The sequence below is a fragment of the Kitasatospora sp. NPDC093102 genome, from assembly GCF_040683915.1.
Lineage (GTDB): Bacteria > Actinomycetota > Actinomycetes > Streptomycetales > Streptomycetaceae > Kitasatospora.
This window is the reverse complement of record NZ_JBFBFA010000050.1, coordinates 1-46304: the sequence shown is the minus strand read 5'-3', so window position 1 is coordinate 46304 and position 46304 is coordinate 1. Positions and strand designations below refer to the sequence as shown.

The window sequence follows — 46304 nt, the reverse complement described above, 5'->3', positions numbered from 1 at the left end:
GCATGGACTCCCTCCTCCGCCTTGCGATGCACGCACCCCAACGCCGCCCCGCCCGCCCTCCGGGCGGACGACGGGGGTTTGAAGACGGACCCTAGGCCGTGGCACCGGGCCCGCTCAGCCGAAGCCGACCTCGGTGAAGCGGCAGCCGCCGCGCTCGGCGTCGGACAGGACCGGGGCCGACGTCAGCCGCGGGGCGTCGCGGACGTACTGGCGGAAGCCCGAGGCGCGGAACTTCAGGTCGAAGGAGTGGCCCTGGATGTGCCAGTGCGGCGAATCCCGATGGTCGTCGTCCGGTGCCAGCCGGAGCACGTCGTCGATCTCCAGCTCCGGGGCCATGCCCTTGAAGCCGAGGTCGCCCTCGACGTCCCAGACCTCTTCGAAGACGAGCGTCGCCGGGGCGACCCAGAAGGAGAAGCTCTTCGCGGGCCGGACCGGGGCGACCCAGGCGACGATGTAGTCGAGGTCGAGGAGCAGCCTCGGCAGGATGTCGCCGGTCTGCTGCACGTACAGGCCGTGGACGGTGGCGTCGTGCCAGCCCATCTCCTCGAAGTCGGCGTCGCTCCAGACGCTTTTCGAGAGACCCGACTCCTGGTGGCTTCCACTGTTCATCTCCGTATCCAACCAGGCCGCGCCACGCCGGCCCGCCTCCTCTGCGGGGGGTGTGCGAGGACCTGGCGCAAGTCGGTGGTGGTCGGCACGGGGATCGGGGAGACTCGCGCGCATGGTCTCGGTGTTGCAGAACGTGGCGATCGACTGTGCGGATGCCTATGAGCTGGCCCGGTTCTGGAGCGGGGTGACCGGCCGTCCGCTGGATCCCGACTGCCGGCCGGGCGACCGGGAGACCCAGGTGCTGCCGGCGGAGGGCCCGGTGCTGTACTTCAACCAGGTGCCCGAGGCCAAGGCGGTCAAGAACCGGGTTCACCTGTGTCTGCGGCCCGAGACCTCGCGCGACCAGGAGGTCGAGCGGCTGCTCGGCCTCGGTGCCACCTTCGTCGGCGACCACCGGAACCCCGACGGTTCGGGCTGGGCCGTCCTCGCCGATCCCGAGGGCAACGAGTTCTGCGTGCTGCGCAGTGACTCCGACCGGGCCGCCGCGAACTCCTGACGTCCGCGTAGCGGCGGCGCGCCGCCCCGGCCGGTTTCCCTTCGAGCCGTGGCCCGACCCCGTCGAGGATGCCGGGTACGGCGATGTGGAGTAGGCCGTCACCCGCGAGGACCGGGCCCGGCGGCGCGGGCACCGGGGGTCCGCCGGTGTTCCGGGTGCAGGTGTGGCCAGGCCCCGACGCCCAGGGCCGTCCCGATCCCGAGGAAGGCGCCGACTCCGGCCGGCGCGATCCACCCGGTGATCGGTGTTCCCGCGCTGCCGTCGTCCCCGGTGAGGGCGAGCAGCGCGGTCAGGAGGCCGTAGGGGATCAGCAGGGTTCCTGCGCAGGCCAGGACGAGCAGCGGCCGCCGGGGGAGCTTCCGCCCCCACGGCCGGACGAGTGCGCAGGCCAGGGCCAGTCCCGTCAGCGCGAGGACGGCGGTGAAGTCGACGCCGTGCCGTTCGAGCCACACCAGTGCGTCGGGCGCACCGTTGCGGGTGAACTCGCCCGCGATGTCGAACCCGTCGGCGAGGCCGGCCCTGCCGCCCGCTGCCCAGTAGGTCTTGACGGCGATGTACGGGACGGCGGCAGCGATGCCCAGTGCCACGGTCCTTCGTGCTGCCGCCGGTGTCGGTGCGTACACCTTGTCCCCTCCTGTGTCCTCGCCCGGCAGCGGGTGCTGCCGAGTGGTTCCACAGTGCTCGGCCCGGAGAGCCGGGTCGTCCTTCCCGGGGCGCGGTTCCAGGGCGACCCGTCCCTCGCACGGGGGAGCGGGAAGTCGGACCGGCCGACTTCCCACTCCCCGTGGTCCAGGGCCCGGACGGCCGGCGGCACCCGGACGCCCGCGGCCGGTGACCCGAGGACCGGAGGCCGCTCAGTTCGACGGCGTCGGACGCCTTCGCTGCAGCCACAGACCGGCCAGGGCCACCGCCGCGGTGAGCGCCAGCGCCAGCACGGCATCGGTTCGCGATTCCTGGAGGGCGATCATCACCGCGTACAGCGCGAGGAGCGCGATCAGCGTCGCCCAGGTGAGCACCGGGAACAGCCAGACGCCGGTGCCGGGGACGGGGAGGCGCCCTTCGGCGCGGTCGCGACGGCCGAGCACCAGGTGGGCCGCGGCGATGCCGATCCAGGTGACGTAGACGGTGTCACCGGTGACGTCGACGAGTCGGCTGAAAGCGGTCGTGGGGTGGAAGACCTGGAGGAGCAGGCAGAGCGCCGCGATCGAGGCGGTGAACAGGATGGCCGCGTGCGGCGCCCCGTGCCGGGAGACGCGGGCGAAGACGGACGGGGCGTCGCGGTCCCGGGCCAGCGCGAACAGCATCCGGGAGCTGGCGTAGACCTGGGAGTTCATCGTGGAGAGCATCGCCGCGAACAGCACGATGTTCAGCACGGTGGACGCCTCGTGCAGACCGAGGTGGCTGAGGGTGGCGGCGAACGGGCTCTCGCCCACGGCGGCGCTGTCCCAGGGCAGGAGCAGGACGACCACGGCCAGCGAGCCGAGGTAGAAGACGGTGACCCGCCACAGGATGGTCCGGGTGCTCTTGCGGATCGCGGTGGCGGCGTCCTGGGCCTCGCCGGCGGCGATGGTCACGATCTCGGTGCCGGAGAAGGAGAACATCGCACCCGAGGTGGCGATGACGACGCCGCTGAATCCCATGGGGAGGAAGCCTCCGTGGTCCAGCAGGTTCCCGGTGCCGGGCGCGGGCGTACCCGGCAGCAGGCCGGCGACCGCGACGATGCCGACGGCGATGAACAGCGCGATCACCGCGACCTTGACCCACACGACCCAGAATTCCATCTCGCCGTAGGCGCGCACGGAGCCGAGGTTGACCGCGGTCACCACGCCGACCAGCACCAGGGCGACCAGCCAGACCGGGAGCGCCGGCAGCCAGCCGTTCACGATCCGCGCGGCCGCGATGGCGTCGATGCACAGTCCCAGGGGCCAGCCGACCCAGTAGATCCAGCCGCTGGTGAACCCCGCCCAGCGGCCGAAGGCCAGCCGGCCGTACACGGCGAAGGCGCCGGTGTCGGGGCGGGTCACGGACATCTCGGCGAGCATCCGCATGATGAGCACGACGATGGCGGCCGTGAGGGCGTAGGCGATCAGGACGCCCGGGCCCGCCTGCTGGATGCTCACCCCGGAGCCGACGAAGAGCCCGGCGCCCACCGCGCCACCGATGCTGATCATGGTCATGTGGCGGCTGAGGAGGCCCTGGGTCAGCTGGGCCCCGCCACCCGTGGCGGTCGGGTCGTCCGCCGTTCGGCCCCCGGCCACCGCCGTTCGGCCGCCCCTGTCGCTGTCGTGCGGCACGCTGGTCCCCACTCTTCCGTCTGCGTCGTTCACGACTGCGGCTCCGCTCTCCGCTGGGCGTGCACCTGGGTCAGCAGCGCGCGGAACAGCGGCAGCCGCAGCTCGGGGTCGGGCACGAAGGCCTCGGGGTGCCACTGGACGCCGACGGTCCAGGCCGTCGGGGCGGGGGCCTGGGGGTCGGCGAACGCCTCGACGGCTTCCACGCATCCGTCCTCGGCGCGGGCCGAGACCCGCAGTCCGTCGCCCACCCGGTCAACCGCCTGGTGGTGACCGGACGCCACCGGCATCCGGTCGCGTCGGAACACCTCGGCCAGCGCGCTGTCGGCCGACAGTGCGACCTCGTGGACGGCCCACTCGTCCCCGGGCGCCGCGTCGTGCGCGACGGAGGTCTCCGGCAGGTCGAGGTGGAGGGTCCCCCCGCGGATGATGTTGAGCAGTTGCATGCCGCGGCAGATGCCGAGCAGCGGCCGCCGGTGCTCCAGGGCGTACCGGATGACGGCGGCGTCGAGCCGGTCCTGTGCGGGGTTGACGTCGTACAGCGCCGGGTGGGCCGGATCGGCTCCGTACAGCGCCGGATCGACGTCCCCTCCGCCGGGCACCACGAAGCCGCGGCAGTGGGCGAGTTGCGCGTCCAGCGCGTTCTCGTCGGAGTGCGGCCGGACCAGGACGGGCTCGGCGCCGGCTGCCCGGACCAGTGCGACGACGTCGTCGAAGATGCGGTTCGCCTCGCCGATGCGATGGTCGGCGCCCGGCGCGCCGGCATCGCTGAGGCGTACGGGTATCCCGATGAGGGGTGCCGGGTGCTCGGTGAGGCTCATGGTTCTCCTGCGATCACAGCTTGCGGATGAGATGCGAAATCTAGAAGATAGATTTCATGGATGACAAGGGGTGGACGCAACACATCTCGCCGGTACGGTCGGCCGGGGCCGCGGAGGCCATCGCGCGCCGGCTCGGCGAGCTGATCGGCGCGCGGATCCTCGTCGGCGGCGACCGCCTGCTCCCCGAGAAGGGCCTTGCCGAGCTGTTCGGGGTCGCCGTGATGACCATCCGCCACTCGATGGCGGTGCTGCGGGAGGACGGCCTGATCGAGACTCGGCGCGGCCACGGGGCCGGCACCTACGTCGTCCCCGACGTCCTCTCCCGGATCGGAGAGCTGACAGCCCTCCACCCGTACACCCTGGCCGGCATCGAGGAGTTGACGGCCTGGCGGATCGCGGTGTCGGGGGAGGCCTCCGCCCGGGCTGCCCGCAGGGCCTCGGAAGCGGGACTGGCCAGGCTGCGCGAACTCGAGTCCGCTGCCGACGCGGCGGTCGCCGACCCGGAGGCGTACCGCACGGCGGACGCCGGACTCCACCTTCACATTGCCGAACTCTCCGGCTCCAGAAGGCTGCTGGAAGCCGAACAGGGCATCCAGCACGAACTGACCCGACTGCTGGCCGGCCACCCCGGCGGCCCGGAGGCCCGGAGCATGCCCGACCAGCGGCACCGCGCCCTCGCCGCGGCGATCGAGGCCCGCGACCCGGCGCGGGCCCGCGAGCAGTTCACGGTCCACGCCGAGGCCACAGCCGACCTGTGCCTCCCCTTCGTCCAGCAGCCGTCCGGGCCCGCCCTGCCCGTCATGCCTCCGGAGCGGACCCGCTCGACGACCGCTCGCCGCTGACCATCCCGCATACGCCTCTCGGCTCGACGCTCGATCCCGCCCCCGTCATCCGACCTGCCGAGACGTCCTGATCCGGGGAGTCGTCCTGCGGTCGGCGAGCGGGAGGACCGGACGGACCTCCCCTCAACGGCCCACCGCCTCGACGGCGGCGGGCCGTCGGCGTGTCGTCAACCCGCCGAGGACAAGAGCAAGACCACTCCCGCGACCGCCGCCGCCCCCGTGACGACGAGGGCCGCGACCGCACAGCCGAGATTCCCCTGCCCGGACCGGCGTTCGGCCGCGAGGTCCGGCGTGAAGTCGGCCGGGTCGGTGGGCGAGTAGTGGACCGTGACGTCCTGGCCGTACAGGACGGCGTTGTCGGGCAGGCCCGAGGGGTAGTAGGCGGTGACGGCCGCGCCTTCGTGAGTGGTGAAGGCGACGACGGGCGTCCGGCTGCTCCGGAGGTCGCCGTCCTCGTCGGTCTCGACGGTCTTGAGGACGGCGATGACGCGCCCCGGGACGGGTGTCGCGGCGGCCAGCGTGTCCAGACGGCCTCTGGTGCGTTGCCTTTCCCCGGGCAGGTGGAAGGCGGTGAGGACGGCGAGCGGCCCGCAGACCGCGACCAGGGCCCACGGCCAGCCCCAGTCGATCGCGGCGACGACCACCAGCCCGACGTAGATCAGGAACACCGCGGAGTTCGGCCAGCCGAGCCCGCGGCGGCCCGCCTGGAGGTCGTTGGCGAACCGGAAGGCGTGCGGTCTCCCGGGCGGGTAGCGGACTCCGACCTCCCGGCCCACCCAGGCCGTGGTGATCCGGTCGCCGGTCTCGCCGTCGTTCGTGACGACGAACTCCTCGCCGGTGGAAGGGTCCCGGAAGCGGACGACCACCGCTATCCCATCCCTCTGGGAGCTCCCGTTCCGGGGCTCCCGCACCCGTTCGATCCGCCCCGTCACCCGGACCGTCCGCTGCGCCTTGGTCACGCCGGCCAGCGACCGCCCGTACCCGACCAGCGCCACGGCGCCGAACACCCCGCACCACAGCGCCAGAATTCCGTGCCAGCTCATGTGCGCCCGCTCCTGTCCGTGGTTCAGCGTGCCGAGGTGCGTCGCAGCACCCGGCCCTGTCCGTCCGCCTCCAGCACGACGGTGCTCTCGGGCCCGGTCACGCTGACCGTGATGGTGACGGAGCCGTTGGTGCGGAGGGCGGTGATGCTCCAGGTCTGCGGGGCGTGGACACCGAGGGTGGTTCCGGCCTCCTCGACCAGGGTGGGGAACCGCTCGTAGGGCAGCGACATCGGATCGAACTCCAGGGCCTTCGCGTCGGCTGAGGAGAACGTCACCACCAGCAGGCTGTCCGTCACGTGCAGGGTGGTCACCGGGCCGGATTCGCCGTTGCGCGTCAGTGAGCTGACGGACCGGCTCAACTCCCCGTCGCCGAGGAAGGACTGTCCGGGGCCGAGCACGATGGTGCCGGACCCGGCCGTCACCACCTTGGTCGACCACGACGAGGAGGCCGAGGCGGAGACCGAGTGCTTCGCGGACGGGGTCGGCGGGTCGGCAGCTTCCCGCTCGAACAGGTCCACGCGGAACAGGAGGACGACGGCCGCCGCGCCGAGCAGGAAGCCGAGGAGTCCGACGAAACCGACGCCACGGGCCTCGGGAGGTGCGCTCACCCTGACCGGCCCGGGCGCCGAGTCGAGCCGCGCCCCGGCCGCCCGCTCCTCCCACTGCGGAGTCGGTCGCTTCACGATCCTCACCAGCCACGGCCGGTCCGGCGGGTACCGGACCACCAGGACACCGCGCGGCCGGTAGTCGGGGAGGTCGGCGACGTTGATGTCCTGCGTGAACTCCACCCGGAACGCGGGCCCGTCGTCCGGCACGACGGTGAGGTCGAACCGCACCGACCGGTCGGTCACCTCACCCTCGGGGACGTTCAGGCTCTCGACCGTCGCGAGCGCCGTACGCGGAACGACGGCCGCCTCCCTCGCCCGCCGCGGCCAGCCGGCGAGGAGGAGCAGCAGGCCGTAGACGATGGGAATGCCCAGGCCGGCGATGAGCATCGGCACCTTCTCGATGACGACGCCGACGACCATCGTGGCGAGCGATCCTCCGATCACGCCACCCGTCAGGAAACTACGGGCGAGCGCGATCGGCGTGTTGCGCCGGGGCGGCGCACCGGTGGTGATCGTCATACCGGTGATTGTGCCGGGCGGGGCCGACGGCCGACAGACTGCGGAGCCAACACGTTTGCGCCGTCCCGGTGAACCGCCGGGCGCCGTCGCGCCGACCCGTGTGCTGCCCGTCCAACCACCTTGCCCTGCGCCCGACTTCGCGGCGGATCGAGATCCCTGGGTCCTCGCGTTCCCGGCCGGCCCGCCGCGCCGCGCGACGGGCCGGCGACGGGCTTTCCAACTCGTCCGCACCAGGCTGCCATCGGCTCGGAAGCGGCAGCCGCGCGCGGTTACGCTTCTCGGCACGAACCGCGCGGGAAGTGTCCGGTTCAGCCGAATCCAGGCAGGTGAACCATGCCCCCAGTCATGCCGTCCAGCAGCGCGCAAGCGGCCCGGAAGGAAGTCGCCGACCGACTCCGGGAACTGTGCCGCGATGCCGGGATCAACGGGCGCGAACTGGCCCACCAGGCCGGCTGGCACCCCTCCAAGTCCTCCCGGATCATCAACGCGTTGACCTCGCCCTCCGACGAGGACATCCGTACCTGGTGCCGGCTCTGCGGGGCGGAGGAGCAGTCGGCGGACCTCATCGCCGCGACGCGGTCCGCCGAGTCGATGTACGTGGAGTGGCGGCGGCTCCAGCGCACCGGGCTCACACGGTTGCAGAACTCCTACGTGCCGCTGTTCGAGCGCACCGAGGTGTTCCGGGTCTACAGCTCCTCCCTCGTTCCCGGCTTCCTGCAGAGCCGGGACTACGCAACGGCGTTGCTGTCCGCCGTCACCCGCTTCCACGGAACCCCCGACGACGTCGCCGACGCGGTCGAGGCCCGGCTCGCCCGCTCGCGCACCGTCCGGGAGGGCAAGCGGCGGTTCGCCCTGCTGGTGGAGGAGCCGGTCCTCCGCCACCGCATCGGCGACATCGGCACGATGCGCGGGCAGCTCGGCGACCTGCTGGCCGCGACCTCCCTGCCCGCCGTCTCCCTGGGGATCATCCCGGCCGGCGCGGCGCGGGAGGTGTGGCCGCTGGAGACCTTCAGCGTCTACGACAGCGAGCAGGTGGAGGTGGAGACCCTCACGGCGAGCCTGACCGTCACCCGGCCGCGCGAGATCGCCCACTACCTCGACGCCTTCGAGAAGCTGTCCGCGACGGCCGTGTACGGCGACCGCGCCCGGGCGCTGATCGCCTCGGCGGTCGATGCGCTCGGGCGCCGCGGTGACTGCCACGGATCGGCGGTCGGCAGGGGATGATGCCCGTGAACCACCTATCCGAGCGAATCTGACGACCCATCAGTTAAGGTCCGGTCACTCCGGACCATGATGCGGTCAGTATCCGTCACGGAAAGGGTGGTTCGCATGACCAGCTTCAATGGAGAGCCGATCCCGGCGATCACCGAGACCACGCTGGCCGACATCGCCGACAACGGCCTCTGGGGCCCCGGCGCCACCGTCAACCAGGCCGTCATCGACCTCGGCAACGGCCTGCTGGCGGCCGCCCAGGGCATCAAGACCGTCCAGCTCCCGCCGGAGCTGGCCGAGTTGGTGGCCAAGGTGCGGCAGATCGCCGACATCGACGCCACCACGATCACGGTGGAGGACGGCACCCGACTGTCGGCGTTCGCCATCAAGCTGGCCGGCGACGAGCCGCGCCCGGTCGTGATCGTGCCCGCCGGCTGGAGCCCGGTCGGCTGGCTGCCCTTCGTCTACGCCTACTTCAAGCTGGCGCTGCGCGGCTACCACGTGCTGGCCTACACCCCCCGCGGCCTCGGCTACCCGAACTGGATCTCCACCTCCGAGGGGTACGTCGACGTCGCCGGGCCCAAGGACTGGTCCGACGGGTCGGACGTGATCACCTACGCGGAGGGGCGCTTCAGCCCGAGCCGGGTCGGCTTCCTCGGCGAGTCCTACGGCTCCGGGATCAGCCAGCTGGTCGCCGCGCACGACCGCAGGAACCGGGTCGCCGCCGTGGTCGCGCTGAGCACCTGGGGCAACCTGGCCACCAGCCTCTACGCCAACGGCACCCGGCACGTGAAGGCCGTCGAGCTGCTGGTCGGCTTCACCGGCGGCTCGAAGGAGGAGAAGTTCGACGAGGAAACCCGGGACGTCCTCGACAAGTTCGACGAGAACCGCGACCTCGACGACGTGATCGCCTGGGGCAACAAGCGCTCCCCGGAGAGCTGCCTGAAGGAGACCAACGCGCGCGGCATCCCGACCTTCGTCTCCAACACCTGGCACGAGACGCTCTTCCCGGCCGCCTCGGTGGTCGACGTGTTCAACCGGCTCGACGTGCCGAAGCACCTGAACCTGTGGATCGGCGACCACGGCGCGCCCGAGGGCGCGGGCCTGTCCGGCCTGCTGACCCACCTGCCGTTCCCCGGCCTGCGGGAGCCGGTCCAGGAGGCCTACGACTTCCTGGACCACCACCTGCTCGGCGTCGACAACGACGTGCCGAGCCGGAAGCAGGTGAAGAGCCAGGTCATGTTCACCTACCGGACCAAGCCGGCGCTGGGCGGCGGCAACCGGATCACCGAGGCCGCCCGCCGGGAGGAGTGCGACGCGTGGGCGGACGTCACCACCAGCCGCGAGAACTGGTACCTGACGGGGACCAACGGCGACGGTGACGGCGCGCTGGCCGACAAGGCGGCGGCCGACTGGACGCGGAGCTTCACCGTCGGCGAGCTGACCAAGGCCACTGCGGTGGACGAGGTCATGGGGACGGGCCAGAAGGAGTGGACGGGCAACCCCCGGAGGTACGTCCTGGCCGAGTTCGAGCGGGACAACCTGCTGGTCTGGTCGACGGACCCGCTGACCGGGCAGGGCGAGGTGGCCCGCCGCATCCGCGGTGCCGCGGAGGTCCGGCTGACGGTGCGCAGCAGCGGGGAGGCTGCCACCCTGGTGGCCTACCTGTTCGACGTCGCTGAGGACGGCACGGCGCGGATCATCGCGCACGAGCCGTACACCGCGCTCGACCTGACCCCGGGCGTGGACGCCACCGTCAGTTGGAAGCTCCAGCCGGCCGCCTACGACGTGCCGGTCGGTCACCGGCTGACGCTGGTCGTCAACAGCCGTGACGAGCTGTACTCCTTCGCCGCGGTGAACGGCATCGCCACCATCGGCTCGCCGAGCGGGAGCGAGTCCCGGCTGGTGCTGCCGCTCGGCTGATCCGGCAGGTCGACCGCGGCAACAGCCGCGCGGCCGCGCTGCGCCGCGGGGACTCCGACCGGCGCTTCCCGGGGCCGCTCGATCCGGGCCGCGCGAGCTCCCGAGCGCGTGGTGGCGGCAGGCGCAAGCCCCAAGCGGAGGTCAAGGAACCTTGACCTCCGCTTGGGGACCGCCCCTGCCGGCGGCATGTCAGACTGTGCGCCCCGCAGGCCGATGAGGAGAACCCGGTGGATCTGGCGCGCCCCCTGATCGAGGACTTCCCCGCCCACCCGGACGGCGATCCCGCCGAAGCCCTGGCCCGCGCCGTCCGCGCCCGACGTGCCGCCCTCGGCCTCACCCTCCCCGCTCTCGCCGCCCGCGCCGGGCTCCCGGAGACCGACGTCCGGGCCGTCGAGGCGGGGCACGCGGTGCCCACGCTGGCGCTGCTCGCGGTGCTGTCGCGCGCGCTGCGGAAGGAGTGACGAGCGGCCGATCAGGCGGGCTCGTAGGAGGTGCCGCCCACCAGGGCGCGGGCCGTGGGGGAGTCCATGGGGTGGGCGAAGAGGTAGCCCTGGCCGAGCGGGCAGCCCATGCCGGCGAGCAGGTCGCGCTGTTCGGGGTGCTCGATGCCCTCGGCGATGACCTGGACGCCGAGGGTGTCGGCGATCCGGGCGATGCCCTCGACGAGGGCGTACTGCTGGGGCGAGTGGCCGAGGCCGTCGATGAAGGACTTGTCGATCTTGAGCAGGGAGATCGGGAACTCGCGCAGGTAGGACAGCGAGGAGTATCCGGTCCCGAAGTCGTCGATGGCGATGCCGACGCCGAGGCCGGACAGGGTGGCCATGTCGGCGTGGATGCGGTCGTCGCGGCGCAGCAGCACCGACTCGGTGAGCTCCAGGACGAGGGTGTGCGGGTCGATGCCGGAGCCGGCCAGGGCCCGGCGGACCACGTCCACGAAGCCGGCGTCGCGGAACTGGCGGGCGGAGACGTTGACGTTGACCCGCAGCGGCGGCCGGCCGGCGGCCGTACGGACCGCCGAGCTCGCGGCGTGCCAGGCCGCGGCCTCCTGGGCGGCGCGCTCCAGGACCCAGGCGCCGAGCGGGACGATCTGGCCGCTCTCCTCGGCGAGGGCGATGAACTCGTCGGGCAGCACCATTCCGCGCCGGTCCTGCGGCCAGCGGACCAGTGCCTCGAAGGCGACCAGATCACCCGATCGCAGGTCGACGATCGGCTGGTAGTACAGCTGGAAGGCCGACTCCGCGATCGCCGAGTCGAGGTGCTCGTTCAGCTCGTGCCGCTCCACCATCCCGGTCTGGAGGGCCGGCCGGTAGTGGCACCACTGGCGGCGGCCGGCCGCCTTCGCGGAGTAGAGCGCGAGGTCGGCGTGGGTCAGCAGCTCGGCCGCGTCCACGCTGTCCTCGGTGGTCGCCACGCCGATGCTGGCGCTCACCCGGACCGCGCCGGCCTTCAGCTTGAACGGCTCGGCGAACACCGCCAGCACCCCGGCCGCGATGGTGTCCACGTCGGCGGGCCACCTCGCGTCCTCCACCAGGACGGCGAACTCGTCGCCGCCGAGCCGGGCGGCGGTGTCCGAGGCACGCAGCGCGGTGGAGATCCGCAGCGAGACGGCGACCAGCAGCTCGTCGCCGACCGCGTGGCCCTGGGTGTCGTTGACCACCTTGAAATCGTCCAGGTCGATGAAGAGCACCCCGGTGACGGTCCCGCTGCGCTCGCCCCGGGAGAGTGCGTGCCCGACCCGGTCCTGGAACAGCACCCGGTTGGCCAGGCCGGTCAGCGAGTCGTGGAAGGCCCGGTGGGTGAGCTCACGCTCCATCTGCCGCTGCTCGGTCACGTCGCGCAGGGTGAGCACCAGGGCGCCGACGGTCGGGTCCGCGCGCAGGTCGTTGAAGCGGACCTCGGCCTCGATCGGGGTGCGGTCCTGGCACAGCAGCCGCCAGTGCTCGCGCGGCTGCTCGCCCCGGGACTGCTCGGGCGCCTCGCGCATCCGTGCCAGCGCCTTGCCGACCTCCCGGCTGTCCTCGGGCGGGACCAGGTCGGTCAGCAGGGTGCCGGCCAGGTCCGGGCGGCCGAGCACCGTCTCGGCGGACGGCGAGGCGTAGCGCACGCCGTCGTCGGCGTCGATGATCAGGATGACGTCGCTGGCGTTCTGCACCAGGGTGCGGAAGTACAGCTCGCTGTTGCGGCGGGTGACCTCCCGGCTCAGCACCACCCGCTCGACGGCGAGGGCCGCCTGGGCGGCGAGGATCTCCAGCGAGCTCCAGAGGCTGGTCAGCTCCTGCTCGGCGCCGATGACGACGAGCGCGCCGATCAGCGGGTCGCCGGAGGGCCGCTCGGCGAGCGTGAGCGGGCAGACCAGGGCGTACGGCATGCCACCGGGACGGCGGCGGTCGCCCTCGGACCGTGCGGCACCGGGCGGGTCGGCGGCCGTCAGGCCCAGGGACGCCACGGGCAGCAGCAGGGTCTCCCGGGCGGCGGCGAGTTCGAGCACCTGGTCCGACGGTGCAGCGTCCCCCGGCCGTGGTCGGGCGGTGCCGCTCCCGGCGTGCCGGACGTGCGGCACGCCGTCCCCGGTCACCGCGAGCAGGGCGACGTGCCCGGGCTCGGCCGGCATCAGGGCGGAGGAGGCGGCCTGGACGGCGTCCTCGACCTCCTCCACCGTCACGGCCGCGGTCAGCCGGGCGCCCGCCTCGCGCAGCGCCCGTTCGCGGGCGACGGCCTGTCTGCGGGCGGAGACGACCACCGCCAGCCGGGCCAGCACCAGCAGGTAGAGCAGTGCGGAGAAGGCGCCGATCACGCCCGCGTTGCTGGTGTTGCCGGCCAGCGACTCGATGATCAGGATCGCCGGGGCGATCAGCGAGGCGAGGGTGAGCAGCACCAGCCGGGCGGTGCTCAGGTCCGGCTGCTGGGTGGGCACCGGCCGGGTCAGCCCGACCATCGACGGGTGCAGCGCCGCCGCGCCCCAGGCGGTGTAGAACGCGGCCCAGCCGAGTTCGACGGGCGTGCCGATGTGCCAGGTGCCGTGCAGTTGGACCAGCCCGTACAGCACGTCGGAGACCAGGATGCCGAGCGAGCCCACGGCGAGCAGCCGCAGCGGGCGGGACTTGCCGCCGCGTGGGGTCAGCAGGCGCAGCAGCAGGGCGAGCACGACCACGTCGCCGAGCGGGTAGGCGATCGAGACGGCCTTCTGGAACCAGCCGAGGTCCGGGTCCCGGGCGTACGGCAGGATCAGGTAGATCCAGGCGAGCAGGGCCAGACCGATGGTGAGGATGAGTGCGTCGAGCAGCCCGGCGCGGTCCTGACGGGCCGTGCGCCAGCGGATGAAGCCCAGCACGCCCACCGCGTACAGCACGTACTCGGCGAGGTAGAAGGCGTCCGCGACGGACGGGAAGGGGTTGGGCAGGTGCAGGATGTCCAGCTGGACGGCCTGCACCACCTCGCCCACGGTGAAGCTGAGGTTGGCGAGCGCCAGCACGTACCAGAACCGCGCGTGCGCGGGCCGGTTGAGACGGACGCCGACCACGATGGCGGCGACGCCGCCGAGGCCGATGCCCGTCCACCAGATGATCCGCTGGCTCGGATTCGCGTAGTAGATGCCGGTGAACAGCACCATCCAGAGCAGGTAACAGACCATCAGGCGTCGGCGCCGGCGAGTCAACGAGGCTACCTCCTCCGCGACATCACCCCGCCCGTCGGGCAGGGGAGTTCGGGCGGGGGCTGGGCGGGCGAGCCCGTACGGGGCCGACCCGGACGGGGCGGACGAGCGCTTGCGCGCAGCAGTGGGGCGTCCGGCGGGACCGGACGTCCCCGACGAGGCATGAGTGCGTATAGTCGGAAATATCGCACTCCCAAGCATTCTGCCGCCACAGCACGAGGTCAAGCCGGTGGACGACGCAGCAGACAGCGCACGGGGCGTACGAACGGATGCGAGCTCCGGACGTCACGCCGTGGTTCGCAACGACGACGGTCAGTACGCGATCTGGCCCGGGGACTTACCCGTCCCGGCCGGCTGGTGGCAGGTCCACGGGCCGGCCGGGCGGGCCGACTGCCGGGACTGGGTGGAACGCGAGTGGCACCCGGCCGGGCTCGGCTTCCCCGGCGCAACCCCCGTACGGCGGGCGGCGGCCGGAATCGCGGACACGGTGCACGGACTGTTCCGCGCGCGGGCGGCGCACGACCCGCAGGCGATCGCCGTCGTCGCCGACGGCGCCACGCTGAGCTACCGCGAACTCGACCTGCGCAGCAACCGGTTGGCCGCCGCACTGCGGGCGTGCGGGACCGGCCCGGAGCAGGTGGTGCCGGTCTGCCTGGAGCGCGGGACGGGGCTGGTGACTGCCTGGCTGGCCGTGCTCAAAGCGGGCGGGGCCTTCCTGCCACTGGACCCGGCACACCCGCCGCGGCGGCTGGCCCGGCTGGTCGAGGACTGCGGGGCACGGATGGTGGTCGCGGACGGTGACGGGTTCCCCGGGGCCTCCCGGGTGTCCGTGCTCGGGCCGGAGGGCGGCGGGAGCGGGGAGTTCCCGGGCGACGGCAGGGCCGGGGAGTTCCCGGGCGACGACGGCGCCGCCCCGGACGACCTCGCCTACCTGATCTACACCTCCGGCACGACCGGCCGCCCCAAGGGCGTACCGGTCACCCACCGTGCGCTGCGGTTCACCCTCGACCGGATCGTCCGTGCCTACCGGCTGCGCCCGGGCGAGCGCGTCCTGCAACTGGCCGCGCTGGGCACCGACACCGCGCTGGAACAGGTGCTCGGCGCGCTGCTCGCGGGCGCGACGGTGGTGCTGGGCGGCGGGGGCGCGGGCGGCACCTGGGCGCCCACCGAGCTGGCCGGCCGGCTGCCCGGGCTCGGCCTGGCCGTCGCCGACCTCACCCCCGACTACTGGCACCACCTGCTCGACCTGCTCCCGCCCGGCGGACCCGGCCCGCAGGGACTGCGGCTGGTGCTGGTCGGCGGGGACGCCGGGCACGCCGACGACTTCCGCCACTGCCTGGAACGGCTGCCCGGCGCGCGGCTGCTCAACGCGTACGGGGTCACCGAGGCGGCCGTCACCTCGACGCTCTGCGAGGTCACGGCGGAACTGCTCGGCGGGGGAGCGGGCACCTTCACCGCGCCCGTGCCGATCGGACGGCCGCTGCCCGGGGTCCGGGCGTACGTGCTCGACGCCCGGCTGCGTCCCGTCCGGCCCGGGGAGAAGGGGCAGATCCACCTCGGCGGGCCCGGCCTCGCCCGGGGCTACTGGCGGCAGGCCGGGCTCACTGCCGAGTCCTTCCTGCCCGACCCGTACGCGCCGCTGCCCGGCGAGCGGATGTACCGCACCGGCGACGCCGGGCGGTGGCGGGCGGACGGGCAGCTGGAGATCCTCGGGCGGGTCGACGACCAGGTGAAGGTGCGCGGGCACCGGGTGGACCCGGCCGAGACCGAAGCCGTCCTGGCGGCCCACCCGGACGTCCGGCAGGCCCGGGTCGCGGCCGACGGCGAGGCGGCGGACGGCAGCCGAACGCTCACCGCGTACTACACGCTCGCCTCCGGGGCGGCCGGCGGGGCACGGGGGATCCGGGCGTTCCTGGCCGAGCGGCTGCCGGAGTACCTGGTGCCGGCCGAGTTCGTGCCGCTGGAGGAGATGCCGCTCACGGCGGCGGGGAAGATCGACCGGCAGCGGCTGCCGCACGCTCCGGTGCGCCCCCCGGCACCGGCGTCGCCCGCGCCCGAGACCTCCGGTGCGGGAACGGTGGAGGAGGCCGTCGGGCAGCTGTGGGCGGAGCTGCTCGGCGTCGAACACATCGGCCCGGACGGCGACTTCTTCGCGCTCGGCGGCACCTCGCTGCTCGCGATGGAGATACTGGCGCGGGCGCGGATCGTGTTCGGCATCGACGTCGGGCAGGTGCGGACGCTCACCCGGGCGCTGCTGCGCGAGCCCGTCCTGCTCGCCTTCGCGGGGGCGTTGCGGGCGGCGCGGACGGAGGGCCCCGCGGGCGCCGTACGGGATGCCGCCGTCGACTGGTCCGCGGAGGCCCGGCTCACCGAGGACCTCCGGCAGTCCTGGAGCCCGGCGCCCTCCCGTGCCGACCCCGCCGAGATCCTGCTCACCGGCGCCACCGGCTTCTGCGGCGCCCACCTGCTGCACGCGCTGCTCGCCACCACCCGGGCGCGCATCCACTGCCTGGTCCGCGCGCCCGACGAGGAGCACGCGCTGGAACGGCTGCGGGCGGCGCGGCAGCGCTTCCTGCGGCGCGACCTCGGCGACCGGCGGGTGGTGCCGCTGGTCGGCGACCTCACCCGGCCGCGGCTCGGCCTGACGGACCGCCGGTTCGACTGGCTGGCCGGGCACCTGGACGCGATCCACCACCTGGCCGGGCAGGTCAACTTCCTCTACCCGTACCACCAGCTGCGGCAGGTCAACGTCGGCGGCACCCGGGAGGTCGTCCGGCTCGCCGGACACAGCCGGGGCATCCCCGTGCACTACCTCTCCACCCTCGCCGTGCTGGCCGGCTTCGGTGCGGCCGGTGTCGTGCAGGTCGCCGAGCGGACCCCGCTCGCCCACCCGGAACGGCTCGGCGTCGGCTACGTCGAGAGCAAGTGGGTCGCCGAGCAGCTGCTGCACAACGCGGCCGCCGCCGGACTGCCCGTCACCGTGCTGCGCACCAACGACGTCACCGGGGACCTGGCGGACGGGGTGATGAACACGCGCACCGAACTGTGCGCGCTGATCGCCTACCTGGTCGACAGCGGAACCTGTCCGGACGTGCAGTTGCTGCTCGACTTCGTCCCCGCCGACCGCTTCGCCCGCGCCATCGCCCACATCGCCGCCCGCGCGCCCGCCGCCGGCGAGGTCTACCACCTCACCTCCCCGTGGCCGGGCGTCCTCGCCGACCTGGCCGAGCGGCTGCGGGTTCGCGGCCACCGGATCGCCCGACTGCCCTACGGGGAATGGGTGCAGCGGCTGGTCCGGTTCGCGTCCGGGAACCCGGCGCACCCGATCGCGCCGTTCGTCCCGCTGTTCGTGGACCGCGCGCCGGGGACGGCGCTGTCGATCAGCGAGATGTACTTCCGGCCGACGTTCCCGCTGTTCGATCGGGCGAACGCGGAGGCGGCACTGGCCGGGAGCGGGATCGAACTGCCGCCGGTGGATGCGGGGTTGATCGACCACTACCTGGCGGGGCTGGAACGGGAGGGCTTCCTGCGGGCGGCACCGCCGTGAGCTCCTTCGCCGCCGCCCTGGGCGCGCTGGACGTACGACGCGGCCACGGTGACGGCCCGGTGGCCTTCGGCGGCACGCTCGGAGCCGAGGAGTTGCTGGCGGCGTACCGGCGCGGACTGTTCCCGCTGCCGGCCGCGGACGTGTACGCGAGCGCGTACAACGAGGCGCTGTACGGCGAGGCCGTCGAGGCGGGCGAGGTGGCGCTGCTGCCCGGCGGGGCGGACCCGTACGCGCTGGCCTGGTGGTCGCCGGACCCGCGGCCGGTGATCGCGCCCGACGGCGTGCGGCTCGGGAGCCGGCTGGCGCGGCGGCTGCGCAATCGGTCCTCCTGGTGGACGAGCGCCGACCGGGCCTTCGGGCGGGTGCTGGAGGCGTGCACCGAGGGGCGGCAACCCGTCTGGCTCACCGAGGAGTTGGCGGCGGCGCTGATGCGGCTGCACGAGCAGGGGGCGGCGCACAGCGGGGAGGTGTGGGAGGGGGAGGAGCTGATCGGCGGGGTGTTCGGGGTCGCGGTCGGTCCGGTGCTGAGCCTGGACTCGATGTTCCACCGCCGCCCGGACGCCGCCCGGGTCGCCGTCGCCGACCTCGGGGCGCGGTTCGGTGCGGCGGGCGGGCGGCTGCTCGATGCCCAGTGGGACGGGCCGCACGTGCGGAGCCTGGGGGCCGAGCCGATGGCGCGCTCGCGGTACCTCGCGGAGCTGTCCGGCGAGGGCGGGGGCGGGGGTGGGGTCGGAGTGCCGGATGGGGCGCCGCTGCCGGCGGCGCGGCTGGGCCGACCGGGCTGACCTGCGGTGAAACCTGCCCGGGCAGGCGGGTTTGCCCGCCTTCGACAAACTTATTCCTCGTCAGTAACATGACGTGGCGTGTTCAAAAACTCCATAGGCAGGGCCGCCGGCCCCGCCGTCCTCACCCTCGTCCTCGCCGGGGCCGCCGCGTGCGGGCCGACCGGCTCCGGCAGCTCCCAGGCCGGTGCCGCACCGGCCGCCGCCACCGTCGCCGACCCGGCCGCGACCGCCGCCGGAGGCAGCCCGGCCGCCGCCCCGCCCGCCGGGAGCGCCCCGCGCGCCAAGGCGGGCAGCCCCGCCGCCGGCCGTCCGACCCCGGGCAAGGCACCCGTCACCGCCGCGCCCGCCGGGGACCGGCAGGCCGCGATCGGCAGTCCGGGCAAGGACGGTGGCGCCGTCACGGCGGCGACCAAGAACCTCCAGCTGACGGCCTACGACCCGGCGGGCGGAACGGCGGTGCTGTCCGCGGTGGGGCCGGCCTCCACGGCTTCGGCCTCGCCCAGCGCCGTTCCCACGGCCACTGCCGCCGTCCAGCCCGGGCAGCTGATCGCCAGCCCGCCCACCGCCGCAGCACCGCAGGGCGCGCTGGTCGCCGTCACCGGCGTCCGCCCCGGCGCGGGCAACACGCTCGCCCTGACCACCCGTCCGGCCACCCTGGCCGAACTCCTCGGCGGTACCGAGGCCGACGGCAACGTCCCCGTCGACCCGCACGGCATCACGGTGACCCCGCTGGTCAAGGACCTCAAGGCGAGCGCCGGCCTGACCGGCGACGGCGTGCAGGCCGACGCCTCCGGCACCCTGGAGGTGAACCTCAAGGCCCCCGTCCCGCTGCCCGACGGCGCGAGCCTCGACGCTTCCGGCTCGCTCCGGCTCCACCCCGCCGTCCACTTCGCCTACCACGGTGCGGCGGCCGGCAGCCCGCGCACCGCCTCGATCGGCTTCGACCTCGGCGCCCACGCCCAGTGGAAGGTCACCGGCGACGCCGCCCGCAGCACCGGCGCGGCGCCCGTCCGGGTGCCCTTCGCCAAGCTGCAGGCCAGCCCGGTGCTGACCGTCGCCGGCCTGCCCGTGGTCGTCAACCTCGGTCTCACCTGCTACCTGGAGGTCAGCGCCGACGGCCAGGTCCACCTGGAGGCGGAGCAGGACGCCACCGGTACCTGGGCGGTGCGCGCCGACTACACCGGCGGCAAGGGCTGGACCCCGGTCACCAGCGCCGAGACCAAGGTCACCCCGGTGCACGTGCGGCTCAACGGCAAGGCGGGCGTGCGGGCCGCGCTCGGCGCCGAGATCAGCCTCGGCCTGTACGACACCGTCGGCGTGGAGACCACCGTCGCCCCCTACCTGCGCGCCCAGGCCGAGGGCTCGCTGACCGTCGACTCCTCCGGCAACCCTCCGCAGGTGCAGGGCAGTTGGTCGCTGGTCGGCGGCGTCGACCTGAGCGGCTCGCTGCTCGCCCACCTGAAGGTCTTCGGCACCCCGATCATCGAGGGCAAGCTGCCGTTGCCGCCGTTCCACCGGGAGTGGCCGCTGCTCGCGGGCTCGGCGGCGCTGCCGTCACCGCGGCACAGCTGATTCCTCGCCATCCTGTGGGCCCCTCGCCGGAGTTGTCCGGCCGAGGGGCCCTCGTCGTGGCGAGGCCCGGACCGGCGGAAGGGGGGAGCGGGGGCGGGAAACAGGCGTCGGGTGCTCGGCGGCGCACACCCTGGACCGGCCGGACGTCGCTGGTCCAGGCGTTGCCGTCCCACCAGTGCTCGTGGCCGGGGGCGCTGCCGGGGCCGGACTGAGCGCTGCGGTCGTGGCGGCACCGGTGACGGCGCCCTCGGGGACGGCGACGGGCGGTGGATCGTGTACGGGACCGGCTGGATACCATCGCCCGGTGATCACTTCCAGCGCCCGCACCACGGTCTTCGACATCGACGGCACGCTCTGCTTCGACGGGCGGACGATCGACCGCCGGATCCTCGCCGCCCTCGACGCCTGCGAGCGCGCCGGCCACCAGCTGGTCTTCGCCTCCGCCCGGCCGGTCCGCGACCTCCTGCCCGTCCTCGACGGGGCCTTCCCCACCGCCATGCTGATCGGCGGGAACGGCAGCCTGGTCTCCGTCGACGGCCAGGTGCAGGCGCGGGCCGCGTTCGAGGCCGGCGAACTCGGCCGGCTGCTGGCCGAGGCCGAGCGGTTCCGGGCGGGCTACCTCGCCGACGGGCCGTGGGACTACGCCTACACCGGACCGGCCGACCACCCGATCCGCGGCCGGGTCGACCAGGGCGGCCTCGCCCGCCGGGTGGAACTCGCCGAGCTCCCCGCTGTCGTCAAGTTCCTGGTGGTCGACGCGACCGACCTGACGGCCCTCGCCGAGGCCGGCCGCGGGCTCGGGATGACCGTCAACCACCACCTCGACGAGGCGATCATCGACTTCGCCCCGGGCACCACGAACAAGTGGGAGGCGCTGACCTCGCTGGGGATCGACGCGTACAACGCCTTCGGCAACGACATCAACGACCTCGACCTGCTGCGCAACGCGCGGCACTCGGTCCGGGTCGGCACCCACCCGGGCCTGGACGGCGTCGCCCGCGTCACCGTCGCCGCCGAACCGGAGGCCGTCGCCGCCGAGATCTCCAGGCTGGCCGAGGCGCCCGGCCGGTAGCCGCCGGGCGCCGAGAGCGTTCGCGTCAGGCCGAGGCGGCAGCCGAGGTGGTGGCCGGCTCGGCCGACGGGCGGCCGAGGTGGCGGGCGAGGAAGCGGACCGCGCTGTCGGCCTCGAAGCGGGGCAGATCCTTGTGCCGGCCCGCGTTGGCGTGCAGCGTCTTCTCCGTCGAGGCGAAGGCATCGAACGGGGCCAGGCCGGCCTCGCGCGGGATGTGCTCGTCGTCCCACTGGAGGTCGAACTCGACCGGGACGGTGATCCGCGTCGCGTGCTCGACCAGGACGTCCGGCCAGTGCCGGCCGAACACCGCGGCCGTGATCCGGGGCTCGGCCGCCACCAGCGGCACGCCGATCGCGGTGGCCATCTCCTCGGGCGGTGTCACGGGCGACCGAAAGCCAGCAGCCCGGTCACCGCCCCGCCAAGCGGTCTTCCGGCGCCTGGTCAGAGCATGGGACAGTCAGGGGGACGACTGCCGTCCGGCCTTGGGGGGAACATGTCCGCGCCCACCGATCCGGTGCCGAGCCACCGGGCGATCGAGAACCTGATCGCGCGCTACGCCGAACTCGTGGACGACGGCGACTTCGCGGGGCTCGGCGCGCTGTTCGCCGACGCCACCTTCGTCGGCAGCGGCGCACCGGTGCACGGGGGCGAGGCGGTCGAGGCGATGTTCCGGGAAACGTTGATCGTGTACGCCGACGGGACGCCGCGGACCCAGCACGTGACCAGCAACGTGGCCGTCGAGGTCGACGAGCGGGCGGGGACGGCGGTCGCACGCTCGTACGTCACCGTGCTGCAGGCGCTGCCCGAGCTGCCGCTGCAGGCCGTGGCCGCCGGCCGGTACCACGACCGCTTCGCGCGCGGGGAGGACGGGCGGTGGCGGTTCGTGGAACGGCGGGTGCGGATCACCCTGGTCGGCGACGTGAGCCGCCACCTGCGGCGGTAGGGTGCGCCGACCGGGACGGGGAGACGGCCGGGACGGGGAAGGGCGGGGCAGCGGTGCGGGAGCGGTTGGCGGGTGCGGCGCGGGCCGCGCTGGGCGGCGGGCGGCGGCTGGAAACGGCCCAGCGGCTGGCGGGCGGCAGCAAGAAGGGCGTGTACCGGCTGCTGATGGACGACGGGACGACGGCGATCGCCTACCGCTGGGACCGGTCCGAGAACTACTGGCCGGCGGCCGAGGGGGACGAGGACCTCGCCGACCCGTTCTCGCCCGGCCTCGGGCTCGACCTGTTCGAGGCCGCGCACGCACGGCTGGACGCGCTCGGCGTCCGGGTCCCGGCGATCCGGTTCGTCGAGCGCGCCGGGAACCGTGACGGCGGCAGTGCCCCGGGCGCGGCCGACCTCGTGATCGTCGAGGACGTGCCCGGCGAGAACCTGGAGAAGCTGCTCGCCCGCGACCCGCGCGCCGCCGCCCCGGTGCTGGCCCGGCTCGGCGAGGCACTGGGGGCCATGCGAGGCCACCGCGCGTCCGGTTACGGGAAGGTGGCGGTGGTCGACGGGGGAGGAGCGTCGCACGGGCCGTCGTGCGAGGGCGTCGTACTGGACCGCGCGCTGCGCGACCTCGCGGAGGCGGCAGCGCGCGATCCCCGGATCGCGGGAGCCCGGGACCGGTTCGCCGAACGGCTGCGGGGCCTGGCGGCGGCGGTGCGGCCGCGCGCGGAGTACGCGCTGGTGCACGGCGAACTGGGGCCCGACCACGTGCTGGTGGACGCGGACGGTCGCCCGGTGCTGATCGACATCGAGGGCGCGATGTACTTCGACGTCGAGTGGGAGCACGTCTTCCTGCGGATCCGCCTGCACGAGGCCGACTACCGGTCGCTGGCGGCCGACGCACTGGACGAGGACCGGCTCGCCCTCTACGCGCTGGCGCAACGCCTCTCGCTGACGGCAGGCCCGCTCCGACTGCTCGACGGGGACTTCCCGGCACGGGAGGCGATGGCCGGCATCGCCGAGTACAACCTGCGGCAGGCGCTGCAACTGCTCGGCGACCGGTAGCCGTTGGAGCCGGGCCGGCCGTCCGCGCGCCGGTCGCGGGTCAACCGGTGAGCTGGGCCCGGAAGACGGCGCTGTTGAAGTACGCCCTGGCCTCCCGGATGAGACCGGTGTCGTCCAGCTCGTAGACGTTGATGCCGGACCAGTTGACCGGCTTGCCGTCCAGGGCGACGGCGGCGCCCCGCCAGGAGACCGCGACGTGGCTGCCGACGGTGTGTGCCTCCAGGGGCGTCAGCCCGAGGAACGGACGGAAGCCGGGCAGGACGGAGGCGATGAAGTCGTGGATCGCGGCGCGCCCGGTGATCGGCGGCGTGCCGACGGGGTCGTGGAAGACGCCGTCCTCGGCGAAGGCCTTCGCCCAGGTGTCGGCGTCGCCTTCCTGGGAGGCGCGGAAGAACTGGAGGACGGCGGGCGGCATGGCCGGGAACGTCATGGCAGATCCTTCGTGTCGTGGTGACGTGCTGTCGTGGTGACGTGGCGACTTGATGAAGTGGTGACTTGGTGGCGTGGCGACTTGGCGACTTCGTGACCCGGGAACCCGGGAACACGGGTGGTCGGGGACTCAGCGGTCGGCCCGGGCCCGCAGAGCGGTCAGGGCGGCGACCGCGGCGAGCGCGATGAGGCCGCACACCCCCGGCCAGCCGAGCTGGGCGTGGAGGCGGATGCCGAGCCAGGAGCCGGCGCTGCCGCCGAGGAACGAGCAGGTCATGTAGGCGGTGTTCAGCCGGCTGCGGGCCTCCGGGCGCAGCGCGAAGATGCGGGCCTGGTTGGCGACCTGGCTGCACTGCACCGCCACGTCCAGCAGCAGGAGGCCCGCGGCCAGTGCGACCAGGCCCGGTGCGCCGCCCGCGCTGCCCGCGGTGAGCACCGCGGCCGCGGCGAGGGTGGCGCCGGTGCACCAGCGGTTCACCCGGTCCGGGCCGTGCCGGTCGACCCGGCGTCCGGCGGCCGTGGCGCAGAACATGCTCGCCGCCCCGATCAGCGCCAACAGGCCCACCGCCTGGGCGCCGAGCCGGTAGTGCGGGCCGGTGAGCAACAGGGCGAGCGCGGTCCAGGCGGCGCTGAAACCGCCGAAGAGGGCGGCCTGGCAGAGCGCGGAGCGGCGCAGGCCCGGCTCGGTGCGCAGCATCCGGACGGTGTCGGCGAGCAGGGCCGGGTACCGGTCGCGGACGGCCGGTGCGGTGCTGGGCAGCGCCAGGCCGAGGACGAGCGCGAGCAGCCCGGTGAGTGCGGCGGCGGCCAGGTACGGGGCGCGCCAGCCGAGTTGCTCACCCAGGACGCCGCCGAAGGTGCGGGCCAGCAGGATGCCGCCGATCAGGCCGCCCTGGAGGGTGCCGATCACGGCGCCGCGCCGGTCGGGCGCGACCAGGCCTGCGGCCAGCGGGAGGAGCAGCTGGGGGACCACCGTGGCCAGGCCGACCACCGCGCCGGCCGCGACCAGCGGACCGGCGGCCGGGGCGAGCCCGGCGGCCAGCAGCGCGCAGCCCGTCACGGCCAGCAGCACGGTGATCAGCGGGCGGCGGGGGAGCCGGTCGCCGAGCGGGACCAGCAGGAAGATCCCTGTGGCGTAGCCGAGTTGGGTGACCGTGGCGACGCTCGCCGCCGTGCCCGGTGCGATGCCGAAGCCGTCGGCGACGAGCGGGGTGAGGGCCTGCGGGAAGTAGACGTTCGCCACGCTGACGCCGCAGGCCAGGGCCATCACCAGCGGCAGCCGTCCGCCCGGCGAGGCGGACTCCGGCTCCGGCGGCACGGGCTCCGGCGGCACGGGCTCGGGCGCTGGTTCCGGCGGGGCGGGCGCGGGCGGGGCGGGCTCCGGCAGGGCAGGCGGATTGATTCGAGGCATCACAACTCCAACCGAACGAACTAGATGGTTCGAATGCTCGATGCGAGCGTGGCAGACCGTCGCGGGATCGTCAAACGAACCGGTTCGTTACCATCGGTCCATGGCGTACGACTCGACGGCAACCAAAGAGCGGATCCTTGCGGCGGCAGCCACCGAATTCGCCGCGCACGGCGTCGCCGGCGCCCGGGTGGACCGCATCGCCGCCCAGGCCCAGGCCAACAAGCGGGCGATCTACGACTACTTCGGTGACAAGAACAGGCTCTTCGCCGCCGTTCTCGAACGCCTCATGGCCGACCTCGCCCAGGCCGTCCCGCCCGGCGACGAGGACCTGTCCACGTACGCCGAGCGCCTCTTCGACTACCACCGCGCCCACCCCGAGGCCCTGCGGCTGCTCATGTGGGAGGCCCTCGAACTCGGCGACCAGCCCGTCCCCGGCGAGGAGGACCGCACCCGCCACTACCAGGACAAGCTCCGGGTGACGCAGCCCGCGGACGGCGCCGGCGACCCCCGCGTGCGTCTCTTCCTCACGCTCGGCCTGGTCGGCTGGAGCCTCGCCATGCCCCAGCTCCGCCGCATGATCCTCGGCCCCGACCACACCCTCGACGGGCTGCGCACCGACATCGCCCACGCCGTCCGGGCGCTGTCGGCCGGAGACGGGCTCCCCGAGCGGCCGTAGCCGTGCCCCCGGGCCGTCGGCGGCATCCGCATGCCGGTGGGCGCGCGGGCGACGGAAGGGCGCTCCCCTTCGAACGGGTCTGGCGGGAACCCCTATCGCGATATATCGTGAGTTCCTGTCCGCGTCGCCGACCCATCGCGCGAAGACCTTCGTCAAGCTCAGGACGGACGGGAAGTATGCCGGGAGAGATGTCACCCGCCGGGAAGCACTCCGGCCGCAGCTCGGAACCCGGGATGCGGGCCTCCCACGCGGACCGGGACCGGGTGGTCGAGCTGCTGCGCGTCGCGGCCGGCGACGGCCGCCTGACCCCGGACGAACTGGACGAGCGCGTGGAGGCCGCCCTGTCGGCGCGGACGGTCGGCGAGCTGGCCGGTCTCACCGCCGACCTGCCGGCGGTGTCGGTCTCGGCCGGCGGGGTGGTGGCGGAGGTCAAGGACGTCCTCCGGATCGACCAGCGGTGGAGTCCGGTCAAGCGGGAGGGGCGCTGGGTGGTGCCGCGCCGGATGGAGCTCTTCGTGGAGTGGTGCGAGGTGACACTCGACTTCACCCAGGCGGTGATCACGCATGACACCTTGCGGATCGACCTGGACATGGAGGGCAAGACCCTGACGCTGATCACCGGGCCGGGCGTCGTGGTCGATGCCGACGCCCTGGCGCTGGAGTTCAGCAGGGTCAGGAACCACCGGGCTCCGGACCCCGACGGGCCGATCAGGCTGCGCGTGGAACTGGTTGGCAGGAAGAGGCACGGCCGCGTCGTCGTGCGGCAGCCGCGACGGACGGCCGGCCGGTGGCGGCGGAAACCCCTGCCCCTGCCCGGAGGCTGACGGACCGCCACGGCGGCAGAGTGCTCGTGTCGCGCGCCGCAACCGTCGAGGTCCGACCTCGGCCTCCCCTACCCTTCCTCCATGCTCTCTGTGGTGGTGGCCCCCTGGGCGGGACAAGCGGAGCCGGTGTTCGTCCGCAACCCGGACGAACTTCACGACGCGGCCAGCACGATGAAGGTCGCTGTGCTCGCCGCGCTCTGCCGCAGCGGGGCGAACCTCGATGCCGAGGTGCCGGTGGTGAACCGCTTCGAGTCCGTCGTGGGCGGTGAGTTCGGCAACGACCCGGACTGGGACAGCGATCCGCTGCCCTGGGAGCTGCTCGGCACCCACGTGCCCCTCCGGCTGCTCGCCGAGCGGATGATCACCCACTCCTCCAACCTGGCCACCAACATCTGCCTGGCCCGCACGACTCCGCGGGCCGTCGCCGAAGTGTGGCGCCGCGCCGGAGCCACGCGCAGCTCCACTCCGCGCGGAATCGAGGACTACGCGGCGCGCGCCCGGGGCGTGCACAACCGGGTGAGCGCCCGTGACCTGGTCCGGCTGCTGCGCTCGCTCGCCGGGGAACCCGAACTCCTCGCCCTGCTCGAATGCAACGAGTTCCGGGTGGACCTGGCCGCAGGCCTCCCCTCCAACACCCGGATCGCCTTCAAGAACGGCTGGATCCCCGGCACCCGGCTCAGCGTCGGCCTCGTCCAGTCGGCCGACTGCCCGCCCTATCTGATCGCCGTCTGCTACACCGGCCCGCTCGCCGACGGCACGGACCGCACCGACCCGGCGGCCCGACTGCTCGCCCGCGTCTCCAAGGCGGTGTGGGACCGCCGCGAGCAGATCAGCGGGCCGGGGGCGTCAGCCCGTCCGACGCAGACTCGTTCGGCAGGCTGATCCGTACGAGCCCTCGTGCCCGGTGAGGTCGAAGTGCCGTTCGTCGAGCGCGAGCGGCCGGTCGGCCGGCAGGGCGGGGCGCGCGGGCACAGGACCGCGCGGCCGGGGCGTGCGCCTCCAAACCGTTACCGATCGCACACGCATGACGGCCCGTCGGGTGCGGTATCGGTTTGAAGGGTCCTGCTCAAGCAGCTGCGCGAAGGCTTGGGGGTGGGTTGACGTGTCGTCCCGGCTACGGATGTTCGCCCGGTGGATCACGGCGGTCGCGGTCGCGGCGGCCTATGTGGCGCTGCACCTGCTGGTCAACGTGGGCACGGGCCGGCACGTGCGCGGGAGCACGGTGGGGGCGTCGTGGTGCGGGGCGATCGCCCTGGTGCTCCTCGGGCCCGCCCTGTGGTTGCGGCACCGCCGCCGGTCCGGGGTCGCCGAGATCGTCGGGCTCGTCGACCGGTACGGCCCGCGGCAGCCGCGCCGGAGGCGAGCCGTTCGGATCGCCGGCGCCGCCGGCCGGGCGCTGTCCGCAGGCGGCGCCCTCGCCGTGGCCGTCGCCCTGTCGGAGCGCGGCGAAGGCCTCTCCCCGGAGGTGTCGCTCCTGCTGCTGGCCGGCGGTGTGGCGGCCGCGGGGAGCGGCCTCCTGGTTCTGCGCCGCACCCGTCCGTACGCGGCTCGCGGGGCTGCCCAGGTCCTGCTGCGGGACGGTCGCAGACCCGTGCTCTACCTGCGCAGCTTCGACGACGACGCCGCCGCCCGGGCGGGCGGCAGGGCGAGGACCGACCTCCACACGCGGGAGGTGCAGTTCGCCGCCGCGCTGGGTGCCGTCGGTCCCGTGATCGCGGTGGGGCAGCCGGGGGAGGACCTGCCACGCCTGGGCGCGGCCCGGTTCTACCTGCCGCTCGACGACTGGCAGGGCACGGTGCGCCGGTTGATGGACCTGTCCCAGCTCATCGTCCTGCGCCTGGGGCAGGGCGAAGGGCTGCGGTGGGAGATCGGAGAGGCACGGGCCACGCAGCCCCCCGCGAAGCTGATCCTGCTGGCCCCGGGCGGTCTTCCGGAGCTGGCCGGCCAGGTGAACGAGAGCCTCCCCACCCCGCTGCTGCCCGGCGAGATGGTCACGGACGGGTACTGGATCGGAGCCGTCATCGCCTTCGACGGCCACTGGACCCCTCGGGTGTTCCCGGTGAAGGAGCGCAAGGGGCCGGCGGCGTGGATGGCCCGGTCGGGCATCTCCCACCTGCACACGCCCACGGTGCACCTGGCCCGCACCATCCACACGGCCCTGGCGGCCACCGGGAGGCGGCCGCGGACGATGGCCTGGCGAGCGCAGCTCGCCACGAGGAAGGCGGACCTGGTGAGTGTGGGCCTGGCCCTCGCGATGGTCCTGCCGGGATGGCTCGGGTACCGGATCCTGCAGCTGGCCGGCCGCTGGTGAACCCCTCGCCGGCAGGCCCGGAGGCGCGCCGAAGCGCCCCGCCGAGCCTGCCGCCGGCCGGAACCGCAGCCGTCAGTACGGCTGGACGAGGACGTGCGCCGCCCCCGGGACGCCGACCTTGAGGAGCTCGTCCTCCTCCGGCGTGGTCGCGGTGCCGGTCTCCTGCTTGAGGACGGCGCGGGACAGGGCCTGGACCCACATCGCGCGCGGGCGACGGCGCTCCTCCCAGGCGGTGAGGGCGGCCGGGACGGTGTCGGCCGCGTCCAGGCTCTGGGCGAGCACGAGGGCGTCCTCGACGGCCATCGCGGCGCCCTGGGCCAGGTGCGGGGTGGAGGCATGGGCGGCGTCGCCGGCCAGGACGATCCGGCCGACGTGCCAGGGCTCCTCGACGGTGACCTGGGAGATCCGCGAGTAGACCACGGCGGCCGGGTCGGTGATCTGCGCCAACGCCTCGGCGATCGGACCGCCGAATCCGGCCAGCCGCTCGCGCAGCTGCTCGTGGGCGTGCTCCGGGTCCGGGCGGAAGTCCTCGGCCTCGGCGAAGACCGAGCCCAGGTACATCTGCTCCTCGCTGATCGGGGTGAGCAGCGCCTTGGCCGCGAGGTTGCCGGAGGACATCACCACGCCCCGCACCTCGGGCGAACGCGGCAGCGTGACGCGCCAGTTGGCGAAGCCGGTGTACTCGGGGACGTACTTCTCGCCGTACAGGTGGCGGCGCAGCGGCGAGCCGATGCCGTCGAAGCCGACGACCAGGTCGTAGCGGGCGCTGTGCCCGTCGGTGAGGGCGACCCGGACGCCGTCGGCGTCCTCGGTCAGGGTGTCGATGGTGGTGCCGAACCGGATCGCGGCGCCCGCCCTGACGGCGGCGTCGGCGAGGACGCGGGCCAGTGCCGGGCGCGGGATGCCGTTGTTGGAGGGGACGTCGCCCATCCGGGGCTGCGGGATGGCCGCGAGGGTGGCGCCGGCCGGGTCGCAGATGGTCAGCACCTCCCACTCGAAGCCGACGGACAGGCAGTCGTCCAGGACGCCGATCTCGCGCATCACGTGCAGGGCGTTGGACGGCTGGATGATGCCGACGCCGAGCGCCTCCAACTGCTCGCGCAGCTCGGCGACGTCGACGTGGTGGCCGCGTCCGGCGAGCGCGGTGGCGAGGGTGAGGCCGCCGATGCCGCCGCCGTGGACGAGGACGCGCAGGGGTGTGGTCATGAGGATTGCTCCGGGGAGAAGTTCACGAGTGCGGATGGCCGGCCGGGGATCGGAGGGTCAGCCGGCGGGCGTGCCGGCGAGGTCCATCAGGTGGTCGACCAGTGCGAGCAGCAGGTCCCGCCCGAAGGCGCGCTCGCGCACGTCCCCGAGCAGCATCGGCACCTGCGGGTCGAGGTCGAGCGCGGCCCGGATCTCGTCGGGGGTGCGGGTGTTGGTGTTGTGGAAGCAGTTGATCGCGACCACGAACGGGATGCCCCGGCTCTCGAAGAAGTCGATGGAGGCGAAGCTGGTGTCCAGTCGGCGGGTGTCGGCGATGACGATCCCGCCGAGAGCGCCGTTGACCAGGTCGTTCCACATGAACCAGAAGCGTTCCTGACCGGGCGTGCCGAACAGGTAGACGACCAGCTCGGGGCTGATCGTGATCCGGCCGAAGTCGAGCGCGACGGTGGTGGTGGTCTTCTGGTCGACGCCGGCCAGGTCGTCGACGCCGACGCTGGCCCGGGTCAGGTACTCCTCGGTGCGCAGCGGGGTGACCTCGCTGACCGAGCCGACCAGGGTGGTCTTGCCCACGCCGAAGCCGCCCGCGATCAGGATCTTGACGGCGGCCGGGGCGGCGGCGGGGCCGTCGATGGCGGAGTGGGGTGTTGCCATGTTCAGAGTCTCCGGAGTCCTTCGCGTACGGCCGTGAGCAGGCCGAGGTCCACGCCCCCGGCGGCCCGGGCCACCGAGAGCGGCGCCCGGGCGTTCAGCAGGCCCTGGGCGACCAGGTCGCCCAGCAGGATCTTGGTGACCGAGACCGGGAGGTCCAGGCCCGCCGACACCTCGGCGACGGCGATGGGATGCCGGCAGCGTTCGAGGATCAGCCGGTGCTCGGGCTGGAGGCCGCGCGCACCGGCGCGGCTGCCCCGCGCCAGGGCCGCGTCGGCCTCCGCCTCGACCGTGGTGAGCACGGTGATGAGGGTGAGGTCGTCGCGCTCCGGCGCGGTCCGGCCGCGGGTGATCGTGTACGGGCGCACCATGCTGCCCGTCTCGTCCTCCGCCTCGTCCTCCGCCAGCTCGCTCCAGTGCGGCACCGCGCCGCGCCGCCAGCGGTCGTCCCAGCCGGACTGCGGATCGGACTGCGGGCCGGACTGAGGGTCGGAGGTCGGGACGGACTGCGGACCGGCCTGCCGGCCGTCGTCGCGGCCGTCCCCCCAGGCGTCGTTCCCGTACGGTTCCACCTGCGTCAGCCCCGGTTCCGGGCGGCGAAGGCGTCGAAGGACGCCGGGGCGGCGGGGGCACCGGGGGCGCCGGGGGTGCCCTCGTTGCGGGCCGGGGTGGTGAGCTTCTGGCCGACCTGCTGCACCAGGGTGTGCATCGCGACGGACATCACCTCGGCGTCCACCTCCTGGGAGGCGACCACGGCCAGGTGGGTGCCCTGGGCGGCGGCGATGATGAACAGCCAGCACTCGGCGAGCTCGACGATCACCTGGTGCACCGGTCCGCCGTCGAAGAGCTGCCCGACGCCCCGGGCCAGGCTCTGCTGGCCGGTGGCGACGGCGGCCAGGCGCTCGGCGTCGGCCCGCTCGATGGTGCGGGAGTGGCTGACCACGAGACCGTCGTCGGAGAGCAGGACGGCGTTCCTGGTCCCGGGCACCGAGTCGACGAGTCCGTCCAGCAGCCAGTCCAGGTCCTGGTGGGTGGCGATCGTGCGGTTCATTGCTGGTCATCCGTTCGTGTGGTTCGGGAATCCGCGGCCGGAAGGGCCCAGGGGGACGGGGCGGGTGCGGGTGCGGGGGAGGGGACGGGCGGGGCGGCGGGCAGCGGGTGCTCGCCGCTGTCCTGGGCCCGGGCGGCGCGGGACTGACGCTGGAAGGCGCCGATCGCCGCACCCGAGCGCCGCACCGGGCAGTCGGTGCGCTGGAACGGGCCCGCGGGCGCGGGGTTCTCGGCGGGCCGCTCGACCCACTGCGGCTGGTCGGGCGGGGGCACCCGCAGCTCGGCCGCCAGGCTGGCCTGCCGGACGCGCTGCGGCAGCGGGGGCTGGCCGCTCTCGGCCGGGCTGAACGGCACCGAGGTCCGGTACTCGCGGCGCTGCCGTCGCTCGGCCAGCCGGTAGTGGTCGGCCGGGCGGTACTGCTCGTCGGCGTACGGGGCCTCGGCCTCGGTGACCCGCGCGTAGGCGATGTCCGGGTAGACCGGGGCGCCCTGGGCGGGGGCCGGGTCGGCCGGGGAGCTGTGCTCGATCGGCTGCTCCGACTGGAAGGACGGCTGGGCGGACGGGTACGTCTGCTCCGACCCGTAAGGCGGCTCAGGGCCGACGGACGGTTCAGCGTCGTACGACGGCTCCGCGCCGAAGGGCTGGGCGGACGGGTACGTCTGCTCGGCCCGGAACGGCCGGTCCGCCTCGAACTGCGCCGCCGGGAGGGCCGCCTGAGCGTCCGGGGGCAGCGGCAGCTGCTGGACGACCGCCGGCGGGAACGGCGCCTGCGGCAGCGGGACCTCCTGGAGCGTGGTCTCCGGTCCCGACTCCTCCCCGGCACCCACCGGGGACAGCGGCACCGGAGCCGCCTGCGGGGCGAAGTCGCCCTGCGTGAAGGAGTCCACCGGAGCGACCGGCGGACCGGCCGGCACCTGGGCGGGCGTCTCGTCGGAGGCCGAGCGCACGGCCCGGCGCGAGCGGCGCACCAGCGGGATCGGCTCGGTGGCCGTGCCGCCGGCGCCGTCCGGCAGCCCGGTGTCGCCATCGAGGACCAGCTCGTCCGGGACGAGCACGACCGCCCGGGTGCCACCGAAGGCGGACGGGCGGAACTCGATCCTCAGCCCGTGCAGGGCGGCCAGCCGGGAGACCACGTGGAAGCCGAGGCGGATGTCGTCGGCCCGGGCCAGCACGTCGGTGCGCGGGGGCCGGCTCATCAGCTCGTTGGCGGTGTCGTACTGCTCCGGGTCCATGCCGAGGCCGCGGTCCTCGATCTCGATCGCGAGCCCGCGGCCGACCATGGCGGCGCGCACCTCGACCGGCGTGGGCGGCTTGGAGAAGGTGGTGGCGTTCTCCATCAGCTCGGCGAGCACGTGCGCCACCGGGCCGACGGCCCGTTCGGAGAGCCACGGGTGGCCCTCGATGTCGATCGAGATCCGACGGTAGTCCTGCACCTCGCCCTGCGCGGCGCGCAGCACGTCCAGCAGCGGGACGGGCTTGCGCCAGCGCCGCTGCGGCTGGCCGCCGGCCATGATGACGAGGTTCTCCTCGTAGCGGCGCAGACGGGCGGTGAGGTGGTCGAGGTCGAAGAGGCCCTCCAGGACCTCCGGGTCGTCGTGCCGGCGCTCCAGCTCGTCCAGCTTGCGCAGCTGGCGGCCGATCAGCAGCTGGGTGCGGCGGGCGATGCGCTGGAGCAGCCGCTCGAAGCCGCGGTGCTGCTCGGCCTGGCCCACGGCGGCGTTCAGGGCGGCGGAGCGGGCGAGGTTGAGCGCCTGGCCGAGGCGGGCCAGCTCGTCGGTGCCGTTGCCGTGCGAGCCGGCCGTGATGCTGTGGCTCTCGGCCTCGACGTCCACCTGCTCGCCGCGCCCGAGGCGGTCGACCACCTCGGGCAGGGTGCGCTGCATGTCCTCGGCCTGGGTGTGCAGATCCTTGATGCGGCGGCGCAGCGACCGGCTCAGGCGCCAGGAGGCGATGATGACCGCGATGACCGTGACCAGGCCGATGGCGGTGGTCAGCACCACGCGGGTGAGCATGCCGATGATGGCGGTCTTGGCGACCTCGATGATGCCGTTGGTGCGGTCCTCGAGCGCCTTGACCAGCGGCGGGTTGAGCCCGTCGAGGGCCTGGCGCCACTGGTCCTGCGTCGCCGGGACCTTGACCGTGCCGCCGGCGTCGGCCGCGGTGGGCCGGAGCAGGGCCTGCTCGACGGCCGCCTTGGCCTGCCAGGACGGGCTGTTGACCAGCTCGTGCCAGGCCGGCGCCTCGGAGTCCGGGATGTACGGGATGACCTGGACGTTGAGCAGGTGGTCCTGCGTGCCGATCAGCTGCTGGACCTGCTGGTAGTCGATGGCGGACAGCCGCCCGGTGGGCCAGCCGCGGGCCAGGATGGCGTCCTCGCGGGAGAGCATCTCCTTGACCCAGAAGCCGTTGACCAGGGTCTTGGACAGCCAGGTGACCTCACCGGTGTCGACCCGGCTGAGCGCGGTGAACAGCCGCAGGTCGACGCTGATCAGGTCGGTGTAGTAGGCGAAGACGCTCTGCTGGTCGGTGGTGCCGCGGTCGACGGCGGCACGCTGCTCGGCCAGCTTGCCCATGGCCTGGCGGGCCTCGATGACGGCGGCGCGGATCTCGGCGGGGGCGTTGTCGGCCGTCGCCCCGGAGAGGGTCTGGAACTGGCGTACCGCGTCGTCGGTCAGCTGCCGCTGGCGGCGCAGCTGGTCGGCGTTGGAGCCGGGCCGGGCGAGCGCCTCGGCACTGAGCCGGCGCTCCTCCTGGAGGTTGTAGTAGACGATGTTGGACGGCTGGCCGGCCTTCTGCGCGATGGTGGCCTGGTCGGCCAGCCGCTGGAAGCCGGCGATGGTCTCACCGCTGGTCACGGCCCAGAGGGCGACCAGGGCGATGCTGGGGACGACGGCCAGGACGAGCAGCGCCGTCCGCAGGGACAGGCGTGGACGCCTGCGGGGGCCCTTCGGCGTCGGGGGCCGCCGATTCGCACGCGCGCGCAGAGCTGACTCCTTGAGGCTGGCGGCCGGCCGGTGAGGGGCGGGCCGTCCGGGGGGCACGGGATTTTTGACGAAGCGATATTAGTCATACCGTGTGATTGGAGTGAAAGTCCGTTCGCCGCCTCGGCCGGGCTTGCGCACGCGGTGGCCACAATGTCATTCGATTGTTGACCGTACGTATGCAGAGCAGGCGGCTCCGGACTTGCTTGACACAGTGTCAATGTGGCGCGCGGCCGCTGGATGGCCGTCATGTGAAAACTGTGTGACGCCCTGCCGGGAGGCGCTCGGCGGTGCGGTGGGCGGGTCCTCCGTGGGCGAGCGGACGCCCCTCGGCGGGCCGTCGCGCGGGATCGGGTGTCCTCCGGATTCGCCGCCGGATCCGCCGACGCCGCCGACCGCCGCCGCACGGACGGCATGATGGGCCGATGACTTCCTCCCTCCCCGCCCGCAGTCGGGCCGTCGCAGAGGCCCTGGCGGCGGCCGGCGTCCCCGGTGGGATCCGCCTCCTGCCCGACTCCGCCCGCACCGCGGCCGAAGCCGCCGCCGCGCTCGGCTGCGAGGTCGGCGCCATCGCGAACAGCCTGGTGTTTCTCTGCGGCGGTGCGCCACTGCTGGTGATGACCAGCGGAGCCCACCGGGTCGACACCGTCCACCTGGCCGGGCGGTTGGGAACCGGCCCGATCGAGCGCGCCACCGCCGCCCAGGTCCGCGAGGCCACCGGCCAGGCCATCGGCGGCGTCGCCCCGACCGGCCACCCGGCCCGGCTGCGCACCGTGGTCGACACCGCGCTGCAGCAGTACGAGGTGCTCTGGGCGGCCGCCGGGCACCCGCACACGGTCGTACCGATGACGTACGAGGAGTTGCTGCGGGTGACCGCCGGAACGCCCTCCGCCGTCACGCCTGGCTGAGCCCCGTCCGTCAGCCGGATGGCGGATACCGAGCTGCGGGTTCCGTTGCCGGCCACATACTGGAGGAGTGGGAGGGACCCGGGCGTCATTTCGCCTCCGGCCCCGCCGGTTTGGAACCCGACCACGAACGGCAGATCCGGTGCCGCAACCCCGTATCTCCCCGGCGCAGTCGCCTCGGCGGCGGCCTGAGCGTGCGGAGCACCGGTGCGACGAGAGAAAGAAGCCAACCAATGAGTTACTTCGACCGTCGAGACCATGGCAACGGACGTCGGAACCGCCGTCGTCGTCGCTCCAACCGCCGTCGTCGTTTCGGCATGTGGTGACGGAGGGACCGGTACGGGTCGCTAGCAACCCGTCATAGTTTCCAACCTCGGGGCCGGCGGTTCCACCGCCGGCCCCGTCATCATGAACGGGGTGCGCCATGCACGGTGCGACGGCCTCGGGGAACCAAGCGGAGGAATCCGACGGGAGGACGGACGAGGGGGGGAACGAGCGGCCGGACCGGAAGGTCGACGAGAGGCCCGACGGCACCGGCGCGCAGGGGCCGGTGGCGGACTCGCCGGCCATCCCGCTGCGCGGACTGTTCCACCGCTTCTGGCCCTGGGTGCGCCCCGACGCGCGCTGGCTCCCGGTGGCCGCCGTCCTGCTCGTCCTCGGAGCCTTCGGCGAGGTCGTCTCGGTCTGGCTGTTCAAGGACCTCATCGACGACGTCCTCGTCCCACGGCGTTTCGCCGACTTCTGGCCGCTCGCCGGCGCCATGCTCGGCGCCGCCGTCGCGGCCGCCCTGTTCACCTTCGCCGGCACCTACACCAGCACCTGGATCGCCGAACGCTACATGCTGCGGCTGCGCACCGACACCCTCGCCCACCTGCACACCCTGCCGCCGGACACCCTGGAGACCCGCTGGCGCGGAGACCTGGTGGCCCGGATGACCGCCGACATCGCGGCGATCGAACAGATGGTGGCGACCGGCATGGTCGAGGGCGCCGTGGCCGGCATCAGCCTGCTGCTGTTCATCGGCGCCGCGTTCTACCTCAGCTGGCCGCTCACCGTGGCCGCACTGCTCGTCGCCCCCCTGTTCATCCTCTCCACCAGCCTGTTCGGGCGGCGCATCCGCGCCCGCGAACGCCAGGTCCAGCGCCGCGCGGGCGGCATCACCGCGCTGCTGGAGGAAAGCCTGCGCAACGCCGTGATCACCCGGACCTACGGGCAGGAGCACCGCGAGGTCGAACGGGTCCACCGCGAGGGCCGGGCCCTGCTCGACGCCGAACTCGCCGCCGCCCGGGTCTCCGACCTCTACCAGCCCTTCCTCAGCGTGCTGCAACTGCTCGCCGCACTGGTCGTGGTGGGCGTCGGCGCGCTGGAGGTCATCCACGGGAAACTGAGCCTCGGCGGACTGCTCGCCTTCGCGGCCTTCATGGCCCAGCTCTTCGAGCCGGTCCAGCAGCTCGCCGCACTCGTCCCGCTGGCCGGCGCCGCCTGCGCCTCCGGCGAGCGGGTCCTGGAACTGCACGACATGACCAGCCCGGTACGGGAGAGCGACGGCGCCCGGGACGTCGGGCCGGTGCGCGGCCGGGTCACCTTCGAGGGCGTCCGCGTTGCCTACCCGGGCAGCAACGGCGGCACCGGCCCGCCCGTCCTCACCGGCGTGGCCTTCGACGTCCCGCCCGGCGAGACCCTGGCCCTCGTCGGGCCCAGCGGCAGCGGCAAGTCCACCCTCGCCAAGCTCCTCGTCCGCTTCCTCGACCCCGAGGCGGGCACCATCCGGCTCGACGGCCACGACATCCGCTGCCTCACCCTCGCCTCGCTGCGCCACGCCGTCACCCTGCTCCCGCAGCAGGCACCGCTCTTCCACGCCACCATCGCCGACAACATCGCCTACGGCCGCCCCGGCGCCCCACGGTCCGAGATCGAACACGCGGCCCGCACCGCCGGCGCCCACGACTTCGTCACCGCCCTCCCGGACGGCTACGGCACGACCATCGGCGCCGACGGCTTCCAGCTCTCCGGCGGCCAGAGCCAGCGCATCGCCATCGCTCGCGCCCTCCTGCGCGACACCCCGGTCCTCGTCCTCGACGAACCCACCACCGGCCTCGACCCGCACACCGTCGAGCAGCTCATCCCCCCGCTGCGCCACCTGATGGCCGGGCGCACCACCGTCCTGATCACCCACGACCGGGCCCTGCTGTCGCTGGCCGACCGGGTGCTCACCATCGGTCCGCCGGGCACCGGCCGCCGAGGTGCCGGGCCGGACCCGGGTCCGCGCGCCGGTTCGGGCACCCACCCGGTCGCGAGCCCGGTCGCCGCGCTCCGGGCATTGCGGCACCGTTGAGGCCCGGGCGCCGGAGCGCCGCCCCGGCCGGGGGCTACTGCCCCGATGCTGTTGACGTGGATCGCCGAGCTGGCCGACGAGCCGCTCGCACTGGAGCCGGACGACCACCCGGTGGAGTGGGAGACCAACACCTGGTGGCTGAGCGCCGAGGTCGAGGACCGGCAGGCACTGACGACCGGGGAGGTGGTGGACGCCTTCGAACGGACCGCCGCCCTGCTCCGGGAACGGGTCCGGGCGCTGGGCCACGACGGGCCGGCCACGTTCTACGTCTGGCACGACGACCAGGCCGGGCACCTGCGGTGCTCCACCGGGTCGGTCGGCGCGGACGACCTGCCGTTCCGCGGCGCGTACGAGCCGGTGGCGGACCTCGGGTCGATCGTCGCGGACTTCCTGGCCGACGAGGAGCCCGGCGTGACCAGGCTGACGGACGAGGCGGACGGACAGGAGTCGGTGATCGGACCCTTCCCCGTCTGGGTCCGTGACGTCGGAAACGCCGGGGCCGTCGGGGCCGTCGGGGCCGTCGTCGTGGCGGACTACGCGCCGAGGTAGTGCAGGACGGCCAGGATGCGGCGGTTGTGGTCGGTGGTGCGGGGCAGGTCCAGCTTGTCGAAGACGGCGTTGAGGTTCTTCTCCACCGCGCTCAGCGAGACGTGCAGCCGCTGCGCGATGGCGGCGTTGGTCCAGCCCTCGGCGAGCGCCTCCAGGACGCTGCGCTCGCGCGGGGTGAGCCGGGCCAGCGGGTCGGTGCGCGTGGTGCGCACCACCAGCCGGCGGACCACCTCCGGGTCGATCGCCGCACCGCCCGCCGCGACCCGCACCAGGGCGTCCAGGAACTCCTCGACCTCGGCCACCCGGTCCTTCAGCAGATAGCCGACCCGCTCCGCGCCCGCGTCCAACAGCCGGGCCGCGTAACCGAGTTCGATGTGCTGGGAGAGCACCAGTACGCCCACCTCCGGCCAGCGCTCACGGATCTCCACCGCCGCCCGCAGCCCCTCGTCGGTGTGGGTCGGCGGCATCCGGATGTCCACCACCACGACGTCCGGCCGCTGTTCCGCCACCGCCGCCGTCAGGGCCGTCGCATCGCCCACCGCGGCCAGTACCTCGTGCCCCTCCTCGGCGAGCAGGCGGACCAGGCCCTCCCGCAGCAGGGTCGAGTCCTCGGCGAGGGTCACGCGCATGGCAGCTCCGCGGTGATGACGGTCGGGCCCCCGGCGGGGCTGTGGACGTGGAGGGTACCGTCCAGCGCGGCGACCCGCCCGCGCAGGCCGGTCAGGCCGCTGCCCGACGGGTCCGCGCCACCGCCGCCGTCGTCCTCCACCCGTACCGTGAGCAGGGCGGCGGTCCTCTCGACCCGGGCCGAGACCGCCGAGGCGGCGGAGTGCTTGGCCGCGTTGGTGACGCACTCCGACACCACGAAGTAGGCCGCCGTGCGCACCGGTTCGGGCAACGGGCCGGCCACCTCGTAACGGAGCCGCAGCGGGACGGGGCACCGTTCGGCCACCCCGCCCAGCGCCTCCTCCAGCCCCAGGGTGTCCAGCGCCGACGGGTACGCCCGCCAGGCCACCTCGCGCAGCTCGGTCAGCACCTCCTGCGCCTCCCGGTGGGCCTGGCGCAGCAGCGCCTCCGTCCGCTCCGGATCCCGGTCGCGGCCCAGGCCGCGCCGCGCCCGGCCGAGCAGCATCGCCAGCGCCACCACCCGCTGCTGCACGCCGTCGTGCAGATCCCGCTCGATCCGCCGCCGCTCGGTGTCCACCGCCTGCACCACCGCGGCCCGACTGTCCGCCAGTTCGGCGATCCGGTGGCGCAGCAGCTCGGCCTCGGACGGTCCGAAGCACTCCCGGGCGGTCCTGGCGTCCGACGCGGCCAGCGAGAACAGGCCCTGCACGGCCAGGAAGAGCAGCACCCCGCCGAGCAGCACCTGGGTCGCCAGCTCCTCCCAGCCCAGCGAGCCGCGCAGCACCCCGCCGACCAGCAGCACGGCCAGCACCGCACCGAAGACCAGCAGCCCCAGCACCACCCCGGCGACCAGCCCGCCGCCGCTGCGCACCACCAGGTAGCGCAGCAGCCTGCGGTCGTCCGCCCGGTAGTGGCGGGGGAAGCGGTCGCCGAAGAACGCGCTGCGCCGGGCCCGTTCCAGGGCGGCCAGCCGGCGCACCCCGGACAGCAGGGCCGGCGCGGCGTACGGGCGGGTGTGCGGCCAGAGCAGGAACGGGCCGAGGGCGGCGGCCGCGAGGAGGAGGTACAGCGCGGCCAGGACGGCGCTCGGGCAGCCGAGCAGAACTCCGGCGGCTCGGCGCGGCCATGACGTGGTGTCTGTTCCATCCCCCTGCACGGGGTCCGAGCTTACGGGGCCGGTCGGGGTTGCGGGGCCGGTCGGGGTTGCCGGGCCTGCCGGGCCGCTCACCGGGCGCGGCGGTGCCGGGCGGCGCTGTTGCGTCCGCGCCAGCGCATCGCGACGTACCCGGCCACGGCCACCACGACCAGCACCAGGACCGCCTTGGAGAGCAGGCCGACGTAGGTCTCCACCACGTCCCAGCGGTCCCCGAGCAGGAACCCGGCCATCACCAGCACGCTGTTCCACACCAGGCTGCCGATCGTGGTCAGCATGACGAACGCGGGCAGCGGCATCCGCTCGACCCCGGCCGGCACGGAGATCAGGCTGCGGAAGATCGGCACCATCCGGCCCAGCAGCACCGCCTTCGTCCCGTGCCGGGCGAACCAGGCCTCGGTGCGCTCCAGGTCCGAGGCCTTGACCAGCGGCAGCCGGGCCCAGATCGCGTGCATCCGCTCCCGGCCGAACAGAGAGCCCAGCCAGTAGAGGACGACGGCTCCGGCGACCGAACCGAGGGTGGTCCAGGTCAGGGCGGAGGCGAGGCTGATCACGCCCTGCCCCGCGGCGAAGCCCGTCAGCGGCAGGATCACCTCGCTGGGCAGGGGCGGGAACAGGTTCTCCAGCGCGATCGCCAGGCCCGCCCCGGGGCCGCCCAGGGTGTCCACCAGGTCGGCCGCCCAGCCGGCGAAGCCGTCGGCGGGCTGCTGGGCGATGGCGAGGACGGTGTGCTGCATGCGGGGCTCCAGGGTGGTCGCGGTGCCGGCGCTGGTGCGTCCGGCTCTGTTCTCCACGCTAGAAATCGCAGGTCAGCGACGGTATGAGGGTTTCCGGCGAACCTCCTGCGGAAAACCGCACCGCCGCGCCCTGCGGTTTTCCGCACGGGCGGCTCATCCGGTGGCGCCGGCCGCGGTCGTCTTGTCAGGATGTCGCCATGAACGACGCCTTCACCCTGGCCTGGCAGTACACCGCCGGACTCGTCCACCCCGAGGGCCTGCCGATGGCCGCCGCCGAACTGCTGGCGGCGGGCGTCGGCGAGGAGTCGCCCGCGCTGTGCGAGCTGGCGGGGCGGCGGGGCCGGGGCGAGAGTTCGGCCGAGCTGACGGAGCTGCTGTGGCAGGCGATGGCCGAGCTCGGCCTGCCGGTGCCGGACGGCGACTTCGTCCGGCGCTGCGTGCTGCACCGCACGGCGGCCCGGCTGACGTCGGGGGAGATCACGCCGGGGGAGGCCGTCGTCAGGCTCTGGCACCTGGGCGGCTCGAACGCGACCGCAGCGGAGGAATGGCTCGCGGAGGTGGTCGGCCGGCTCTGCTGCCCGGACTGCCTCGACGGCTTGGAGCCCGGGGCGCAGCAGGACTGGGAGCGGGAACTGAGGGCGGCGGCCGTCGCGGTGACGGCCGAACCCGACCACGAGCTCACTGCCTCCTGGCACCGGGACTGACCACCCCGCACCGCGCCACCGGGCACCGCCGGGGCCCTGTGCTCCACCCCGGGCCGGCTCAGCGGTCCAGCGCGGCCACGGTCTCCCGGGTCAGCTCCCGTGCCCGGGCGACGGTGGCCGTCAGCTCGGCCGCCGACCCGCCGGGCATGGCGAGCAGGCCACGCACACGCGGGCCGAAGTCCGGTGGGGTGTCGGGAAGTTGCTCGGCTACGGCCAGTGCGCCCTTCTCGTTGAGGCACCAGCGGCGGTGATGGGCGTACAGGGCCTGGACCAGGATGCCGACGGCGCGGGACAGGCAGAGCGAGACGTGCAGGGCGTCGGCGCGGGCGGCGCTCTTCGCGGCGGTTTCGAGCAGGAAGCCGGCCTCCCAGGTGGCCGCGGTGAGGGCCGCGCGCAGCGGCTCCGGGTAGTCGGCGGTCTGCTCCTTGAGCCGTGCCAACTCCCCGGTGGGGTCGGCCAACGGCTGCCCGAGGGCGACCTCGCCCGGGTAGCAGGGCGACCAGAAGCCGAGCGGGTGGCCGGCCTGCGTCCCCACCTCGTAGCGGCCCTCCCGGCAGTCCGCCCACACCTGCCCGACCCGGTCGAGGTCCCGCAGGATCCAGTCCACGGCGACACCGTCGATTCGCAGCCACGCCCCGCCGTTCACCCACGGGCCCCAGCCGCCCGGGCCGGCCACCTCGACCTCCGGCCCGGCGAGCGCCCGCAGCGCGTCGAGGTCGAGGCCGCCGCGGTAGTACACCCCGAGGTCCCAGTCCGACTCCGGCCGCTCCTCGCCCCGCGCCCGGCTCCCGCCGAGCATCACCCCCACCACGCCCGGCACGCGGGTGAGTTGGCGGGCCATGTCCTCGATGATCGCGCGCATGGGGGAGAGTCTGGCAGGTGGTGTGGCGCCCGGTCGGGGAATTCCGGGTGCCCGGCGCGCTGCGGACGGCCGGAAGGGCCGGGCGGTCAAGGGGAGTTCGGTGCTGTGGCGGCGTTGCGAAGGCACTTGTGCCGGCGTCCGCGGAGGTGTCACCACTCCTCGCCACTCTCAACGTACAGCGCACGGGGGGCCTTGCCGCAAGGCCCCGGTGATGCCGCAGAATCACCGGCTCAAGGACGCAGTCTGCGGAAACGGGGAGTCACGACGTGCGAGTGGTGTTGTCGACGTACGGGTCGCGCGGGGACGTCGAGCCGATGGCCGCACGGACGGCGCGACGGTGGCCGCGAAGCTCCTGCTCGGCTGAGGAGGGACGGGGAGGAGTGGGAAGTCGGCCGAGCCGACTTCCCACTCCGCAAACCGCTGGTGGGGACGGTCGTGAGCGGCGAGACTGCAGGGATGGCACACGCCGACGATGAACTCGCCCGGCTCTGGGGCGCGTTCCGCAAGGCCCCCTTCCCGGATGCCCTGCGCAGAACCCGACTCGCGGGAGAGGACGCGGCGCTGCTCGACTTCGAGATCGCCGGGCTGGTGTGGGTGGACATCCACAAGGGGCTCGACGGTGAGCGAGTGGCCGCCCTCCGCGAGTACCTCGCCGTGCTGGACGAGGCCCTGCCGCTGATCCAGGACGAGTACGGCGCCTCCTACTTCACGGAACTGCGGACGATGGCCGCGATGGTGGCCGAACGCCACCCGCTCGGCGTGGAGGAGTCGGCCTCCCGTCCGACGCGGAGGAGTGGGCCTCCCGTCCGGCCACCACGCCCCGGGCGGGTGCGTCGACCGGGTCGGGCCGCAGGCCCCGACGAGCGGTGGCGCGTCAGGACGCCGGTTCGGTGAGGAACCTGGCGCCGGTGTCCGGGAGTTCGGTGCCGTCCTTGTCGAAGAACTGCCAGGACTTCGCCCGCAGAGTCCCCGGGCGGGCCACCACCATCGCGCGGATGGGGGAGTCGGCCACGGTGACGAACGGCGGCTCGGTGGTGGAGCCGTCCACCCAGGTCACCACCACCCGGCCGACGTCCGGGCCGAGCGAGAGCAGCACCACGTCGAGCGGGGCCACGGTGTCTCCCTTGCCCCGGTGGCCGACCACGCCGCCGCCGAAGCCCGTCCTGCTGCGCGGGTCCACCTTGCCCGGGGCCGCCTGGGCGCCCTCGGAGTCATGGCTGAGCCGCACCCCGTCCACCGTGAAGTAGACGTTGACGACATCGGAGTCGGGCTGCCAGTACTGCCGAACGAAGTCCTCCGGCGGCCTGGAGATTACCGGGTCGTACCGGCTGCGCTCCTCCCACACCGCCGTCGCCTGCTCGAACGCCCGCTCCCGCGGGGCCTCGGGCCACAGCGCCTCCCACAGCTGCCACTGCTTGCCGTCCGGGGTCCGGCCCTGGCCCAGCAGCACCCGGACCGGGGTGAGCGGGTCGCGCACCGCGGGGATCGCGCTCGTCGCAGGGGCGGTCGCCGGCGCGAGCACGGTGCCGGTGCCCGCCGGAGCGATCCCGTGGGCGGGAGCCGGGTCCGGGCGCAGCTGCGCCAGTGCCCCGCCGCTCAGGGCCACCAGCGAGGCCAGCGCCACGGCGCCGACCACCGTCCGGCGGCGGTGCCGCAGCCGGCGGCCGCCCGCCACGATGTCCGCCACCGGGGCCGGGCCGATCCGCGCGCCGGCCGCCGCCTCGGCCAGGCCGAGCCCCACCCACAGGTCCTTGCCGTCGTCCACGCCCGTACCCACCCCGTCCGGCTCCCGATTCATGCCACTCCTCCGATCCGCGTCGTGTCCTTGAGTTCCACCAGCGCCGTGACCTGCCGCAGCCGTGCGATGCCCTTCGCCGCGTGGCTGCGCACCGCGCCCACCGAGCACCCCATGGCGACCGCCGTCTGGCTGTCGCTCAGGTCCTCCCAGTGCCGCAGCACCACTGCCTCGCGCTGGCGCGGCGGCAGGGTGGCCAGCGCGGCCAGCAGGGCCCCGCGCTGGTCGGAGCGGGCGAAGCCGTCCTCCACCCGCGCCGCGTCCGGCACCGCCTCCACCAGCAGCTCGGGCGCCCGGCGGCGCCAGCGGCGGGCGTGCTGGTTGACCAGGATCCGCCGCACGTAGGCGTACGGATCGTCGGCCCGGCGCACCTTCGACCAGGCCGCGCAGGCCTTCTCGGCGGCGGACTGCACCAGGTCCTCGGCCGCGTACTGCTCGCCTGCCAGCAGGTACGCCGTCCGCACCAGGCGCGGCCAGGCCGCGACGATGAACGCCTGGAACCCGTCGTCCCGATCGCTCTTCGCTTCTCCCATGAGCACCTCCTCCACCCGTCCAGAGCCCGGGGGTGACCGAAAGCGCTTACCGGTGCTGCTGCGCGGGCGTCCGGCCGGGGCCCCCACCCGGGAGGTACGGGCGGGCGGGGCGCGCGGGGTCAGGGCGCGGCGGCTCCGAATTGCTCGGGGAACGGTGGCGGTGGCCTGCTCGACCCGGGTGAGCCGGAACGGCGCGGGTTGCTGCGGCGCGGTGCCTGTCGGTGGGGGAGCGGGAAGCCGGGTGGGCCGACTTCTCACTCCGCGGCAGATTTCAGCAGGAGGCGGAGGGCCGTGGGGGTGTGGCCGAGGTGGTGGCGGAGGGTGCGGGTGAGGTGGGCCTGGTCTGCGTAGCCGAGGTCGGTGGCGAGGGTGGCGAGGCTGGGTTCGCCGGCTTCGAGACGGTCGAGGGCGCGGGTGATGCGGACGTGGTGGCGGTGGTGGGTGAGTGAGACGCCGAGTTCGCGGGGGAAGGCGCGGCTCAGGCGGTACGGGGAGACGCCCAGGAGTTCGGCGAGGGACAGCAGGGTGCGGGAGGCCGGGTGGTCCCCGGCGATCGCCTCGCGGGCCGCTGCGACCAGGGCGCGGTCGCGGGCGGCGGACGGGCGGGCCGCCGCGGGTGTCGGCCCGAGGAACGTACGGGTGACGGCGGTGGCCAGCAGTCCCAGCAGCTGCTCGGTGACGGCGTAGTCGACGTCCCCCGAGCGGGCGGTGGCGAGGAGGCGGCGGTGGGCGAGGCCGAGTCCGGGATCGACGTAGAGCGTTCCGGCGACCGGCCCGGGCTCGTCGCCGGCGAGGGAGCGCCAGAGCGCGGGCGTCACGCTGATCGAGGTGCACCGGTCGCCGCCGCCGGGGTGGGCGAAGCTCTCCTCCTCGCCCGGAGTGCCGAGGTAGCCGAGGGTCGGGTCGAGGTCGGCGGCCACCCCGGCGGCGCGGCGCCGGAAGCGGCCGTGCCGGACCAGCACCATGCGGTGGCCGCGGTGGACCTCCGGCGGGGACCAGCGGGTGTGGTCGCTGCGGCAGGCGACCGCGCTGATGTCGAAGTCGGGCCGGGTGGCGACGGGTTCGGCGGTGAGCACGGTCGGCAGGGTACGGGCGGGGTCTGACGTCCGGGCCGGTCCGGAGGCCCCCTGCAAGGATGTTCAAGACCGGCACGGCGGGCCGGCGGCAGGCTGTGCACAGCAACAGCACCCGCATTCACCCGCAACCGCAGGAGCCCGCACCATGTCCGTGCTGAACCAGCCCGCCACGATCGTCCTCGACTGCGTCGACCCGCTCGCGCTCGCCGCCTTCTACCAGAAGGCCACCGGGTGGGAACTCACCCACAGCGACGAGGACTTCGCCTCCCTCTCCCCGGCCGGCTCCGCGCCCGGGCTGGCCTTCGTCCGGGTGGACGGCCACCGTGCGCCGGGCTGGCCGGAAGGCGGCGCGCGGCTGCACCTCGACTTCGCCGTCGCCGATCTACCGGGAGCCGTCGAGGAGTTGCTGGCGCTAGGTTCTGTCCGGTCGATCATGAGCGGAGCCAGATGGCCAGGGCGGCGACCGTGACCGTGCCGAGGAAGACATAGACACGTTTGTCATATCTG

Annotated in this window: 42 protein-coding genes and 1 pseudogene; 21 read left to right on the top strand and 22 right to left on the bottom strand. The window is 73.9% G+C overall.

The features are described 5' to 3' along the window. Window positions 1–114: 114 nt before the first annotated feature. The gene (locus AB0O11_RS34560) at window positions 115–609 is read right to left on the bottom strand and encodes a hypothetical protein (RefSeq protein ID WP_363394961.1); all 495 of its coding nucleotides are present in this window, start codon (window positions 607–609) and stop codon (window positions 115–117) included. Window positions 610–721: 112 nt separating this feature from the next. Between AB0O11_RS34560 and AB0O11_RS34555 the strand changes: the two genes are divergently transcribed. Next, entirely contained in the window at window positions 722–1105 is a 384-nt protein-coding gene (locus tag AB0O11_RS34555) for a VOC family protein (RefSeq protein ID WP_363394958.1), read from the top strand. 98 nt (window positions 1106–1203) lie between these two features. Here the strand turns inward: AB0O11_RS34555 and AB0O11_RS34550 are convergent, their stop codons facing one another. The 3 genes from AB0O11_RS34550 to AB0O11_RS34540 all read right to left on the bottom strand — a co-directional run bounded on the left by AB0O11_RS34550 (window position 1204) and on the right by AB0O11_RS34540 (window position 4217). Next, window positions 1204–1692 carry a hypothetical protein gene (locus tag AB0O11_RS34550; protein ID WP_363394956.1) on the bottom strand — a complete coding sequence of 163 codons (489 nt, stop codon included), beginning with the start codon at window positions 1690–1692 and terminating at the stop codon, window positions 1204–1206. A gap of 267 nt (window positions 1693–1959) precedes the next feature. Next, window positions 1960–3432 carry an amino acid permease gene (locus AB0O11_RS34545; protein WP_363394954.1) on the bottom strand — a complete coding sequence of 491 codons (1473 nt, stop codon included), beginning with the start codon at window positions 3430–3432 and terminating at the stop codon, window positions 1960–1962. Beyond that, complete coding sequence (locus AB0O11_RS34540; RefSeq protein ID WP_363394952.1) at window positions 3429–4217, bottom strand: gamma-glutamyl-gamma-aminobutyrate hydrolase family protein; 789 nt, start codon at window positions 4215–4217, stop codon at window positions 3429–3431. Before AB0O11_RS34540 ends, AB0O11_RS34545 begins: the two co-directional genes overlap by 4 nt. A gap of 56 nt (window positions 4218–4273) precedes the next feature. On the opposite strand from AB0O11_RS34540, the gene AB0O11_RS34535 reads away from it, so the two are divergent. After that, on the top strand, window positions 4274–5059 hold the full coding sequence (locus tag AB0O11_RS34535) for an FCD domain-containing protein (RefSeq protein ID WP_363394950.1): 786 nt from the start codon (window positions 4274–4276) through the stop codon (window positions 5057–5059). Between the two features lie 167 nt (window positions 5060–5226). Here the strand turns inward: AB0O11_RS34535 and AB0O11_RS34530 are convergent, their stop codons facing one another. Both AB0O11_RS34530 and AB0O11_RS34525 read right to left on the bottom strand, forming a co-directional pair. Then, complete coding sequence (locus AB0O11_RS34530) at window positions 5227–6102, bottom strand: DUF3592 domain-containing protein (RefSeq protein ID WP_363394948.1); 876 nt, start codon at window positions 6100–6102, stop codon at window positions 5227–5229. 23 nt (window positions 6103–6125) lie between these two features. Beyond that, a complete protein-coding gene (locus tag AB0O11_RS34525; RefSeq protein WP_363394946.1) occupies window positions 6126–7229 on the bottom strand; it encodes a hypothetical protein in 1104 nt (367 codons plus the stop codon). 345 nt (window positions 7230–7574) lie between these two features. On the opposite strand from AB0O11_RS34525, the gene AB0O11_RS34520 reads away from it, so the two are divergent. The 3 genes from AB0O11_RS34520 (at window position 7575) to AB0O11_RS34510 (ending at window position 10825) form a co-directional block, all read left to right on the top strand. Next, a complete protein-coding gene (locus AB0O11_RS34520; RefSeq protein WP_363394944.1) occupies window positions 7575–8453 on the top strand; it encodes a helix-turn-helix transcriptional regulator in 879 nt (292 codons plus the stop codon). A gap of 105 nt (window positions 8454–8558) precedes the next feature. Then, window positions 8559–10364, top strand: coding sequence for a CocE/NonD family hydrolase C-terminal non-catalytic domain-containing protein (locus AB0O11_RS34515; protein WP_363394942.1), 1806 nt, complete (start codon window positions 8559–8561; stop codon window positions 10362–10364). Window positions 10365–10591: 227 nt separating this feature from the next. Next, window positions 10592–10825 carry a helix-turn-helix transcriptional regulator gene (locus tag AB0O11_RS34510; RefSeq protein ID WP_363394940.1) on the top strand — a complete coding sequence of 78 codons (234 nt, stop codon included), beginning with the start codon at window positions 10592–10594 and terminating at the stop codon, window positions 10823–10825. 11 nt (window positions 10826–10836) lie between these two features. Here the strand turns inward: AB0O11_RS34510 and AB0O11_RS34505 are convergent, their stop codons facing one another. Next, a complete protein-coding gene (locus AB0O11_RS34505; protein WP_363394938.1) occupies window positions 10837–14019 on the bottom strand; it encodes an EAL domain-containing protein in 3183 nt (1060 codons plus the stop codon). A gap of 163 nt (window positions 14020–14182) precedes the next feature. Between AB0O11_RS34505 and AB0O11_RS34500 the strand changes: the two genes are divergently transcribed. From AB0O11_RS34500 to AB0O11_RS34485, 4 genes are all read left to right on the top strand, one after another. Beyond that, a complete protein-coding gene (locus AB0O11_RS34500) occupies window positions 14183–17563 on the top strand; it encodes an amino acid adenylation domain-containing protein (protein WP_363394936.1) in 3381 nt (1126 codons plus the stop codon). Beyond that, the gene (locus AB0O11_RS34495) at window positions 17560–18348 is read left to right on the top strand and encodes a leucyl/phenylalanyl-tRNA--protein transferase (protein WP_363394934.1); all 789 of its coding nucleotides are present in this window, start codon (window positions 17560–17562) and stop codon (window positions 18346–18348) included. Before AB0O11_RS34500 ends, AB0O11_RS34495 begins: the two co-directional genes overlap by 4 nt. Before the next feature lie 78 nt (window positions 18349–18426). Further along, window positions 18427–19920, top strand: coding sequence for a hypothetical protein (locus AB0O11_RS34490; protein WP_363394932.1), 1494 nt, complete (start codon window positions 18427–18429; stop codon window positions 19918–19920). A gap of 304 nt (window positions 19921–20224) precedes the next feature. Further along, complete coding sequence (locus AB0O11_RS34485) at window positions 20225–20992, top strand: HAD family hydrolase (RefSeq protein WP_363394930.1); 768 nt, start codon at window positions 20225–20227, stop codon at window positions 20990–20992. A gap of 25 nt (window positions 20993–21017) precedes the next feature. On the opposite strand, the pseudogene AB0O11_RS34480 reads toward AB0O11_RS34485, so the two are convergent. Beyond that, window positions 21018–21356 (bottom strand): annotated as a pseudogene (locus AB0O11_RS34480) (alpha/beta hydrolase); the annotation flags it as partial. A 129-nt stretch (window positions 21357–21485) separates the two neighbouring features. Between AB0O11_RS34480 and AB0O11_RS34475 the strand changes: the two are divergent. Both AB0O11_RS34475 and AB0O11_RS34470 read left to right on the top strand, forming a co-directional pair. Then, on the top strand, window positions 21486–21935 hold the full coding sequence (locus AB0O11_RS34475; RefSeq protein ID WP_363394928.1) for a nuclear transport factor 2 family protein: 450 nt from the start codon (window positions 21486–21488) through the stop codon (window positions 21933–21935). 53 nt (window positions 21936–21988) lie between these two features. Then, window positions 21989–22984 carry a phosphotransferase gene (locus tag AB0O11_RS34470; RefSeq protein ID WP_363394926.1) on the top strand — a complete coding sequence of 332 codons (996 nt, stop codon included), beginning with the start codon at window positions 21989–21991 and terminating at the stop codon, window positions 22982–22984. 40 nt (window positions 22985–23024) lie between these two features. Here the strand turns inward: AB0O11_RS34470 and AB0O11_RS34465 are convergent, their stop codons facing one another. Together AB0O11_RS34465 and AB0O11_RS34460 are read right to left on the bottom strand one after the other, a co-directional pair. Further along, on the bottom strand, window positions 23025–23414 hold the full coding sequence (locus tag AB0O11_RS34465) for a nuclear transport factor 2 family protein (protein ID WP_363394924.1): 390 nt from the start codon (window positions 23412–23414) through the stop codon (window positions 23025–23027). A gap of 129 nt (window positions 23415–23543) precedes the next feature. Further along, window positions 23544–24680, bottom strand: coding sequence for an MFS transporter (locus AB0O11_RS34460; protein ID WP_363394967.1), 1137 nt, complete (start codon window positions 24678–24680; stop codon window positions 23544–23546). A 244-nt stretch (window positions 24681–24924) separates the two neighbouring features. Between AB0O11_RS34460 and AB0O11_RS34455 the strand changes: the two genes are divergently transcribed. The 4 genes from AB0O11_RS34455 (at window position 24925) to AB0O11_RS34440 (ending at window position 28635) form a co-directional block, all read left to right on the top strand. Then, entirely contained in the window at window positions 24925–25500 is a 576-nt protein-coding gene (locus tag AB0O11_RS34455) for a TetR family transcriptional regulator (RefSeq protein WP_363394922.1), read from the top strand. A 233-nt stretch (window positions 25501–25733) separates the two neighbouring features. Then, entirely contained in the window at window positions 25734–26324 is a 591-nt protein-coding gene (locus tag AB0O11_RS34450; RefSeq protein ID WP_363394920.1) for a DUF1707 domain-containing protein, read from the top strand. Between the two features lie 81 nt (window positions 26325–26405). Continuing rightward, on the top strand, window positions 26406–27206 hold the full coding sequence (locus AB0O11_RS34445; protein WP_363394918.1) for a serine hydrolase: 801 nt from the start codon (window positions 26406–26408) through the stop codon (window positions 27204–27206). Between the two features lie 220 nt (window positions 27207–27426). Beyond that, entirely contained in the window at window positions 27427–28635 is a 1209-nt protein-coding gene (locus tag AB0O11_RS34440; RefSeq protein WP_363394916.1) for a transferase, read from the top strand. A gap of 72 nt (window positions 28636–28707) precedes the next feature. Here the strand turns inward: AB0O11_RS34440 and AB0O11_RS34435 are convergent, their stop codons facing one another. The 5 genes from AB0O11_RS34435 to AB0O11_RS34415 all read right to left on the bottom strand — a co-directional run bounded on the left by AB0O11_RS34435 (window position 28708) and on the right by AB0O11_RS34415 (window position 34395). After that, a complete protein-coding gene (locus AB0O11_RS34435) occupies window positions 28708–29841 on the bottom strand; it encodes an FAD-dependent monooxygenase (RefSeq protein WP_363394914.1) in 1134 nt (377 codons plus the stop codon). A 57-nt stretch (window positions 29842–29898) separates the two neighbouring features. Further along, window positions 29899–30492: an ATP/GTP-binding protein gene (locus AB0O11_RS34430; RefSeq protein ID WP_363394912.1), complete on the bottom strand. Its 594-nt coding sequence runs from the start codon at window positions 30490–30492 to the stop codon at window positions 29899–29901. 2 nt (window positions 30493–30494) lie between these two features. Continuing rightward, a complete protein-coding gene (locus tag AB0O11_RS34425; protein ID WP_224282253.1) occupies window positions 30495–30860 on the bottom strand; it encodes a DUF742 domain-containing protein in 366 nt (121 codons plus the stop codon). A gap of 206 nt (window positions 30861–31066) precedes the next feature. Next, window positions 31067–31540, bottom strand: coding sequence for a roadblock/LC7 domain-containing protein (locus AB0O11_RS34420; RefSeq protein ID WP_363394910.1), 474 nt, complete (start codon window positions 31538–31540; stop codon window positions 31067–31069). Beyond that, a complete protein-coding gene (locus AB0O11_RS34415) occupies window positions 31537–34395 on the bottom strand; it encodes a nitrate- and nitrite sensing domain-containing protein (protein WP_363394908.1) in 2859 nt (952 codons plus the stop codon). Before AB0O11_RS34415 ends, AB0O11_RS34420 begins: the two co-directional genes overlap by 4 nt. Before the next feature lie 551 nt (window positions 34396–34946). Between AB0O11_RS34415 and AB0O11_RS34410 the strand changes: the two genes are divergently transcribed. The 3 genes from AB0O11_RS34410 to AB0O11_RS34400 all read left to right on the top strand — a co-directional run bounded on the left by AB0O11_RS34410 (window position 34947) and on the right by AB0O11_RS34400 (window position 38310). Beyond that, on the top strand, window positions 34947–35429 hold the full coding sequence (locus tag AB0O11_RS34410; protein ID WP_363394906.1) for a YbaK/EbsC family protein: 483 nt from the start codon (window positions 34947–34949) through the stop codon (window positions 35427–35429). A gap of 421 nt (window positions 35430–35850) precedes the next feature. After that, window positions 35851–37761, top strand: coding sequence for an ABC transporter ATP-binding protein (locus tag AB0O11_RS34405; protein ID WP_363394904.1), 1911 nt, complete (start codon window positions 35851–35853; stop codon window positions 37759–37761). A 45-nt stretch (window positions 37762–37806) separates the two neighbouring features. Beyond that, a complete protein-coding gene (locus tag AB0O11_RS34400) occupies window positions 37807–38310 on the top strand; it encodes a hypothetical protein (RefSeq protein WP_363394902.1) in 504 nt (167 codons plus the stop codon). On the opposite strand, the gene AB0O11_RS34395 is transcribed toward AB0O11_RS34400, so the two are convergent. From AB0O11_RS34395 to AB0O11_RS34385, 3 genes are all read right to left on the bottom strand, one after another. Then, complete coding sequence (locus AB0O11_RS34395) at window positions 38295–38939, bottom strand: response regulator transcription factor (protein WP_363394900.1); 645 nt, start codon at window positions 38937–38939, stop codon at window positions 38295–38297. The two genes, AB0O11_RS34400 and AB0O11_RS34395, sit on opposite strands and share 16 nt — an antisense overlap. Then, window positions 38930–40093 (bottom strand): histidine kinase, encoded by a 1164-nt coding sequence (locus AB0O11_RS34390; RefSeq protein WP_363394898.1) that lies wholly within the window; start codon window positions 40091–40093, stop codon window positions 38930–38932. Before AB0O11_RS34390 ends, AB0O11_RS34395 begins: the two co-directional genes overlap by 10 nt. Before the next feature lie 68 nt (window positions 40094–40161). Beyond that, on the bottom strand, window positions 40162–40827 hold the full coding sequence (locus AB0O11_RS34385; protein WP_363394964.1) for a DedA family protein: 666 nt from the start codon (window positions 40825–40827) through the stop codon (window positions 40162–40164). Between the two features lie 197 nt (window positions 40828–41024). Between AB0O11_RS34385 and AB0O11_RS34380 the strand changes: the two genes are divergently transcribed. Next, window positions 41025–41531, top strand: coding sequence for a hypothetical protein (locus AB0O11_RS34380; RefSeq protein ID WP_363394896.1), 507 nt, complete (start codon window positions 41025–41027; stop codon window positions 41529–41531). A 58-nt stretch (window positions 41532–41589) separates the two neighbouring features. Here AB0O11_RS34380 and AB0O11_RS34375 read toward each other — a convergent pair whose 3' ends face one another. Beyond that, window positions 41590–42393 (bottom strand): nucleotidyltransferase domain-containing protein, encoded by an 804-nt coding sequence (locus AB0O11_RS34375; RefSeq protein ID WP_363394894.1) that lies wholly within the window; start codon window positions 42391–42393, stop codon window positions 41590–41592. A gap of 456 nt (window positions 42394–42849) precedes the next feature. On the opposite strand from AB0O11_RS34375, the gene AB0O11_RS34370 reads away from it, so the two are divergent. Continuing rightward, window positions 42850–43287, top strand: coding sequence for a hypothetical protein (locus tag AB0O11_RS34370; RefSeq protein WP_363394892.1), 438 nt, complete (start codon window positions 42850–42852; stop codon window positions 43285–43287). Here AB0O11_RS34370 and AB0O11_RS34365 read toward each other — a convergent pair. The 3 genes from AB0O11_RS34365 to AB0O11_RS34355 all read right to left on the bottom strand — a co-directional run bounded on the left by AB0O11_RS34365 (window position 43268) and on the right by AB0O11_RS34355 (window position 45797). Beyond that, complete coding sequence (locus tag AB0O11_RS34365; RefSeq protein ID WP_363394890.1) at window positions 43268–44191, bottom strand: hypothetical protein; 924 nt, start codon at window positions 44189–44191, stop codon at window positions 43268–43270. The two genes, AB0O11_RS34370 and AB0O11_RS34365, sit on opposite strands and share 20 nt — an antisense overlap. Continuing rightward, window positions 44188–44721: a SigE family RNA polymerase sigma factor gene (locus AB0O11_RS34360; protein ID WP_363394888.1), complete on the bottom strand. Its 534-nt coding sequence runs from the start codon at window positions 44719–44721 to the stop codon at window positions 44188–44190. Before AB0O11_RS34360 ends, AB0O11_RS34365 begins: the two co-directional genes overlap by 4 nt. A gap of 254 nt (window positions 44722–44975) precedes the next feature. Beyond that, window positions 44976–45797 carry an AraC family transcriptional regulator gene (locus AB0O11_RS34355; RefSeq protein ID WP_363394886.1) on the bottom strand — a complete coding sequence of 274 codons (822 nt, stop codon included), beginning with the start codon at window positions 45795–45797 and terminating at the stop codon, window positions 44976–44978. Between the two features lie 145 nt (window positions 45798–45942). On the opposite strand from AB0O11_RS34355, the gene AB0O11_RS34350 reads away from it, so the two are divergent. After that, window positions 45943–46266, top strand: a complete 324-nt coding sequence (locus AB0O11_RS34350) for a VOC family protein (RefSeq protein WP_363394884.1) — start codon at window positions 45943–45945, stop codon at window positions 46264–46266. The last annotated feature ends 38 nt before the right edge of the window (window positions 46267–46304 follow it).

Bases quoted from the DNA above. Each gene is read 5' to 3' on its own strand.
- AB0O11_RS34560 (WP_363394961.1), bottom strand. From the start codon at position 609: ATGAACAGTGGAAGCCACCAGGAGTCGGGTCTCTCGAAAAGCGTCTGG.
- AB0O11_RS34555 (WP_363394958.1), top strand. From the start codon at position 722: ATGGTCTCGGTGTTGCAGAACGTGGCGATCGACTGTGCGGATGCCTAT.
- AB0O11_RS34540 (WP_363394952.1), bottom strand. From the start codon at position 4,217: ATGAGCCTCACCGAGCACCCGGCACCCCTCATCGGGATACCCGTACGC.
- AB0O11_RS34535 (WP_363394950.1), top strand. From the start codon at position 4,274: ATGGATGACAAGGGGTGGACGCAACACATCTCGCCGGTACGGTCGGCC.
- AB0O11_RS34530 (WP_363394948.1), bottom strand. From the start codon at position 6,102: ATGAGCTGGCACGGAATTCTGGCGCTGTGGTGCGGGGTGTTCGGCGCC.
- AB0O11_RS34525 (WP_363394946.1), bottom strand. From the start codon at position 7,229: ATGACGATCACCACCGGTGCGCCGCCCCGGCGCAACACGCCGATCGCG.
- AB0O11_RS34520 (WP_363394944.1), top strand. From the start codon at position 7,575: ATGCCGTCCAGCAGCGCGCAAGCGGCCCGGAAGGAAGTCGCCGACCGA.
- AB0O11_RS34515 (WP_363394942.1), top strand. From the start codon at position 8,559: ATGACCAGCTTCAATGGAGAGCCGATCCCGGCGATCACCGAGACCACG.
- AB0O11_RS34475 (WP_363394928.1), top strand. From the start codon at position 21,486: ATGTCCGCGCCCACCGATCCGGTGCCGAGCCACCGGGCGATCGAGAAC.
- AB0O11_RS34465 (WP_363394924.1), bottom strand. From the start codon at position 23,414: ATGACGTTCCCGGCCATGCCGCCCGCCGTCCTCCAGTTCTTCCGCGCC.
- AB0O11_RS34460 (WP_363394967.1), bottom strand. From the start codon at position 24,680: ATGGCCCTGGCCTGCGGCGTCAGCGTGGCGAACGTCTACTTCCCGCAG.
- AB0O11_RS34455 (WP_363394922.1), top strand. From the start codon at position 24,925: ATGGCGTACGACTCGACGGCAACCAAAGAGCGGATCCTTGCGGCGGCA.
- AB0O11_RS34450 (WP_363394920.1), top strand. From the start codon at position 25,734: ATGCGGGCCTCCCACGCGGACCGGGACCGGGTGGTCGAGCTGCTGCGC.
- AB0O11_RS34445 (WP_363394918.1), top strand. From the start codon at position 26,406: ATGCTCTCTGTGGTGGTGGCCCCCTGGGCGGGACAAGCGGAGCCGGTG.
- AB0O11_RS34435 (WP_363394914.1), bottom strand. From the start codon at position 29,841: ATGACCACACCCCTGCGCGTCCTCGTCCACGGCGGCGGCATCGGCGGC.
- AB0O11_RS34430 (WP_363394912.1), bottom strand. From the start codon at position 30,492: ATGGCAACACCCCACTCCGCCATCGACGGCCCCGCCGCCGCCCCGGCC.
- AB0O11_RS34425 (WP_224282253.1), bottom strand. From the start codon at position 30,860: ATGGTGCGCCCGTACACGATCACCCGCGGCCGGACCGCGCCGGAGCGC.
- AB0O11_RS34420 (WP_363394910.1), bottom strand. From the start codon at position 31,540: ATGAACCGCACGATCGCCACCCACCAGGACCTGGACTGGCTGCTGGAC.
- AB0O11_RS34410 (WP_363394906.1), top strand. From the start codon at position 34,947: ATGACTTCCTCCCTCCCCGCCCGCAGTCGGGCCGTCGCAGAGGCCCTG.
- AB0O11_RS34405 (WP_363394904.1), top strand. From the start codon at position 35,851: ATGCACGGTGCGACGGCCTCGGGGAACCAAGCGGAGGAATCCGACGGG.
- AB0O11_RS34400 (WP_363394902.1), top strand. From the start codon at position 37,807: ATGCTGTTGACGTGGATCGCCGAGCTGGCCGACGAGCCGCTCGCACTG.
- AB0O11_RS34395 (WP_363394900.1), bottom strand. From the start codon at position 38,939: ATGCGCGTGACCCTCGCCGAGGACTCGACCCTGCTGCGGGAGGGCCTG.
- AB0O11_RS34385 (WP_363394964.1), bottom strand. From the start codon at position 40,827: ATGCAGCACACCGTCCTCGCCATCGCCCAGCAGCCCGCCGACGGCTTC.
- AB0O11_RS34380 (WP_363394896.1), top strand. From the start codon at position 41,025: ATGAACGACGCCTTCACCCTGGCCTGGCAGTACACCGCCGGACTCGTC.
- AB0O11_RS34375 (WP_363394894.1), bottom strand. From the start codon at position 42,393: ATGCGCGCGATCATCGAGGACATGGCCCGCCAACTCACCCGCGTGCCG.
- AB0O11_RS34370 (WP_363394892.1), top strand. From the start codon at position 42,850: ATGGCACACGCCGACGATGAACTCGCCCGGCTCTGGGGCGCGTTCCGC.
- AB0O11_RS34365 (WP_363394890.1), bottom strand. From the start codon at position 44,191: ATGAATCGGGAGCCGGACGGGGTGGGTACGGGCGTGGACGACGGCAAG.
- AB0O11_RS34360 (WP_363394888.1), bottom strand. From the start codon at position 44,721: ATGGGAGAAGCGAAGAGCGATCGGGACGACGGGTTCCAGGCGTTCATC.
- AB0O11_RS34350 (WP_363394884.1), top strand. From the start codon at position 45,943: ATGTCCGTGCTGAACCAGCCCGCCACGATCGTCCTCGACTGCGTCGAC.